Annotated in this window: 62 protein-coding genes (1 of these 62 only partly in view); 39 read left to right on the top strand and 23 right to left on the bottom strand. The window is 69.2% G+C overall.

The window, feature by feature from the left end:
• Positions 1–858: an SAM-dependent methyltransferase gene (locus tag BLQ75_RS15345; protein WP_092602875.1), complete on the top strand. Its 858-nt coding sequence runs from the start codon at positions 1–3 to the stop codon at positions 856–858.
• A 236-nt stretch (positions 859–1,094) separates the two neighbouring features.
• Here the strand turns inward: BLQ75_RS15345 and BLQ75_RS15340 are convergent, their stop codons facing one another.
• Positions 1,095–1,592 (bottom strand): GNAT family N-acetyltransferase, encoded by a 498-nt coding sequence (locus BLQ75_RS15340; protein WP_244515588.1) that lies wholly within the window; start codon positions 1,590–1,592, stop codon positions 1,095–1,097.
• Between the two features lie 161 nt (positions 1,593–1,753).
• On the opposite strand from BLQ75_RS15340, the gene pyrE reads away from it, so the two are divergent.
• The 3 genes from pyrE (at position 1,754) to BLQ75_RS15325 (ending at position 4,347) form a co-directional block, all read left to right on the top strand.
• Positions 1,754–2,332: an orotate phosphoribosyltransferase gene (pyrE, locus tag BLQ75_RS15335; protein WP_092602873.1), complete on the top strand. Its 579-nt coding sequence runs from the start codon at positions 1,754–1,756 to the stop codon at positions 2,330–2,332.
• A gap of 130 nt (positions 2,333–2,462) precedes the next feature.
• Positions 2,463–3,191 carry a TrmH family RNA methyltransferase gene (locus BLQ75_RS15330; RefSeq protein WP_092602871.1) on the top strand — a complete coding sequence of 243 codons (729 nt, stop codon included), beginning with the start codon at positions 2,463–2,465 and terminating at the stop codon, positions 3,189–3,191.
• Positions 3,192–3,384: 193 nt separating this feature from the next.
• On the top strand, positions 3,385–4,347 hold the full coding sequence (locus BLQ75_RS15325) for a DUF368 domain-containing protein (protein ID WP_244515585.1): 963 nt from the start codon (positions 3,385–3,387) through the stop codon (positions 4,345–4,347).
• A gap of 47 nt (positions 4,348–4,394) precedes the next feature.
• On the opposite strand, the gene BLQ75_RS15320 is transcribed toward BLQ75_RS15325, so the two are convergent.
• From BLQ75_RS15320 to BLQ75_RS15310, 3 genes are all read right to left on the bottom strand, one after another.
• On the bottom strand, positions 4,395–4,622 hold the full coding sequence (locus tag BLQ75_RS15320; protein ID WP_092602869.1) for a hypothetical protein: 228 nt from the start codon (positions 4,620–4,622) through the stop codon (positions 4,395–4,397).
• Between the two features lie 44 nt (positions 4,623–4,666).
• Complete coding sequence (gene nagA, locus BLQ75_RS15315; protein ID WP_092602867.1) at positions 4,667–5,842, bottom strand: N-acetylglucosamine-6-phosphate deacetylase; 1,176 nt, start codon at positions 5,840–5,842, stop codon at positions 4,667–4,669.
• A gap of 281 nt (positions 5,843–6,123) precedes the next feature.
• A complete protein-coding gene (locus BLQ75_RS15310) occupies positions 6,124–6,708 on the bottom strand; it encodes a SigE family RNA polymerase sigma factor (protein ID WP_092602866.1) in 585 nt (194 codons plus the stop codon).
• Positions 6,709–6,805: 97 nt separating this feature from the next.
• Between BLQ75_RS15310 and BLQ75_RS15305 the strand changes: the two genes are divergently transcribed.
• The 4 genes from BLQ75_RS15305 (at position 6,806) to BLQ75_RS15290 (ending at position 10,374) form a co-directional block, all read left to right on the top strand.
• Positions 6,806–7,087 carry a YciI family protein gene (locus tag BLQ75_RS15305; protein WP_092602864.1) on the top strand — a complete coding sequence of 94 codons (282 nt, stop codon included), beginning with the start codon at positions 6,806–6,808 and terminating at the stop codon, positions 7,085–7,087.
• An 890-nt stretch (positions 7,088–7,977) separates the two neighbouring features.
• Entirely contained in the window at positions 7,978–8,205 is a 228-nt protein-coding gene (locus BLQ75_RS23545; protein ID WP_170837512.1) for a hypothetical protein, read from the top strand.
• A 377-nt stretch (positions 8,206–8,582) separates the two neighbouring features.
• Positions 8,583–8,996: a DUF3151 domain-containing protein gene (locus tag BLQ75_RS15295; RefSeq protein ID WP_092602936.1), complete on the top strand. Its 414-nt coding sequence runs from the start codon at positions 8,583–8,585 to the stop codon at positions 8,994–8,996.
• Positions 8,997–9,246: 250 nt separating this feature from the next.
• Positions 9,247–10,374 (top strand): FUSC family protein, encoded by a 1,128-nt coding sequence (locus BLQ75_RS15290; protein ID WP_092602860.1) that lies wholly within the window; start codon positions 9,247–9,249, stop codon positions 10,372–10,374.
• 42 nt (positions 10,375–10,416) lie between these two features.
• Here the strand turns inward: BLQ75_RS15290 and BLQ75_RS15285 are convergent, their stop codons facing one another.
• Positions 10,417–11,073: an HNH endonuclease family protein gene (locus BLQ75_RS15285; RefSeq protein WP_092602858.1), complete on the bottom strand. Its 657-nt coding sequence runs from the start codon at positions 11,071–11,073 to the stop codon at positions 10,417–10,419.
• A 142-nt stretch (positions 11,074–11,215) separates the two neighbouring features.
• Positions 11,216–11,920, bottom strand: coding sequence for a hypothetical protein (locus BLQ75_RS15280; RefSeq protein ID WP_170837511.1), 705 nt, complete (start codon positions 11,918–11,920; stop codon positions 11,216–11,218).
• Positions 11,921–12,065: 145 nt separating this feature from the next.
• On the opposite strand from BLQ75_RS15280, the gene BLQ75_RS15275 reads away from it, so the two are divergent.
• Entirely contained in the window at positions 12,066–13,352 is a 1,287-nt protein-coding gene (locus tag BLQ75_RS15275) for an adenylosuccinate synthase (RefSeq protein WP_092602856.1), read from the top strand.
• A 430-nt stretch (positions 13,353–13,782) separates the two neighbouring features.
• Here the strand turns inward: BLQ75_RS15275 and BLQ75_RS15270 are convergent, their stop codons facing one another.
• A complete protein-coding gene (locus BLQ75_RS15270) occupies positions 13,783–14,922 on the bottom strand; it encodes a glycerophosphodiester phosphodiesterase (RefSeq protein WP_092602854.1) in 1,140 nt (379 codons plus the stop codon).
• Positions 14,923–15,199: 277 nt separating this feature from the next.
• On the opposite strand from BLQ75_RS15270, the gene purD reads away from it, so the two are divergent.
• A complete protein-coding gene (gene purD / locus BLQ75_RS15265) occupies positions 15,200–16,483 on the top strand; it encodes a phosphoribosylamine--glycine ligase (RefSeq protein ID WP_092602932.1) in 1,284 nt (427 codons plus the stop codon).
• 151 nt (positions 16,484–16,634) lie between these two features.
• Positions 16,635–17,039, top strand: coding sequence for a hypothetical protein (locus tag BLQ75_RS24215; protein WP_244515581.1), 405 nt, complete (start codon positions 16,635–16,637; stop codon positions 17,037–17,039).
• A gap of 65 nt (positions 17,040–17,104) precedes the next feature.
• On the opposite strand, the gene BLQ75_RS23915 is transcribed toward BLQ75_RS24215, so the two are convergent.
• From BLQ75_RS23915 to BLQ75_RS15250, 3 genes are read right to left on the bottom strand one after another with little or no spacing between them, the layout of a single operon-like run.
• Entirely contained in the window at positions 17,105–17,449 is a 345-nt protein-coding gene (locus BLQ75_RS23915; protein WP_280137849.1) for an HAD-IA family hydrolase, read from the bottom strand.
• Positions 17,450–17,473: 24 nt separating this feature from the next.
• Positions 17,474–17,749: an HAD family hydrolase gene (locus BLQ75_RS23910; RefSeq protein WP_211481389.1), complete on the bottom strand. Its 276-nt coding sequence runs from the start codon at positions 17,747–17,749 to the stop codon at positions 17,474–17,476.
• A 22-nt stretch (positions 17,750–17,771) separates the two neighbouring features.
• Complete coding sequence (locus BLQ75_RS15250) at positions 17,772–18,809, bottom strand: threonine aldolase family protein (protein ID WP_092602852.1); 1,038 nt, start codon at positions 18,807–18,809, stop codon at positions 17,772–17,774.
• 150 nt (positions 18,810–18,959) lie between these two features.
• Between BLQ75_RS15250 and BLQ75_RS15245 the strand changes: the two genes are divergently transcribed.
• From BLQ75_RS15245 to purB, 6 genes are all read left to right on the top strand, one after another.
• On the top strand, positions 18,960–19,478 hold the full coding sequence (locus BLQ75_RS15245) for a SigE family RNA polymerase sigma factor (protein ID WP_092602850.1): 519 nt from the start codon (positions 18,960–18,962) through the stop codon (positions 19,476–19,478).
• Between the two features lie 13 nt (positions 19,479–19,491).
• Positions 19,492–20,172 (top strand): hypothetical protein, encoded by a 681-nt coding sequence (locus tag BLQ75_RS15240; RefSeq protein WP_092602848.1) that lies wholly within the window; start codon positions 19,492–19,494, stop codon positions 20,170–20,172.
• A gap of 197 nt (positions 20,173–20,369) precedes the next feature.
• Positions 20,370–20,693, top strand: coding sequence for a DMT family transporter (locus BLQ75_RS15235; protein WP_092602928.1), 324 nt, complete (start codon positions 20,370–20,372; stop codon positions 20,691–20,693).
• A gap of 134 nt (positions 20,694–20,827) precedes the next feature.
• Positions 20,828–21,412 carry a TetR/AcrR family transcriptional regulator gene (locus tag BLQ75_RS15230; RefSeq protein WP_092602926.1) on the top strand — a complete coding sequence of 195 codons (585 nt, stop codon included), beginning with the start codon at positions 20,828–20,830 and terminating at the stop codon, positions 21,410–21,412.
• 73 nt (positions 21,413–21,485) lie between these two features.
• Positions 21,486–21,716 (top strand): hypothetical protein, encoded by a 231-nt coding sequence (locus BLQ75_RS15225; RefSeq protein ID WP_092602846.1) that lies wholly within the window; start codon positions 21,486–21,488, stop codon positions 21,714–21,716.
• Positions 21,717–21,888: 172 nt separating this feature from the next.
• A complete protein-coding gene (gene purB, locus BLQ75_RS15220; RefSeq protein WP_092602844.1) occupies positions 21,889–23,322 on the top strand; it encodes an adenylosuccinate lyase in 1,434 nt (477 codons plus the stop codon).
• Between the two features lie 73 nt (positions 23,323–23,395).
• Here purB and BLQ75_RS15215 read toward each other — a convergent pair whose 3' ends face one another.
• On the bottom strand, positions 23,396–24,061 hold the full coding sequence (locus BLQ75_RS15215) for a TenA family protein (protein ID WP_211481388.1): 666 nt from the start codon (positions 24,059–24,061) through the stop codon (positions 23,396–23,398).
• A gap of 143 nt (positions 24,062–24,204) precedes the next feature.
• Here BLQ75_RS15215 and BLQ75_RS15210 point away from each other — a divergent pair, with 143 nt between their 5' ends.
• Positions 24,205–25,089 carry a phosphoribosylaminoimidazolesuccinocarboxamide synthase gene (locus BLQ75_RS15210; RefSeq protein WP_092602842.1) on the top strand — a complete coding sequence of 295 codons (885 nt, stop codon included), beginning with the start codon at positions 24,205–24,207 and terminating at the stop codon, positions 25,087–25,089.
• A 523-nt stretch (positions 25,090–25,612) separates the two neighbouring features.
• Complete coding sequence (locus tag BLQ75_RS15205) at positions 25,613–26,353, top strand: polysaccharide deacetylase family protein (protein ID WP_170837510.1); 741 nt, start codon at positions 25,613–25,615, stop codon at positions 26,351–26,353.
• A 162-nt stretch (positions 26,354–26,515) separates the two neighbouring features.
• Here BLQ75_RS15205 and BLQ75_RS15200 read toward each other — a convergent pair whose 3' ends face one another.
• Together BLQ75_RS15200 and BLQ75_RS15195 are read right to left on the bottom strand one after the other, a co-directional pair.
• Positions 26,516–27,151 (bottom strand): MBL fold metallo-hydrolase, encoded by a 636-nt coding sequence (locus BLQ75_RS15200; protein WP_092602838.1) that lies wholly within the window; start codon positions 27,149–27,151, stop codon positions 26,516–26,518.
• Between the two features lie 66 nt (positions 27,152–27,217).
• Positions 27,218–27,892, bottom strand: a complete 675-nt coding sequence (locus BLQ75_RS15195) for a TetR/AcrR family transcriptional regulator (RefSeq protein ID WP_092602836.1) — start codon at positions 27,890–27,892, stop codon at positions 27,218–27,220.
• A 95-nt stretch (positions 27,893–27,987) separates the two neighbouring features.
• On the opposite strand from BLQ75_RS15195, the gene BLQ75_RS15190 reads away from it, so the two are divergent.
• From BLQ75_RS15190 to BLQ75_RS15175, 4 genes are all read left to right on the top strand, one after another.
• Entirely contained in the window at positions 27,988–28,581 is a 594-nt protein-coding gene (locus tag BLQ75_RS15190; protein ID WP_092602922.1) for an SCP2 sterol-binding domain-containing protein, read from the top strand.
• Positions 28,582–28,729: 148 nt separating this feature from the next.
• Entirely contained in the window at positions 28,730–29,938 is a 1,209-nt protein-coding gene (locus BLQ75_RS15185; protein WP_043569834.1) for an acyl-CoA dehydrogenase family protein, read from the top strand.
• A gap of 594 nt (positions 29,939–30,532) precedes the next feature.
• Positions 30,533–31,051 (top strand): hypothetical protein, encoded by a 519-nt coding sequence (locus tag BLQ75_RS23540; RefSeq protein WP_170837489.1) that lies wholly within the window; start codon positions 30,533–30,535, stop codon positions 31,049–31,051.
• 144 nt (positions 31,052–31,195) lie between these two features.
• Positions 31,196–31,657 (top strand): pyridoxamine 5'-phosphate oxidase family protein, encoded by a 462-nt coding sequence (locus tag BLQ75_RS15175; RefSeq protein ID WP_092602834.1) that lies wholly within the window; start codon positions 31,196–31,198, stop codon positions 31,655–31,657.
• A gap of 169 nt (positions 31,658–31,826) precedes the next feature.
• On the opposite strand, the gene BLQ75_RS15170 is transcribed toward BLQ75_RS15175, so the two are convergent.
• Genes BLQ75_RS15170 through pdhA form a run of 3 tightly spaced genes read right to left on the bottom strand, consistent with a single transcriptional unit; the run spans position 31,827 to position 35,615 of the window.
• Entirely contained in the window at positions 31,827–33,329 is a 1,503-nt protein-coding gene (locus BLQ75_RS15170) for a dihydrolipoamide acetyltransferase family protein (RefSeq protein WP_092602832.1), read from the bottom strand.
• A 10-nt stretch (positions 33,330–33,339) separates the two neighbouring features.
• Complete coding sequence (locus tag BLQ75_RS15165; RefSeq protein ID WP_092602830.1) at positions 33,340–34,359, bottom strand: alpha-ketoacid dehydrogenase subunit beta; 1,020 nt, start codon at positions 34,357–34,359, stop codon at positions 33,340–33,342.
• Complete coding sequence (gene pdhA / locus BLQ75_RS15160; protein WP_425286459.1) at positions 34,359–35,615, bottom strand: pyruvate dehydrogenase (acetyl-transferring) E1 component subunit alpha; 1,257 nt, start codon at positions 35,613–35,615, stop codon at positions 34,359–34,361. The genes BLQ75_RS15165 and pdhA overlap by 1 nt, the downstream gene beginning before the upstream one ends.
• Positions 35,616–36,160: 545 nt before the next feature.
• Between pdhA and BLQ75_RS15155 the strand changes: the two genes are divergently transcribed.
• The 7 genes from BLQ75_RS15155 (at position 36,161) to BLQ75_RS15125 (ending at position 42,316) form a co-directional block, all read left to right on the top strand.
• A complete protein-coding gene (locus tag BLQ75_RS15155; protein WP_170837508.1) occupies positions 36,161–36,856 on the top strand; it encodes a GOLPH3/VPS74 family protein in 696 nt (231 codons plus the stop codon).
• 66 nt (positions 36,857–36,922) lie between these two features.
• Positions 36,923–37,234 carry a hypothetical protein gene (locus BLQ75_RS23535; protein WP_170837507.1) on the top strand — a complete coding sequence of 104 codons (312 nt, stop codon included), beginning with the start codon at positions 36,923–36,925 and terminating at the stop codon, positions 37,232–37,234.
• A 15-nt stretch (positions 37,235–37,249) separates the two neighbouring features.
• Positions 37,250–37,939, top strand: coding sequence for a GOLPH3/VPS74 family protein (locus tag BLQ75_RS15145; protein ID WP_244515578.1), 690 nt, complete (start codon positions 37,250–37,252; stop codon positions 37,937–37,939).
• Positions 37,940–38,011: 72 nt separating this feature from the next.
• On the top strand, positions 38,012–39,436 hold the full coding sequence (locus tag BLQ75_RS15140; protein ID WP_092602820.1) for a M20/M25/M40 family metallo-hydrolase: 1,425 nt from the start codon (positions 38,012–38,014) through the stop codon (positions 39,434–39,436).
• A gap of 345 nt (positions 39,437–39,781) precedes the next feature.
• The gene (locus BLQ75_RS15135) at positions 39,782–40,588 is read left to right on the top strand and encodes a transporter substrate-binding domain-containing protein (RefSeq protein WP_092602818.1); all 807 of its coding nucleotides are present in this window, start codon (positions 39,782–39,784) and stop codon (positions 40,586–40,588) included.
• 147 nt (positions 40,589–40,735) lie between these two features.
• Positions 40,736–41,521: an amino acid ABC transporter permease gene (locus tag BLQ75_RS15130; protein ID WP_092602816.1), complete on the top strand. Its 786-nt coding sequence runs from the start codon at positions 40,736–40,738 to the stop codon at positions 41,519–41,521.
• A gap of 21 nt (positions 41,522–41,542) precedes the next feature.
• Positions 41,543–42,316 carry an amino acid ABC transporter ATP-binding protein gene (locus BLQ75_RS15125; RefSeq protein ID WP_092602814.1) on the top strand — a complete coding sequence of 258 codons (774 nt, stop codon included), beginning with the start codon at positions 41,543–41,545 and terminating at the stop codon, positions 42,314–42,316.
• Positions 42,317–42,426: 110 nt separating this feature from the next.
• On the opposite strand, the gene BLQ75_RS15120 is transcribed toward BLQ75_RS15125, so the two are convergent.
• The 3 genes from BLQ75_RS15120 to BLQ75_RS15110 all read right to left on the bottom strand — a co-directional run bounded on the left by BLQ75_RS15120 (position 42,427) and on the right by BLQ75_RS15110 (position 46,057).
• Positions 42,427–42,705, bottom strand: coding sequence for a hypothetical protein (locus tag BLQ75_RS15120; RefSeq protein ID WP_092602812.1), 279 nt, complete (start codon positions 42,703–42,705; stop codon positions 42,427–42,429).
• Positions 42,706–43,094: 389 nt separating this feature from the next.
• A complete protein-coding gene (locus BLQ75_RS15115; protein WP_092602810.1) occupies positions 43,095–44,924 on the bottom strand; it encodes a phosphoenolpyruvate carboxykinase (GTP) in 1,830 nt (609 codons plus the stop codon).
• 437 nt (positions 44,925–45,361) lie between these two features.
• The gene (locus BLQ75_RS15110) at positions 45,362–46,057 is read right to left on the bottom strand and encodes a DUF6802 family protein (RefSeq protein WP_092602808.1); all 696 of its coding nucleotides are present in this window, start codon (positions 46,055–46,057) and stop codon (positions 45,362–45,364) included.
• A gap of 233 nt (positions 46,058–46,290) precedes the next feature.
• Here BLQ75_RS15110 and BLQ75_RS15105 point away from each other — a divergent pair, with 233 nt between their 5' ends.
• A complete protein-coding gene (locus BLQ75_RS15105; RefSeq protein ID WP_092602806.1) occupies positions 46,291–47,322 on the top strand; it encodes a siderophore-interacting protein in 1,032 nt (343 codons plus the stop codon).
• Between the two features lie 492 nt (positions 47,323–47,814).
• Here BLQ75_RS15105 and BLQ75_RS15100 read toward each other — a convergent pair whose 3' ends face one another.
• Together BLQ75_RS15100 and BLQ75_RS23905 are read right to left on the bottom strand one after the other, a co-directional pair.
• Positions 47,815–48,114, bottom strand: coding sequence for a hypothetical protein (locus tag BLQ75_RS15100; RefSeq protein ID WP_211481387.1), 300 nt, complete (start codon positions 48,112–48,114; stop codon positions 47,815–47,817).
• Positions 48,115–48,120: 6 nt separating this feature from the next.
• Positions 48,121–48,405 (bottom strand): AbrB/MazE/SpoVT family DNA-binding domain-containing protein, encoded by a 285-nt coding sequence (locus tag BLQ75_RS23905; protein WP_092602802.1) that lies wholly within the window; start codon positions 48,403–48,405, stop codon positions 48,121–48,123.
• 709 nt (positions 48,406–49,114) lie between these two features.
• Here BLQ75_RS23905 and BLQ75_RS15090 point away from each other — a divergent pair.
• Both BLQ75_RS15090 and BLQ75_RS15085 read left to right on the top strand, forming a co-directional pair.
• Positions 49,115–49,447: a hypothetical protein gene (locus tag BLQ75_RS15090; protein WP_092602800.1), complete on the top strand. Its 333-nt coding sequence runs from the start codon at positions 49,115–49,117 to the stop codon at positions 49,445–49,447.
• A gap of 4 nt (positions 49,448–49,451) precedes the next feature.
• Positions 49,452–50,066: a DUF3558 domain-containing protein gene (locus BLQ75_RS15085; RefSeq protein WP_170837506.1), complete on the top strand. Its 615-nt coding sequence runs from the start codon at positions 49,452–49,454 to the stop codon at positions 50,064–50,066.
• Positions 50,067–50,347: 281 nt separating this feature from the next.
• Here BLQ75_RS15085 and BLQ75_RS15080 read toward each other — a convergent pair whose 3' ends face one another.
• Positions 50,348–50,536, bottom strand: coding sequence for a DUF397 domain-containing protein (locus tag BLQ75_RS15080; protein WP_043569864.1), 189 nt, complete (start codon positions 50,534–50,536; stop codon positions 50,348–50,350).
• Entirely contained in the window at positions 50,533–51,387 is an 855-nt protein-coding gene (locus tag BLQ75_RS15075) for a helix-turn-helix domain-containing protein (RefSeq protein ID WP_092602796.1), read from the bottom strand. The genes BLQ75_RS15080 and BLQ75_RS15075 overlap by 4 nt, the downstream gene beginning before the upstream one ends.
• A 335-nt stretch (positions 51,388–51,722) precedes the next feature.
• On the opposite strand from BLQ75_RS15075, the gene BLQ75_RS15065 reads away from it, so the two are divergent.
• From BLQ75_RS15065 to BLQ75_RS15040, 6 genes are all read left to right on the top strand, one after another.
• Positions 51,723–51,971 carry a hypothetical protein gene (locus BLQ75_RS15065; RefSeq protein ID WP_092602792.1) on the top strand — a complete coding sequence of 83 codons (249 nt, stop codon included), beginning with the start codon at positions 51,723–51,725 and terminating at the stop codon, positions 51,969–51,971.
• Positions 51,968–52,420, top strand: a complete 453-nt coding sequence (locus BLQ75_RS15060; protein WP_092602790.1) for a hypothetical protein — start codon at positions 51,968–51,970, stop codon at positions 52,418–52,420. The genes BLQ75_RS15065 and BLQ75_RS15060 overlap by 4 nt, the downstream gene beginning before the upstream one ends.
• Positions 52,421–52,835: 415 nt before the next feature.
• Positions 52,836–53,273 carry a VanZ family protein gene (locus BLQ75_RS23530; RefSeq protein ID WP_170837505.1) on the top strand — a complete coding sequence of 146 codons (438 nt, stop codon included), beginning with the start codon at positions 52,836–52,838 and terminating at the stop codon, positions 53,271–53,273.
• Positions 53,274–53,446: 173 nt separating this feature from the next.
• The gene (locus BLQ75_RS15050; RefSeq protein WP_092602786.1) at positions 53,447–53,827 is read left to right on the top strand and encodes a hypothetical protein; all 381 of its coding nucleotides are present in this window, start codon (positions 53,447–53,449) and stop codon (positions 53,825–53,827) included.
• Between the two features lie 96 nt (positions 53,828–53,923).
• A complete protein-coding gene (locus tag BLQ75_RS15045; protein ID WP_092602784.1) occupies positions 53,924–55,234 on the top strand; it encodes a WXG100 family type VII secretion target in 1,311 nt (436 codons plus the stop codon).
• On the top strand, positions 55,231–55,287 hold the 5' portion of the coding sequence (locus BLQ75_RS15040) for a hypothetical protein (protein WP_139182993.1). Its footprint extends 582 nt past the window's final position; the window shows 57 of its 639 coding nt (coding positions 1–57); it begins with the start codon at positions 55,231–55,233; the stop codon falls past the right edge of the window. Before BLQ75_RS15045 ends, BLQ75_RS15040 begins: the two co-directional genes overlap by 4 nt.

Genomic DNA, 55,287 nt, shown 5'->3' with positions numbered 1-55,287 from the left:
ATGTCAAACCGAACCGGATTGGGATCGGCGCTTCCAGCGACCGGTATCGAGGAAGCCTACGAACGGTTCGCACCGTTGGCCGAAAAGTACTGTGGTCCCGATCTGCACAACGGGTACTGGTACGACAGCGAGGATGACAGTTCTCTGGAGAACGCCTCCCGTCGGCTGACGGAATTCGTGACCGACAAGCTCGGCGTGGGCCCGGGCGACCGGGTGCTGGACCTGGGCTGCGGCAACGGCCGTCCGGCCGTCTCGGCCGGTATCCGCACCGGAGCCGACGTCACCGGCATCGACGTCAACCGCCGTGCGCTGCGGGAAGCTGCCACCCACGCCAGCGCGAGCGGGGTCTCGCACTACGTCTCCTTCGAGTACGCGGACGCGCTCAACCCGCCGTTCCGCCCGGGGACCTTCGACGCGGCGATGTCGCTGGAGTCTTCCCAGTACTTCGAACTGGCGGAACTGCTGCCCAGCATGGCCCGCCTGCTGCGCCCCGGCGGACGTCTCGTGTTGGAGGCCCCCTTCACGCGAGTCCCGGCCAGCGAACGGCTGCGCCACCGAACCGCCGAGTACTACGAGCTGATCCAGGCCGTCTCGCTCGACACGCTCCAACGGCACGTCGAGCTGGCCAACGCCGCAGGGCTGTCACCGGTGGAGTTCGTCGACATCACCGAGAACACGATGCCCACCTGGCCGAGGGTGCTGCGCCGGTTGCGCGACGGCTGGGACGAGATCGAACGCGTGCTGGGAGCCGAACTGGCCGAGCGCGCGATCGCCACCTTCAGCGCCTGGCACGAGCTTCCCGAGGTCGGGATCATGATCCTCACGCTGCGCCGGGACGAGGTGCTGTTCCCGAACTGAACGTCCCGTCCCGCCCCGCCGACCGGTTCGTCGCCGATCTCCCCGGAGGTGGGTGCCGGTGCGGCCGCTGCCGCCGAGCGAACCGGCCCGGCCGTAGATCCACCACCGACCGGTACCGGTCCGCCTCGTCCGCCGCGCGGGTTCCGGGGCGGGGAGGTGCGCCCGCCCTCCGGCCCGTGGGCGCCGCGCGGGGGCGGGGACCACGAACCGCGGCCTCCGAGGGCTGGTGCCGCCGGTCAGGCCTCGCCGCTGAGGACCTTCTCGCCCTGTTCGGGAGACTTGACCCAGTCCAGGCTCGGCCCGGCGAACAAGGTCACCGTGGTCAGCTCGGTGAAGCCCATCGAGCGCGCCAGCAGCTTGGACACCCGGTTGGAGGAGTCGATGTCGGCCACCACCCGGGTCGCTCCCGCGCGGTACAGCGCACGGAGGCTGGCGTCGCCCAGTTCGGTCGCCAGCGCCCTTCCTCGGAAATCGGGGCGCAGCGCGATCCATTCGACGTAACCCCAGTCCTTCCTGTCGAAAAACGGCATCGATGCCAGTACGAATCCGACCTTGAGCGTTCCCGCCTCGGCCACGTGGCAGGCCTCCGGTTGTTGATCAAGGTGTTTGGCGATGGCGCTGAGCGACCACATGCTGTACGGAAAGACGGAGGTGTCGAAAAGCTCCTCGCCCAGTTCCAGTATTTCCGGGACGTCGCTGTTCTTGATGGGGCGGACTTCGGCGATTGATGTCATGGCGGGAATATTAACCCTTGGTTCTTTTTTCGGAACGCACCCCTATTTGTGCACACGATTGGGTGAGATTATTGGTTCGCTTCGATAATCGGCCGCAGTATGGGGTAATTTTATGAAAAGCTGTGGCGGCAGCGGCCCAAAAGGTCGCCCGTCGGCGCGGTATGCTGCCCGCCGTGGAGGAACGACCCGCGCACACTACGGTTGACCAGCAACGTCGCGACCGGCTCGCCCGCCTGGTCCGGGATCTCACGGTGGTCCACGAGCCAGTCACGCTGTCCTCGGGGCGCCAGGCCGACTACTACGTGGACCTGCGCAGAGCGACACTGCACCACGAGGCAGCCCCGCTGATCGGAGCGCTGCTCCGGCAGCTGACCGCCGATTGGGACTACGCGGCGGTGGGCGGCCTCACCCTCGGCGCCGACCCGGTGGCCACCGCCGTGCTGCACGCATCCGGAGATCCCGTGGACGCGTTCGTGGTGCGCAAGAACACCAAGCGGCACGGCATGCAGCGCCGTATCGAGGGTCCCGACGTCTCCGGCCGCCGCGTACTGGCCGTGGAGGACACCTCGACCACCGGTGAGAGCGTGCTCACCGCCGTCGAGGCCCTCCGGGAGGAAGACGCCGAGATCGTCGGGGTCGCCACGGTGGTGGACCGGGACACCGGAGCCCGCGAGGCCATCGAAGCCGCGGGGCTGCCGTACCGCACGTTGCTCGGGCTGGCCGACCTGGGGCTGGAATGAGGCACGGGTCCCGCCCACCGCTCCCGCCGAACACCCGGCGCGGTCCCACCTTTCCGGGGGTGGACCGCGCGGGCGGCGGGAGCGGAGCCCGAAACGGTCCCGGCACCCCCGAGGAGAACGAGGAGTCCCGGTGAGTTCCGAAAACACCGCCCGACAGCACCGGGCCGTCCCGGAGGACGAGCACCGAGCGACCGCCGCCGGGGAGCCCGACCGGCAGGCGGCCGAACCGGGGCCGACCGAGTGGGGAGCCCAGGTCGGTGTCGGCCCCTGGGAGGGGGAGTGGCCCACCGACGAGCGCTACGACCCCGAGCTGCTGGAGCACGGCGACAGCCGCAACGTGGTGGATCACTACCGCTACTGGCGGCGTCCGGCCATCGTGGCCGACCTGGACCGGCGGCGGCACGGTTTCCACGTCGCGATCGAGAACTTCCAGCACGACCACAACATCGGAACGGTCGTGCGCACCGCCAACGCCTTCGCCGCGCGGGAGGTGCACATCGTAGGTCGCAGGCGCTGGAACCGGCGCGGAGCGATGGTCACCGACCGCTACCAGCACGTGCGCCACCACCCGGACCTCGACGAGCTGCGTTCCTACGCCGACGAGCACTCGCTGCGCGTGGTCGCGGTGGACAACACCCCCGGCGCCACCCCGATCGAACGAGTCGCCCTGCCCGCCGACTGCGTGCTGCTGTTCGGGCAGGAGGGCCCAGGGCTCGGTGAGGACTCCCGCCGGATAGCCGACCTGGTGGTCTCCATAGCCCAGTTCGGCTCCACTCGGTCGATCAACGCCGGAGTGGCCTCCGGGATCGTCATGCACACCTGGATCCGGCAGCACGCCCGGCTGGAGAACGCGTGGTGAACTCCGGCGCCCCGCCCGCACCGGCCACGGACGGCCGCCAGCGGTGGGATCCACCTGGAGAGCTCTCGATCACGCACGGGTGGCATCATGAGGCCGGTCGGTAGGGTCGTGCTCACGCGAACCGGGCGAACCTCTCCCGTCGGACCTCTCCGGCGCGAACTCGCCCCCGGCTGCGCCGCCGTTGGTTCTCTCAGTGTCCGACAATGAAAAGCAGGTCATGGTCAACTCGTTGCGCGCGTATCTAGCGAACCTGGTCCGTGGTGCGCTCATCGGCACCGCCGAGATCGTCCCCGGGGTCAGCGGTGGGACGATCGCCCTGGTCACCGGGATCTACGAAGCACTGATCGGATCCGCCGGGCACCTGCTCAGCGCGCTGCGCCTGGCCGTGGCCGACGTGCCGCGCGGCGCGGGGTTCTCTCGGGCGTCCGCCGAGTTCCGACGCGTGCGCTGGGACGTGGTGCTGCCCGCCCTGATCGGGCTGGTGTGCGCCGCGTTGATCGCCGCGAAGCTGCTGGAGCCGGTGCTGCACGACCACCCGGTCTCCTCGCGCGCGGTGTTCTTCGGCCTGGTGCTCGCCTCGCTGTGGGTGCCCATCTCCATGATCGGCGGACGCTGGCGCGCCTCCGAGATCGTCACCGCCGTCCTGGTCGCCGCGCTGGCCTTCGGGCTCACGAGCCTGCCGCCGACCTCTGTCTCGCCCAACCCGCTGCTCGTCGCGCTGGCGGCAGCCGTGGCGGTCTGCGCCCTGGTGCTGCCCGGAGTCTCCGGCTCCTTCTTCCTGCTCTCGTTCGGCCTCTACGAGACGACGATCTCGGCTCTCAACGACAGGGACCTCGGCTACATCGCGACCTTCGCGCTGGGCGCGGTCATCGGCCTGTCGCTGTTCGTCAAGCTGCTGCAGTGGCTGCTGGAACACCGCAGGCGGATCACCCTGGTCGTGATGACCGGCATCATGGCCGGTTGCCTGCGCGCGCTGTGGCCGTGGCAGAGCGAGCAGCGCGAGCTGCTGGCCCCCTCGGACGGTGTCGGCGTGACGGTGCTGTTCTTCCTGCTGGGAGTGGCGCTGGTGACGGCGGTGCTGGTGATCGAGCACCTGGCGTTGCGCAACCGGCCGACCGATGACGAACCCACCGAACGGATCTCCCGGGTGGGGTGAACCGGGGACGGACGTCCCCGGCGACCACGGAGCGTCGGTGGGCGGGCTCAGAGCAGCGAGACCGCGCCCGCGACCCCGCCGACCACGATTCCCAGCAGCAGGGCGTAGAGCAGCAGGCCGAACACCGGCAGCCGTCGCGGTTCCGACCGCCGCGGCGGCTCCGACTCGGGTGCTTCGTGGGTCTCCGGGGTGGCGTTGCCCGTCGCCTGGGCGCGCAGCGCCGCGGAGAGCATCCGCTCCGGGTCCGGTTCACCGCCGGTCGAGGACGTACTCATGACCTCAGCGTAGGCACCCGAGTGCCTTCCCGGGGAGGCGGTCCTCACCTCACCGCCGAGTCGCTGCCTGCGAGGCTCCCGGACACCACCGAGCCACCCTTGAGCACGTGCCGGGGCCGCAGTCCCTCGTCGAGCACCACGAGGTCGGCCTCCAGGCCGGGGCGGATCGAGCCGATCCGGTGGGACAGCCCCAGCAGCTCGGCGGGTTTCGTGGCGCAGGCCGCCACCGCCTCCGGCAGGCTCAGGCCGCAGCGTTCCACCAGATTGCGCAGTGCCGTATCCATGGTCAGCGTGCTGCCCGCCAGTGACCCGTCCGCCAGCCTCGGCTCGCCGTTGGTCACGGTCAGCGGCAGGCTGCCCAGCTCGTAGTGGCCGTCGCCCGCCTCCGTGGCGCTGATCGCGTCGGTGACGGCGACCGTGCGGGAGGGACCGGCGTGGCGGGCGACCAGGCGCGCCACCGTCGGGTGCAGGTGCACCATGTCGCAGATCAGCTCGACGGTGATCCGCTCGTCGTCCAGCAGGGTGCCCACCGGCCCGGGCTCGCGGTGGTGCAGCGGTCGCATCCCGTTGAACAGGTGGGTGGCCACGGTGGCCCCGGCCTCGACCGCCGGGCGCACCTGTTCGGCCACCGCGTCGGTGTGCCCCACGGCGGCGATCACCCCGGCCTCGGAGAGCTGCTTCACGGCCTCGACGGCGCCGTCGAGCTCCGGCGCCAGCGTGACCATCCGGACGGCTCCCCGGCCCGCCTCCAGCAGTTCGGTCACGGTTTCCGGGTCGGGCGGGCGGAGCATGTCGGTGTCGTGGGCGCCGCAGCGGACGGCGGACAGGAACGGCCCCTCCAGGTGGATCCCGGCGAGCTGGCCCGCCGCCACCGGTTCGAGCAGGGACTCGATCTGCTCCCGCAGCCGCGGGGTTGAGGCCGTGACCAGGCTGGCCAGCATGGTCGTGGTGCCGTGGGCTCGGTGCGCGGCCACCGCCCTGCTGATCTGGTACTGATCGCGGCTGGTCAGCGAGCCGCCCCCACCTCCGTGGCAGTGGATGTCCACGAATCCCGGCACGATCCAGCTGCCGTCGAGGTCCGGCGCTCCACCGGGAGCGGGGCCCTCGCCGATCTCGGCGATCCGTCCCCGCTCGATGCGGATCCAGCCGTCTCGGGGCGCCCCCTCGTCGGTGACGATCCTGCCGCCGATCAGTGACGGTGCGGTTGCTTCGTTGCTCAAGGTGTCGGCGTTCCTTCCAGGAGCGGCTGCGGTCGGTGCCGTGGGAGGCGCCCCGTGTTGCCGGGCGAACGTTTCCGGTTTCGGGTCCGATCCTGCGACATCGACCCCATTTTGGTCTACACCACCTGTGCGAGACGTGGTGTGTGCCGCTCTTTCGGGGGAACTGAAGGCGTGAATCGATTCAGTTGGTGTACGAAACACCACGAAACGTGTCGGGCATCACGTGAGGGGACACCAGCGGCGGGGAGCGGGTGCGAGACCCCGTCCCCGCCACCGAGCGATCAGGCGTTGCCGAGCTGCTTCTGCAACGCCTCCAACGCACGACTGGCCGTCGACTTCACCGTCCCCTTGGAGACACCGGTGGCCTCGGCGATCTCACTCTCCGACATGTTGCCGTAGTAGCGCAGCACCAGCACCTCACGCTGCCTGCGCGGCAGATGCCCCAACGCGGCCACGATCGCCTGGTGCTCGCTGGACAGCATCGCCAGCGACTCGGCGGAGCGCGCGTCGGGCTGGTGCGGCGGCTGGTACTCCCGCGCGGTCTTGCGTCTGCGCAGCACCGAACGACTGCCGTTGACCACGGCCGTGCGCAGGTACCCCACAGCGGCCTTGGAGTCCCGCAACTGGGACCAGTTGCGGTACAGGCCCGTGAAGGCCTCCTGCACCACGTCCTCGGCGGTGGCCGGGTCGTCGACCAGCAGGATGGCCAACCGCACCATCCGCATCTGCTGCTTGCGGTAGAGGTCCTCCAGTGTCAGCGGTGCCTGGGTCTGCTCTTCCTGTTCGTCCGATCCGTCCAGAACACGCAGGTGGCCGAGCGTGCGCTCGACCGAGCGTTCCACTCCGCTGGTTCCGTCCCCGATCACGACTCCGCAAGTTACCGGCTCGGCCCCCCGCTCGTCTGCGTAATGGGTAATGTCCGCAAGAAACTTGTGACCAACACACCGTCCGAAAGGTCCTTCGATGCCCACTTTCGTCGTAAACATCCGGTACAGCGACGACCGGGAACTGCTCGAACGGGTCCGTTCCGCGCACCGCGACTACTCCAAGGACCTCGCCGACCGCGGCGTGCTGCTGTCGGGGGGTCCCTTCGCCGACGGTGACGGCGGGATGCTGGTCTACGAGACCACCGACCGCGCCGAACTCGACCGCATCCTGGCCGAGGACCCCTACGCCAAGGAGGGCGTGCTGGCCGAGACCACCGTCCGGGAGTGGAAGCCCCTCACCGGCAGCTGGCTCGGCTGAGACCGACGGGAGATCGGTAGGCCGGTCGTCCCCGGAGCCCGTCTCGAATGGGGCCGCCGGGACGACCGGTTCGAGCGCGAGCCCGTTCCTTCCGCCATGTTCGGGATACCCGGGCGCGGAATCACGCTGACCTCCTGTGGGAACTGTCGTGACATCGTGCCCGGTCCCCACACGGTCGGTGCCGGTGAGCTCGTCGTAACCGACGTGATCCAGTACTCGATGGTGCCTTCCAGCGGTTCGTGAGCACGTGGCTGGGGTGAGGGCGGTGCCGTGCCGACCCGGTCGAAGCTCAATCAGCCGACTTCGGAGCCGGCGATGGGACACGCCCCGGAAGTCGGGAAATCGGGCCGTCGCCGCACCGGGCCGCCACGGCACCGGAGACCGAATCCGGGGAAGTCGGAACGGCTTTACCGACTCGACCGATCGGCCGGATGCGTCACGGAGAACGATTCTCCCCGAATTGACGCCTCGAACCTCACCATAGGGGCGATTCGTGTGGGATTCCTTCTGCTCCGTCCGTTTTACGCCGCTGTGAGCATGACGGTCGGGTGTGTCGCGAAGACACGAATCGTCTTGAGCGGTCGAAACGTCGTCCGACTCGTCGGGCCGCCCGTGGGCGGTCTCGGTGCCTTTCGCCGCTGGTGTGCCGGTTGATCCGTCACCTTCGTTTCCCGGGTGCGGAACGAGACGGCGGGGTCGGAGCCCTGGTCGGGGCGATCGCACCGGGCCCGTGGGCTGTCGTTGTCGAGGCCGCTTCCGGCGTCATCGTCGCCGAGGCCGACGCGTGCGCGCACGAGGACGGCTACACGTACATGTACCTTGTCGGAGTGATCGCTCCTGTCACGGACGGAATTCCCACCCCTGTTCGCGATTCGTTCGGATGAGTGAGTGTGCCATTGAAGACGGATGGACTCGAAGAATCTTCGACCTTTCGCTGGACCGGTTTCGTGGTTTCGCTGGTGCTGGCATCGGCAGCGGCGATCGCCGGGTTGGTCGCCCTTTTCACGGGAGTGGGCAGCACACCTGTGGTAGTGCTGTTGTTCTGCTATCTGGCGTGCAAGCTGGTGCTCTACGTCTCGGGCTGGCGGACACCGTTGTACGACAACGCGTCCCGGTAGGGATTGTGCGGAAGGTGTCGAGGTCACGCCTCTCGTGATGGGAGAAGACCTCGGTATCGTTGCTGGTTGTGAGGTGTTTCGGGGGCGGATGGTCGAGTCGTCGAAGACGAGCTCGCCACTTCGCTCGGGCGGACGACCTCTCCGGGAGATGGACTCGATCCGGTCGCGCCCGCCCCGGGAAGTGCACGGGAAGATCGGCTGGTGGGCGGATGATACGCGGCGTGTCGTGGTCGGCACCGAACACCACCGGCGCCAGTGGTTCACCGGAGTCGGACTCCCGCAACCGCCGGCCCGGTGTGGTTCCCCCGAACGTGCCGAGTTCGGTGTGGCGCGCTCACGCCGCGAACGCGCGGACGCGTGACTGGCAGGATGAGACCATGACGACGCGAGGAAACCTCCTGGAACCCCCGGAGACGCTGTTGCCGGAGAACCCCGAAGCACAGGCGGAGCTGGACCGGGGCGACGACCCCTCCGACGTGGCCGCGCGCCACCCCACCCACAGCGAGGCCTGGTCCCGGCTCGCCGAACGCGCGTTGGAGTCCGAACAGCCGGTGGCCGCCTACGCCTACGCGCGTACCGGATACCACCGGGGACTGGACGCGCTGCGCAAGGCTGGCTGGAAGGGATTCGGCCCGGTGCCGTGGCAGCACCGCCCCAACCAGGGCGTGCTGCGTTCCGTGGCGATGCTGGCCAAGGCGGCCAAGGCCATCGGCGAGGACGAGGAGTACGACCGCTGTGCCCAGCTGCTGGCCGACAGCGACCCGGCCTCCCTGGAGGCCAACGGGATATGAGCGGGAGATGAGCCCGTATCGGCGGACCGGGTGGTGACCCGGTCCGCTCCCGGACGGGCATCCCCGACGTGCTCCGCCGGGGCGGAACTCTCCCGCGAACCACCCCGTGACCTTCCCCAGGACCGCCCCCGCGCGGGAGAACTCGAACAGCGCCCCGAGCCGTTCCCGGTGGCCCTACCCGGCCCCTGACTCCGCGCCGAGAGGGACGGGCTGTCCGGATCACGCGCCGTGGCTGCCGGACAATGACGGCGTGCAGCGATTGCGTCAGGAACTGGCCCGACGAGCGCAGCGCCTGCTGCGGAGCGGCATCCCCATCGTGCAGTGCGCGATCTCCGCCGGAATCGCCTGGCTGCTCGCCCGGCACGTGGTGGGTCACCCCGAACCCTTCTTCGCGCCGATAGCCGGGGTGATCGCCCTCGGCGTCTCGCTGGGGCAGCGGTTGCGCCGCGCGGCCGAGCTGGTCGTGGGGGTCAGCGTCGGCGTCGGGGTCGGCGACGTGCTGATCTCGGTCATCGGCACCGGGGCGTGGCAGATCGCGCTGGTCGTCGCGCTCGCCATGAGCACCGCCGTGCTGCTGGACGCGGGCGGTGTGATCGTCATGCAGGCCGCCTCCTCCTCCGTGCTGGTCGCCACCCTGCTCCCACCGGCCACGGCCGGTGGGCTGAACCGCATGGTGGACGCGGCCATCGGCGGCGTGGTCGGTCTGCTCGTGGCCGCGCTGCTGCCCCAGAACCCCCTCGCCGTGGCCCACCGCTACGGCAGGGTGGTGCTCGGTTCGCTGGCCGAGGCGCTGCGCGGGATCTCCGCCGCGATGGCGGGTGAGGACAGCTCGGCCGCCTCCGACGTGCTCGCCGCCGCTCGCAAGAGCCACCGCTCGGTGGAGGAGCTGCGCTCCGCGCTGGCCACGGGGGACGAGATAGCCAGGTTCGCGCCGATCCGCTGGCGCAACCGTGCCGACCTGGAGCACTACAAGGTGGCGGCCACCCCGATCGACCGGGCGCTGCGCAACACGCGTGTGCTCGCCCGGCGTGCGCTGGCCGCGCTGCGCGACGAGGAGCCGGTCCCCGACGCGGTACCCGGCATGCTGGAGGAGCTGGCCGGGGTGGTGGTGCTGCTGCGCGACGAGCTCGCGGACGGTTCGGAGCCGCTGCGCACCAGGGAGGCGGTTCGGGCGGTGGCGCGGCGCACCACGGTGCGCCTGGTCTCCGAGACGGACTTCTCCATGCAGGTGGTGGTGCTGCAGATCCGGTCCATCACGGTGGACCTGTTGCAGGCCACCGGGTTGAGCCGCTCCGAGGCGCTCGACACCCTCCCCTCCCTCCACCCGGAGTCCGATGGCGACTCACCGGGTCCACCCAACGAGCGGCCCCCGGAGTGAGGCCGGTGGGACGGGGGCACCGACAACGCGCGGGGTTCCCGGTCAGCAGCCGTCGAGCACGTCCCGCAGCGCCGACCGCTCGGCCCGGGTGACGCTCAGGTCCCAGTTGTGCTTGGTGCCCACCCAGAACCTCGCGTAGTCGCAGTGGGCGCCCTCGTCCGGCGGCAGCCACTCGTCCGGTGTCTCGTCACCCTTGGACTGGTTGACGTTGTCGGTGACCGCCAGTAGCTGTGGCCCGTCGAGGTCGTTGGCGAACCGCTCGCGCTTCTCCCGCGTCCAGTCGGATGCGCCGGAACGCCACGCCGCCGCCAGCGGCACCACGTGGTCTATGTCCAGGTCGGAAGGGTCGGTCCACGTGCCGTCGTCGTAGGGACTGTGCCAGGTCCCGGAGGTGGGGTAGCAGTCCGAGCCGGTGCGCACGTCCTCCCCGTCCCGGATGAGCACCCGTTCCCGGACGTTGCAGTTCTCGCCCTCGGCCTCGCCCCAGTGCGGGAACTCGTCCCGGTCGTAACCGTCCATCGAGCCCTCCGGGGCGGTCCGCAGCCCGGCGAGCATCTCCTCGGCCCGCGCGACGTCGGGCGTCCCCGGCGGGTTCCCGGCCGAGTCCGTGTCCTCACCGGGAGGGAGGGTCGCGCAACTGAGCACCGCGAGCAGGGGAAGCACGGCCGTCGCCGCCCGCGACGCCTTCCCGACCGGCATGATGCCTCCACGTGTAGCCGGGTCCGCACCTGGAAGGGGAACCCGCTCGGGGACGGTTCGCGGTGATCAGTTTCCCGGCCGTGTTCCGGCGAGCACAATCCCACGGCGGGTGATCCTCCTCCCGTCACCCGGCGGGCGGAACTCAGGGACGTGCCAGCAGCAGGTCCCTGGTGTGCCGGTACCAGGCGCAGCGGTGCAGCGGTCGCGGGTGCGCCACACCGTCCCGCAGGACAGCGGTCTCCTCGAAACTGGCCTGCATCGCGCGCCCGCGCGCCGACTCGCGCCGCCGTCGCGGCCACCTCCGGGTGGTCACCACGGTCACCACCCCGGTCGTGACCGGCGCGGGCTGCGTGGTCAACGGGTCGTCGGTGGGCTCGGGCAGCGCGGGGGCGTCGGCGTCCGGGAAGACCTCCACGGCACGCGCGGAGCCGTGCAGCACGCGCTGGTCGTCGCAGTACACCTGGCCGGTGATCGGCGCGATCGCGCCGCGCCCCAGCAACACCCCACCGGAGTCGTCCCTGATCAGCGGGGCCGGTTTCGCCGGGCGGTCCAGCGCCGTCCCGAAGTCCCCCGGTGGGATGCCCCACACCGAGCTCGCGGGAGAGCGCGTGACCGGGACGTAGCCCACGGACAGCTCCGCTAGTAGATTCTTACGCAGCAGCCGCAGCACCACGGCGGCCAGGTCCGCGTCCGTGCCGTGCACAACCACACGGCCCTCGGACTCGCGCAGTATCGGGTCCAAGTCGGTGCGTGACGGTTGGGACGGCAGGTCGAACCACCGCACGTCGGAACGGGCCGGGCGTGCTTCGCGTTCGATGTTTCCGCAGGATAGTGCGGTGGTAGTCACGTTGAGCTCCTGGTTTACCCTGATCGACCGGCATTAGCAGGTGCCGGGCCTTCCTCGGTGTGGCGACGCACCCGTGGCCACCGACAGCGATGACCCGCCGTTACCAGTTGCACAGACCGCCTCCAGTGACAGGTTGGAGTTTCACATGCCGGCAATCGTGTTGATCGGCGCCCAGTGGGGTGACGAGGGAAAGGGTAAGGCGACCGACCTGCTCGGCGAGCAGGCGCAGTGGGTTGTCCGCTATCAGGGCGGCAACAACGCGGGTCACACGGTGGTGTTGCCGGACGGCCAGGACTTCGCGCTGAAGCTGATCCCCTCGGGGATCCTCAGCCCCGAGGTGCACAACGTGATCGGCAACGGTGTGGTGGTCAGCCCGGAGGCCCTGCTGGAGGAGCTGGACGGCCTGGAGTCGCGCGGGGTGGACACCTCCAAGCTCTCGCTGTCGGCCGACGCGCACCTGGTGATGCCCTACCACGTGGCCATGGACCGCGTCACCGAGCGCTACCTCGGCAAGAAGCGCATCGGCACCACCGGCCGGGGAATCGGCCCCTGCTACCAGGACAAGGTCGCCCGGGTCGGTGTGCGGGCGCAGGACGTGCTGGACGAGAAGATCCTGCGGCAGAAGGTCGAGGCCGCCCTGGAGTACAAGAACCAGGTGCTGGTCAAGGTCTACAACCGGCGCGCGATGGACCCGGAGGAGGTCGTCGACACGGTGCTGGCGCAGGCCGAGCGGTTCGCGGGCCGGGTGGCCGAGACCAAGCTCATGCTGGACCAGGCGTTGAGCAGGAACGAGACGGTGCTGCTCGAAGGCTCGCAGGGCACGCTGCTCGACGTCGACCACGGCACCTACCCGTTCGTGACCTCCTCCAACCCCACGGCGGGCGGCGCCTGCGCCGGAGCGGGGATCGGGCCGAGCCGCATCGACTCGGTGATCGGCATCCTCAAGGCCTACACCACGCGGGTCGGGTCGGGGCCGTTCCCCACCGAGCTCACCGACGAGGCGGGCGAGAACCTGCGCAAGGTCGGCGGTGAGGTCGGTGTGAACACCGGCAGGGACCGGCGGACCGGCTGGTTCGACGCCGTGATCGCGCGCTACGCGACCAGGGTCAACGGCATCACCGACTACTTCCTGACCAAACTGGACGTGCTGTCCGGGCTTGAGACGGTGCCGATCTGCGTGGCCTACGACGTCGACGGGATGCGCACCTCCGAGATGCCGATGACCCAGACCGGCGTGCACCACGCCGTGCCGGTCTACGAGGAGATGCCCGGCTGGCGCGAGGACATCAGCGGGGCGCGCACCTTCGAGGACCTGCCCGCCAACGCCCGCGCCTACATCGAGCGGCTGGAGGAGCTGGCGCAGGCGCGGATCTCGGCGATCGGGGTCGGCCCGGGACGGGATCAGACCATCGTGCGCCACCGGATGGCGTAGGTGCTTCCCGGCTACCGTTTGCGGAGCGGTGCGGGTGGCGGAACCTCTCGCACGGCTCCCGCCGCGGCCAGGCCCGACATCGAGTAGGTACTACGCCACGTCGGGCCTTCCTCGCGGGAGCCGCACGGGAGACTCCGCGGCGGTGCGAACCGCGTGAGCGGGCGCAAGCGGTCGGCGCCGCTTGGCGTAGCTGGCTTGTCGTACCTGCCGGGGGCGTCGGTCGCGGAACCCCGCGTGTCGCGGCGCGCGGGACTCCGGCGTGTGAGGCGGATGCTACCGCGAGGCAGGGCCGCCTCGCCGCGTGGGTCACTACTCACCAGCGGCCCAACGCGGCGAGGCGCCGCCTCACGTGCCGGCTACGCGACCACCGCGCCGGAGCGATCGGCCCGACAACGCGGCGAGGCGCCCGGAGGTTCCGCCGAGCGACCGACTACGCCGAGTGAGACTCCCACTCCTGCCGCGCGTGGTGGGCGATGTCGGGCTGGTCGGCGAACACCGCGTCCACCCCGGTGCCGAACAGCGCGCGGAGGAAGCCGAACACGTCGCCGTAGGCGCTGTCGTCGGCCGAGGTGCGGAAGTCGGCGGGCAGGAAGGCGTTCTCGGCCCGCACCGTGTAGGTGACCACCCGCAGTCCCGCCTCGTGGGCGTCGGAGACCAGGCTGGTGGGCTCGGTGAGGTAGCCCTCCTCGTCCCTGGGCAGGATCATGGTGGAGACCGGGGCCACCCAGTCGGCGTACTCGGACATCTCGCGCAGCCCCGAGGGGGTGACCATGTCGGCGTAGTCGCGCGGATCACCGCTCTCGACGAAGTCGTACGGCGCGCCGCTGCTCCACACCAGCTGCACCAGATCGACGCGCAGCCACCGGTCCAGCCACCGCAGGTTGCCCACCTCGAAGGACTGCACCGCCACCTCGGCGTGCGGGTGGTTCAGCCCGTTGCGGTTGAGCGCGTGCACCACGCGGGGCTCGATGGCGAGCCCGACGGACCGGAAGTAGCTCGGGTGCTTGATCTCCGGTGCGATACCGATCCGCCTGCCGAGCTCGTGGGACAGCTCCCGCTTGAGCTCGATGATCTCCTGGAAGGTCGGGATCTCGAAACGTCCGTCGTAGACGGTGTTGCGCTGCCTGAGCTCGGGCAGCCGTTCGGTCGCCCGCAGTGTCTTGAGCTCGGCCAGGGTGAAGTCCTCGGTGAACCAGCCGGTGACCTCCTTACCGTCGATGACCTTGGTGGTCCTGCGGTCGGCGAACTCCGGGTGCTCGGCCACGTCGGTGGTGCCGCTGATCTCGTTCTCGTGCCTGGCGACGAGCACCCCGTCCTTGGTCGAGACCAGGTCGGGCTCGATGTAGTCGGCGCCCGTCCGCGCCGCCAGTTCGTAGGAGGCCAGGGTGTGCTCCGGTCGGTAGCCCGATGCGCCGCGGTGGCCGAAGACCTGGATCGTCTCGTCCCCTTTCGGGTGATGTAGTTCGGCGTTCGGACGTTTCGCCGCGTTGTCCGGCTGGGCGGTGGAGGACACGGCGAGCGCGGGCAGCGCCACGACGGTCGCCGTGCAGAGCAGCGCGATACCGCGCATCCGTCTCAACGGCACGAATAACCTCCTCGGTAGTGGTTCTCCCCCCGGGCCGGTTCGGATGGGTGGCCGCGTCCGCGCCGGGAAGGCGGGCTGCATCACCCGCACACCCGAGCGCGGCGGACACCCGGTGAAGCGGGCCGGGAAATCGATCCGCACCATCCTCGACCACGTCGGCGAAACCCGCGACGACATCGTGATGAACAACCGAGATCGTCTGGGTCACCGCTCGGTGGGGGGTGAGGACTCGTCCGTCCGGCGAAGCTTTACGCTGCGGGGCGTGCGCATCCTCGTGATTGGTGCAGGCGGCAGGGAACACGCGATCCTGCGGGCGCTCTCCCGCGACCCGGAGGTGACCGCCCTGGCGTGTGCTCCCGGAAACGCGGGCACCGCGATGATCGCCGAGTCGTACTCGGTGGACGTGGCCGCCCCCGATGAGATGGCCGAACTCGCCCTGAAGTGGCGGGCGGACCTGGTGGTCTTCGGGCCGGAGACCCCCCTGGTGGCCGGCGCCGCCGACGCGGTGCGGGCGGCCGGTGTGCCCTGCTTCGGCCCATCCAAGGCGGCGGCACGCATCGAGGGCTCGAAGGCCTTCGCCAAGGACGTCATGCTCTCGGCCGGGGTGCCGACGGCGCACAGCGAGACCGTGGACAACCCGGCGAAACTGGACGCCGCGCTGGTCAACTTCGGCCCCACCTGGGTGGTCAAGGACGACGGGCTCGCCGGGGGCAAGGGGGTGCTGGTCACCAGCGACTTCGACGCCGCCCGTGCCCACGCCCTGAAGCTGCTGGAGGACGGCCACCCGGTGCTGCTGGAGTCGTTCCTCGACGGCCCCGAGGCCTCACTGCTGTGCCTGGTCGACGGCACCACGGTGCGTCCGCTGCTGCCCGCGCAGGACTTCAAACGCGTCGGTGACGGCGACGCGGGCCCCAACACCGGCGGTATGGGGGCCTACGCCCCGCTGCCCTGGGCGCCGGAGGGAATGGTCGACGAGGTCGTCGAGACCGTCGTGCGCCCCACCGTCGAGGAGCTCGCGCGGCGCGGCACGCCCTACTCCGGGCTGCTCTACGCCGGGCTGGCGCTGACCTCGGACGGGCCGCAGGTCATCGAGTTCAACTGCCGCTTCGGCGACCCCGAGACGCAGGCGGTGCTGGCCATGCTCCGCACTCCGCTGGCGAGTCTGCTCACGGCGGTCGCCAACGGGGAGCTGGCCGAGGCGCCCGAGCCCGAGTGGGAGCCCGGCGCCGCCGTGACCGTGATCCTGGCCGCCGAGGGGTACCCGGGCAGGCCGCGCACCGACGACGTCATCGGCGGCAGCGACGGGCCCGGCGTGCTGCACTCCGGCACCCGCAGGCGCGAAACCGACGGGGCGGTGCTCTCGGCGGGAGGTCGCGTGCTGTCCGTGGTCGCCACCGGGCATGACCTGGAGTCGGCGCGGCAGGAGGTCTACCGGCGCGTGGACGGGGTGCACCTGCCCGGAGCGCACTACCGCACCGACATCGCGGCGCGTGCCGCGCGTGGCGAGGTCGCCCTCCCCGGCGACGGTGACTTCGCCCGGAGTTAGGCCCCGTCCTTCGGTGCGCTGTGCCCGGAACCGGCTGTGCTCGGAATTGGCGGGAGCTCGTCGGCGCGGGCGGCGTGGCGGTGCGGGTGGTGTGAGTGGCGGTTCGACGCTCGCGCGCCGGGGAACACCGGTCGCGCCTTGTTAGCCGAGCGTGCCGAGAGCCGACAAGCGCTCCGGGCCTTCCAGCGCCGCGGCCACCCCTGAGATTTTCCCCGAGTTCCTCTCCGAGGAGTGGGGCGCGACCACCGAACTGTGGGAACCTGGAGGAGGTGGCTTCCGGACCGGCGGCGGCCGGTCGGCGGCTGGTTCCCGCGCGCACGCGGAGCCGTGCACTCGTGGTGAGGTGAGCAGCATGTGGTGGAAGGTCGTTCTCGGGTTGCTGGCCCTGTGGCTGGTGCTCTCGGTGGCCGGCGCCGTGATCGGTTTCGTGGTCAAGGGCCTGTTCTGGCTCGCGGTGGTCGGTGGTGCGCTGTTCCTGATCACCGCGGCCGTGGGATGGGCCAAGCGTGACAACCGCCAGGTGGGTGGTGGGAGCCGGAGCAGCCAGCTCCGCTGAGACCGCCGCTCGCCCGGAGCGGCGAGCGCTCCGCTGAGCCCGCCGAGCCGCTCGTTCGGCTGGGCTCAGTCACCGCTCGGGGCCGGGAGAACTCCGTACGAGCGCAGCACCTCCCGAGCCCACTCGGCGCCCTGCCAGCGCAGGGCGTGCAGCCCGGCCGCGCGGGCCGCAGTCACGTTGGGCTCGCGGTCGTCGAAGAACAGGCATCGCCCGGGGGCGGCGCCGAGCCGGTCGAGCAGCACCCGCCAGATCTCCCCGTCCGGCTTGGCCGTTCCGACATCGGCGGAGAAGACCACGTGGTGGAAGTGCTCCACCCAGGGGCTGCGCTCCGCCTGCCGCGCGAACGACCCCGGCGCGTTGGACAGCAGTGCCAGCGGGGTTCCGGACGCGCTCAGCTCCGCCAGCAACAGCAGCGTGTCCGGGTCGGTCTCCGATCAGCCCGCCACGTCGAGGCGGGTCAGCTCCCGCGCCAGCGCCGCGTCCACGTCCGCGCCCAGCCGCTTGCCCACCGCGCTCCAGTACTCGTGGTCGCCGAGGCCCCGGTCGTAGGCGTCGCGTTCGGCGAAGTAAGCCGTGCTGACGCGGTCCAGCGCCGCCCCGTCGACGCCCAGCGCGGTGGTGATGCGCGGCAGCGCCCGGGTGGGTCGGCTGATGACCTCGCCGTAGTCGAAAACGACCCGGCGCGGTTGTTCGCTCGCCGTGTCGCCCATTCCCGTTCTCCCTCCGGTTCGGTCAGCTCGCGTTCCCCACCCGGCGCAGCACCTCGTCGATGTCGGCCGTCCCGACGTCGCGGTGGGTCACGAAGCGCACCCGGCCCGCCATCGGAACCGCGAGCACGCCGAGCCCGCTCAGCCATTCCAGACTGTGCCCGACGTCGGGCACGGCGGCCAGCACGATGTTCGTCCGCGGCGGGGTGACGCTCCAGCCCAGCTCGGTCAGGCCGGTCGCCAGCCGTGCCGCGTTGTCGTGGTCGGTGCGCAGCCTGTCGGTGTCCTCCAGGGCCACCAGCCCGGCCGCCGCGAGCACGCCGCCCTGCCGCACTCCACCGCCGAGCATCTTGCGCATCCGCCGCGCCTCCTCGACGAACTCGCCGCTGCCTGCCACGGCGGAGCCGACCGGAGCGCCGAGTCCCTTGCTCAGGCAGGTCTGCACCGTGTCCGCGCCGACCGTCAGCGTGGCGGGCTGCACGCCCAGTGCGACCGCCGCGTTGAAGATGCGTGCTCCGTCCACGTGGACGCGCAGGCCGTTGTCGCGGGCCGCCGCCACCAGTTGCGCGTGCTCGTCGGGCGGGATCACCGCACCGCCCGCCTCGTTGTGGGTGTTCTCCAGGCACAGCAGGCTGCTGCGCAGCGAGTCGTATCCGCCGCCGTCGGTGGACTCGGAACGCACCAGCCGGGCGCTGGGCCTGCCCGGGCCCGCGTCCCAGTTCAGAGGTTCGGGCATCCCGCCCGCCAGCCACGCCGCCGAGCCCAGCTCGTGGGTCAGCACGTGCGCACCGCGCGGTGCCAGGAACCGGTCTCCGCGCCGCAGGTGCAGCGAGAGCGCGATCAGGTTCCCCATGGTGCCGCTGGGAACCCACAGTGCGTCCTCGGTGCCCAGCAGTTCCGCGACCCTGAGCTCCAGCTCGCGCATGGTCGGGTCGCGGTCGAGCACGTCGTCGCCGACCTCGGCGTCGGCCATCGCCGCGCTCATCCGCTCGTCGGGTCGGGTGACGGTGTCGGAACGTAGATCGATCGGGGCTGTTTTGGTCACGAAAGGATCACACCACATGTGGCCGGTCGTGCGGCACCGGGTGTGCGGACCTGCGGGGATTCGGATTTCCGCCGGGGGTGTGGTGACCGCTCGTTACCGGCGTGCAACCTTGAACGGTGGACGTTCCGTCCTGGCACGTGTCGGCACGCAACGAGCGGAGGCTTCCGCGTGGAACAACGCGAGGAGCAGGAGTTCGCGGAGTATTTCGCGGCTCGGCGAGAGGCGGTGCGTCGGATGGCGTACATGATGTGCGGGGACTGGCACCGAGCGGACGACCTGACGCAGAACGCGTTCATAGCGGTGCACCGCAGGTGGCGCAAGATCCGCGACAAGGAGGCGCTGGACGCCTACGTCCGTCGCACCCTCACCCGCGCGGTGATCGACGACTCGCGCAGGCCCTGGCGGCGGGAGCGGGCGGTGGATGAGCTGCCCGAGCGCTCCGCCGACAGCGTCGACATGGACGACTCCGTCGTCACCCGACGCACGTTGCTCGCCGGGCTGCGGAGGGTGCCGCCGAAGCAGCGGGCCGTGCTGGTGCTGCGTTATCTGGAGGGGCTCGACGTGGCCGGTGTCGCCGAGGTCATGAAGTGCAGCGAGGGCAACGTGAAGAGCCAGACGGCCCGGGGGCTGGAGGCGCTGCGCGCCGCTCTCGGGGATTCGCTCGGTGACCTGCGGTCGATGTCGTGAGGAGGTGTAGGAAATGCGAGAGCAGGAGCTCGCGGACCTGTTTCGCGACGCGGCCGGTCCCGCCCCCGAAGCGACATTCGACGCCGAGGACGTCGCCAGGGCGTCGCGGCGGGTGACGGCCCGCCGTCGGGTCGGTGCGGCGGGCGGCTCCCTGGTGGCGCTGGCCGTGCTGGTCGGCGGGGTCGGCTTCGGAACGGGTTGGCTGGCCCCGGAGTCGGCCAACCGGGCCGAGCACACCGCTCCGGGGATCTCGGGGCGAGCGGGCGAACCCGATCCCCGGGTGGGCAGCCAGCAGCCCGCGCCCACCGCGCTCTCCGTGCCGGGGGACCGTTCATCCGGTTGCGGACCGCCCGACCCGGAGCTGGCGACCGCGTTGTCCGAGCAGCTGCCCGAGGTCGGCGAGGCCAGCGTGCCCGTGGCGGCCGAGCAGTGCCCCGAGGGGACGCGCACCGCCTCGTTCCAGCTACGCGCCGGTGGGGCCAACGGCAACGTGACCGCGATCCTGGGGTCGGCTTCCGCGGTTCCCACCGACGGGGAGGCGAGGTTGCAGCGCCGGGATGACGGGGTGCAGGTGGTCGTGCGTACCGGCAGCGGGCGCGGACTGATCCTGCGCAGCAGTTCCGACTCCGGAGGGGCGCCGCCCCACGAGACCGGGCTGCCCCGGATAGCGGAGCGGTTGGCGGGCGAACTCTGAACCGGTGTCTGAGCCGGTGAGTAAGGCGCTCCGGTGCCTCTCGTGCTGCCGGTCATGTCTGGTCGTGGTGTCGTTCGGTGACGATGTCGTGCTGTGGTGGCTTCGCCCACCAAAGTGGTACGGGCGTGCCACTTTGCGGGTAGTCTTCGCACCCGAAGCGTCGTTCGTGCCGCCGATCGTGGAAGGACGTGCTCACCATGGCTTGGTTGGTGCTGTTGTTCTCCGGAGTGCTCGAAGCGGGCTGGGCGATCTCGCTCAAGCTCTCGGAGGGGTTCAGCAGGCTCGTGCCCAGCCTGGCCTTCCTGGTGCTGGCCACGGGCAGCTTCGTGGGGCTGGCGTGGTCGATGCGTCTGCTGCCGGTGGGGCCGGCCTACGCGGTGTGGACGGGAGTCGGCGCGGCGCTCACCGCCCTCATCGGCATGGTCTGGCTCGGTGACGCCGTCTCGGTGCTCAAGATCCTGTCGATCGTGCTGATCATCGCCGGAGTGCTCGGCCTCAACCTGGCCGGGGTCGGGCACTGATCCGGAGCCCGTGCGTCCGTCGAACTCCCGCGGCTCCCCGCCGGGACACCGGATGATCCTCGGCGGGCGGGAAGCCGCGAGATCGTCGCCTCACATCCCCCAGCCGGGCGGCCGGGATGGCTAGGATCGACGCGATGACGGCGGCGAGTACCCCGAAAGGTGAACGGCGGCGGCACCTGCTCGTGGTCGCGGCGGCCGAACTGCTCTCCGAGGGCGGCTTCGCGGCGATCCGGCACCGCGCGGTGGCCGAACGCGCCCAACTGCCGCTGGCCGCCACCACCTACTACTTCGACTCGCTGGAGGAACTGATCACCGCGGCGGTCCGCCACGAGGCGGAGGAGGAACTCGCCGAGGGCAGGCGCAGACTGGAGGAGCTGTCCGAGCGGCCGCCGGGCGGCGACGAGGTGGTCGAGCTGGTGCTGGACATGCTGCTGGGCACCGACTCCCGCGACGGCGGCACCGAGTCCGTGCTGCTGCGGTACGAACGTCTGGTGGGATCGCCCAGACGCCCCTACCTCGCCGAGTCCATGCGCGATCTGCACGCGCGGCTGCACGAGCTGCTGGCCGAGATCTTCCGGCGCTCGGGGATGGACATCGGTCGCGAGCGGATGCTCGAACTGATCGCGCTGGTGGACGGTGCCGTGGTCAACGCCCTCATCGAGAGTGACCCAGACCCCAGGGGAGCCGCGCGCCGGATGCTGCGCGCCCAGCTGCTCTGATCCCCCCCCCCCGAGCGGTGCCCCGCGAGAGATCCGCGTCCACCCCGCCCGGCCCCGGAAAGATCCGACTCGCGTGCGACGGGCACCGGAGAGCGCCCCGGACATTCCGACGACCTGGGAGTCCTCCCGGGGCGCGGCGGTGAGACAGCCTGCCCGCGAGCGCGCGGACGGCTCGCTGATCCACGTCGCGGCGGGGGTCCCCGAGATCGCCTCGCGGGAGGATCGGCCGTGCGAGGAGCCGGTGATGCCCCGGTGGAAACCGGCACGGTTCGCCACTGACCCGAAGTTCCGGCTCGACGGCTGAACGCGGTGCGCTCCGGACGGCCTCCCGGCTCCGGGACGCCCGGTCACCCGGCGCGGCGATTTCCCGCACGGATGGGTAACGGCTGGGTAGCTGAACGGCTCGGGACTCGCGGCCCGGCCGCACCGGGGCCGCCCGGCGCGTTCATCCGTTGGTGGAAGTATCCTCACCACTCGTGACGGACAAGCCCAGCATTCCCGACCCCCTCGCCTCCCGCTACGCTTCGCCCGAGCTGGTCAGGCTCTGGTCACCGGAGCACAAGATCGTGCTGGAGCGCAGGTTGTGGCTGGCGGTGCTGCGGGCGCAGTCCGAGCTCGGCGTCGAGGTGCCCGACGGCGTGATCGAGGACTACGAGCGGGTGCTGGAACGGGTCGACCTCGACTCCATCGCGGAGCGGGAGCGCGTCACCCGACACGACGTCAAGGCCCGCATCGAGGAGTTCAACGCGCTCGCCGGGCACGAGCAGATCCACAAGGGCATGACCTCGCGCGATCTGACCGAGAACGTCGAGCAGCTCCAGATCCGTCGCAGCCTGGAGCACGTGCGCGACCGCACCGTGGCCGTGCTCGCCCGCCTGGGGCAGCTCGCCACCGAGAACGGCGAGCTGGTCATGGCGGGACGCTCGCACAACGTCGCCGCCCAGGCCACCACCCTGGGCAAGCGGTTCGCCACGGCGGCCGACGAGATGATCGTCGCTTTCCGGCGGCTGGAGGATCTGCTGGCGCGCTATCCGCTGCGCGGCATCAAGGGACCCGTGGGGACCTCGCAGGACGCGCTGGACCTCCTCGACGGTGACCGGGACAAGCTCGCCCAGCTGGAACGCAGGGTCGCCGGGCACCTCGGTTTCGGCAAGGTGCTGGGCAGCGTCGGACAGGTCTACCCGCGCTCGCTGGATTTCGACGTGCTGACCACGCTGTCCCAGCTGGCGGCCGCGCCCTCCAGCCTGGCCAAGACGATCCGGCTGATGGCCGGTCAGGAGCTGGTCACCGAGGGCTTCAAGCCCGGTCAGGTCGGCTCCAGCGCGATGCCGCACAAGATGAACACCCGCTCCTGCGAGCGGATCAACGGCCTCGCGGTGGTGCTGCGGGGCTACGTCTCGATGTCGGGCGAGCTGGCCGGGGACCAGTGGAACGAGGGGGACGTCTCCTGCTCGGTGGTGCGGCGCGTGGCGCTGCCCGACGCGTTCTTCGCGTTCGACGGACTGCTGGAGACGCTGCTGACCGTGCTCGACGAGTTCGGAGCCTTCCCTGCCGTGATCTCCCGTGAGCTCGACCGCTACCTGCCGTTCCTGGCCACCACCAAGGTGCTCATGGCCGCCGTGCGGGAGGGTGTCGGCAGGGAGACCGCCCACGAGGCCATCAAGGAGAACGCGGTCGCGGTCGCGCTGGACATGCGCGAGCGCGGGCTGGAGCGCAACGACCTGCTCGACAGGTTGGCCAACGACGAGCGGCTGCCGCTGGACCGGGAGCGGCTGGGTCAGCTGCTGTCCGACCCGCTGGAGTTCACCGGCGCCGCCGCGGCGCAGGTGCGCGAGGTCACCGAGGAGATCGGCGACATCACCGACCGCCACCCGGAGGCGGCGGGCTACACGCCCTCGCCGATCCTCTGAGGCCCCTCCGCCGGGGACGCCGACGATCTCGCGTGAACTCGCCGCGCACCACCGCTGAGGACAGCGCGGCGGCCTAACCCCAGTGCGCGTCGAAGAAGTCCCGCTCGTACCGGGTGGCGAGCTGGAACAGCCGCAGGCACCTCGCCCGCTCGCGCTCGTCCAGCTCCCCGGCCACCCGGTCCAGCTCGCCGCGCAGCCAGCGCACCCAGTCGGCGAAGTCGGGGCCGTTGTGCAGCGTGATCCACTCCGCCTGCACGAAGTCCTGCGGCAACCGCTCCGGGGCGCGGCCGGCCCACTCCAGGTAGGACCACTCGGCCACGGTCAGCACGGTCAGGACGTCGGCGTAACCGCCCCGTTCGGCCGTGTCGGCCAGCAGTTCGCGGAACGCCACCGTGGCCTCGTCCCGCTCCGGCGCGTTCCGCTCCCGTTCCGGAACCTCCAGCGCGTCGAAGGCGCGGCGGAAGTAGTCGTCCTCGACACCGGTGAGCACCGCGACGCCACCCGCGATGCGCAGTCGCGAGGCGTGCCGGTCGGCCCTGGCCATCCCGGCCCCCAGCAGGGCGAGGAAGAGATCCACGAACTGGTAGTCCTGCACCAGGTAGCCGCGCATCCGCTCGTGGGGAACCGCCCCCTCGAACAGGGCTTCGGTGAACGGGTGGGCGACCACGGCCCCGAAGTCCGGTTCGCTGCGCCGCCGCATCCACTCGGTGAACTCCCCGTCGTGTTCGGTCGACTCCAACCCCGACCTCCTGCTCGTCAGGTACCCGGCCCGCCCCGCCAGGAGTGCTCGGCGGGAGCGCGTTGGTTCGCTCCCCCACGTACTCTGCCGCAACGGCGGCCCGTTGGCCCGTCGGCCGTTCGGGTGAGGCAGAATTCCGAACCGTGGTCGCGCTTTCCGAATACCGTCCGGTGGCAGCGGGCAAGGTCCGCGAGCTCTACGAGGTGGACGACGAGCACCTGTTGATGGTCGCCTCCGACCGGGTCTCCGCCTACGATCACGTACTGGAGACGCCGATCCCGGACAAGGGCCGGGTGCTGACCGCCATGAGCGTGTTCTGGTTCGAACTGCTCGGCGATCTGGTCGACTCCCACTTCGTGGCCGCCGAGGACCCGCGCATCCCGGACGAGGTGCGCGGCAGGGCGCTGCTGGTGCGCAAGCTGGAGATGCTGCCCGTCGAGTGCGTCGCGCGCGGTTACCTCAGCGGCTCCGGGCTGGCCGAGTACCGCGAGACCGGCGAGGTCTGCGGCGTGCCGCTGCCAGACGGCCTCACCGAGGCCTCACGGCTGCCGGAGCCGATCTTCACCCCCGCCACCAAGGCGGAGCTGGGCGAGCACGACGAGAACGTGAGCCTGGCGGCGGTGGCCGCCACCGTCGGCCGGGAGCGCGCCGAGCGGCTGCGGGACACCACGCTGCGGATCTACGAGCGGGCCGCCGAGCACGCCCGCACGCGCGGGGTGATCCTGGCCGACACCAAGTTCGAGTTCGGCCTCGCCGCCGACGGCGCGCTGGTGCTCGCCGACGAGGTGCTGACCCCGGACTCCTCGCGGTACTGGCCCGCCGACGAGTACGCGCCCGGCAGGTCGCAGCCCTCCTTCGACAAGCAGTACGTGCGCGACTGGCTGACCTCGCCGGAGTCCGGGTGGGACCGCGCCTCCGACGCCGCGCCGCCTCCGTTGCCCGAGGAGGTCGTGGCGGCCACCCGGGCGCGTTACGTGGAGGCGTACGAGCGGATAACCGGACGTGATCTCACCGACTGGCCTGGTTGAGAATAATCCTTCCTCGGTTTGCCTCGCGGTGCGGTTGGCGGAACCTCACGAGCCGTCTCGCTGCGGGGGCCTCGACATCGAGTAGGTACTACGCCACGTCGAGGCCGTCCTCGCGAGACGACCCGTGAGAACCCGCGGCGGTGCCAGGTGGGGGTGTGGTAGGAGTTCGGCCTGCGAGGATGGTGAGAGTTCGACGCCGCGCGCGGAGGAGAGCCGCACGGGAGAATCCGCGGCGGTGCCGATTGCGAGGGTGGTCGGGGGTCGTCCTGTGGGGGCGAGCTGCGGGAACGGCAGGGGCTTCGGCCGTAAGCGGTGCTCCGGCGGCTCCGATGCCGAGGCCCGGCGATTTCGCGAGAAATCGACGCCGCGCCGGTGGGGTCGAGTCGCCCCGAACGGCAGCGCCGGACACCCGTCCGGGGCGTGTTGGCCCGACGAGTCCCGGTGGGCGGGTTTTCCCGGGAGGTCATGTCGGTTTCATCCGCCGGTCACCGGCACGACAGGGCGGTCTGGCGCCATGAGCACCGTGAGTACACGGCTCGTGGTCTCGTTGTACGACATCGGCGGTGAGGACCTCGCCCGCTGCGCCCGCTTCGCCGCGCGGCTGGACCGGTCGCGGGTGCCGCTGTCGCTGTTCGTTCCCGCCCCACTGCTGAGCGGCTCCGCCGTGACCGACTGGTTGCGCGAGCGCGTCACCTCGGGCGACGCCCTGGTGCTGCACGGTCTCGAACCACCCCGTCCGGCTCGCACCCGCGGGTTCCACGACGACCGGCGTCGTCCCCGCCACGAGGCCGGGCTGCGGTTGACCGCCGCGAACGCGGTCCTCGACGCGGCCGGTCTCGGTTCCGAGGCGTTCGCGCCGCTGGGCGGCCGGACCTCGGCGGGAACGCTGGCGGCCCTGCGCGCGGCCGGATTCGGTGCCTGCGTCGAGCCGGAGCTGCTGCGGGACCTGCGCACCGGTCGGGTGCTGCGCACGCGGGTGAGAACCCTCTCCGGAGGTCGGGGTGGGTCCGCTCGCTGCCGGGAGGTGCGCTCGGCGGCGGAGCGGGAGGTCCGAGGTGGTCCGGGGCTGATCAGGCTCGCCGTCTCGGCCGGGGACCTGGACCGTCCGGCCCGCCGCGCGGCGGTCCACGACGCGATCGACCTGGCGCTCTCGCACGGTGCCCTGCCCGCGACCTACCCGGAACTGGTCGCGCCTCCGCCTGGACCGCCGCATCCGGCCCTGGCGGTGCGCGGTGTTCCGAATCCGGACCCGCTGACCAGCTGACCGGCTGCGGCGACGCTCGCCGCGAGGCCGCTCCCGGACGGGCGCCGCGTGCCCGGTGCTCGGGTGTCAGGCGTTCGCGGGCCGGGCGTTCGCGGGCGTGCGGAGCGGTCCAGCCGCTCCGCCGCACCCGTGAGGCGCCGAACGCCGGGCCGGAAGTGCCCGTCACACCCCGGTCGGTTCGCCCCGGTTGAGCACGGTGACGGTGGTTCCCTCCGGGCCGAGCCGTTCGAACAGCCCGTAGTGCATCCGCGGCATGGACAGCACGGCCTCGTGGATCGGCACCGCCACGCGCGGCCGCATCGCTCGCAGGAAGTCCACCGCCTCGGAGGCCTTCAGCCAGGGAGCGCCGGTGGGCAGCCCGAGCACGTCCACCCGCTGCGCGGGAACGTGGAAGGAGTCGCCGGGGTGGTAGAAGGCGCCGTGCTCGACCAGGTAGCCGATGTTGGCGATGCGCGGGATGTCCGGGTGGATCACGGCGTGCTGACCGCCGACGACGTTGATCGCCACTCCGGCGAGCTCGAAGGCGTCGCCGGGCCGGGCGGTCTCGGCCTCGATCCCTTTCTCGGACAGGACGGCGGCGGACTCGGTGTCGGCGACCAGCCGCGCGTTCGGGTTGTTGCGCAGCACGTCCGGTAGCCGTTCCAGGTCCAGGTGGTCGTGGTGCTGGTGGGTGAGCAGCACCGCGTCCAGGTCACGCAGCGCCTCGAAGTCGTGGGAGAACGCGCCCGGGTCGATCAGCAGCCGCGCCGCCGAGGTCTCGACGAGCACGCAGGCGTGCCCGTAGTGGGTCAGACGCAAGATTTCCTCCGTTCGTTCGTTTCGTTGTCGATCCCGCGCGAATCGAGCCGCCGTCCGGCGGGCCGGTCACGAGGGCTTCCAGCGGCGCCCCTGCACCATGTCGCCGAACCCCATCCAGACCAGGTTCATCAGGCGCATCGACAGCGCGTCGGCTGTGTACTCCGGATGGTCTATCCACCAGTCCAGCATGGACTCGCCCGCCCCCACGAGGGCGGCCGCGAACGGTTGCATCTGCTCCAGCTGCACCGGCTGCTCGCTGCTGCCCCCGGCGCGTGCCAGCAGTCCGGCGACCAGGTTGAGCGCGCGCTCGCGCCACTCGGAGAGCTCGGCGGTGAAGGGCTGTCCCTGCACGCTCGCCTGGCGGTGCAGGACGGTCCAGCTGGCTCGGTTGTCGTTGACGTACTCGAAGAAGGCGTGCAAGCCGCGCCAGAGCTGTTCGTCCGGGTTCAGGTCCGCGTCGACCGCCTGGGTGATCGAGTCGATCAGCCGGTTCGCCTCCCGTCGGATGCAGGCCACGAAGAGCTCGTCCTTGGCACCGAGGTAGGCGTAGATCATGGGTTTGGAGATCCCCGCGACTTCGGAGATCTCGTCCATCGCCGCCTCGTGATAGCCGTACTTGGCGAACACGGTCACGGCGGCGTCGAGGATCTGGCGCTCGCGTACCTGGCGGGGCAGACGTCTGGACCGTGGTTTTGCGGGGTTTCCGGACGGGTCGGTCCGGTCGTGTCTCGCGTCCTGCACTCTTGGCACGGTAGAACAGTATCGATCAGGGGGTTGTATTGCCGGTCTATCTACTCGGGAGTAGTCTTACTCGCGAGTAGGTAATGGAGGGCAACATGTCGGATTCCGACCCCATCGCCGCGTTGGCGACCACCGATCCGAAACAGGTCAGCAGGGAGGAGTTCGTCGGGCTGCTGGAAGCGGCCTCCGAACTGGCCGCCGCTGACACCGATGTCGATCTCAGCTCGCTGGAACCGCAGCAGTTCGCCAGGCTCATCTCCCGAGCCTCGGACGAGCAGCTGCGCGACGTCATGGCCCGGCCAGAACTGGCCGAGCGGATCCTCGACGAGCTGTTCCGCCGTATGGGCGAGCACTACCGCTCGGACAAGGCCAAGAGCACCGAGGCCGTGGTGCGCTGGCGCATCGACCTCGACGGCACCGCCTCCGAAAGCTCGTCCGGAGGGGACGAGGCCGACGAGTCCGGGGTGCTGCGCTACGAGTGCGTGCTCTCCGGCGGCACCTGCACGGTGAGCAAGACGCCGGAGCGTGAACCCAGGGCCACCGTCATGCTCGGCCCGGTGGACCTGCTCAAGCTCGCTTCGAGCAACGCCTCGGCCCCCATGCTGTTCATGAAGGGCAGGCTCAAGGTGGCCGGTGACGTGGGCTTCGCGGCCGGGCTGACCAAGCTCTTCCAGATCCCCAAGGGCTGACCGCCCGCGACGCGGTCCCACGGCGAATCCGGGGCACCCGAGTACGGCGCGCCAACCGCCTCCCACCGGCGGGGTTCGCCGCACATCCCGGGCCGACAGTGGCCCGTTCCGCACGACGACCGTCATCACCGAACCCCCGAGGACACCAATGAGCTTCTCGCTGGAACTCACCGAAGAACACCAGGAACTGCGCGACTGGTTACACGGCTTCGCCGAGAAGGAGATTCGCCCCGCCGCGGCGGAGTGGGACGAGCGGGAGGAGACTCCCTGGCCGATCATCTCCGAGGCGGCCAAGGTCGGCCTCTACAGCTTCGAGACGCTGGCGACGTTCTGGGCCGACGAGACCGGTCTCTCGCTGCCCATCGCCAACGAGGAGTTGTTCTGGGGCGACGGCGGCATCGGCATGGCGATCTTCGGCACCACCCTCGCGGTGGCAGGTATCTTCTCCTCCGGCACCCCGGACCAGCTCGCCGAGTGGGTTCCGCAGTGCTACGGCGATGTCGACGAGCCCCAGGTGGCCGCGTTCTGCTCCTCCGAGCCCGAGGCGGGGTCGGACGTGGCCGCGATGCGCACCCGCGCGGTCTACGACGAGGCCACCGACGAGTGGGTGCTCAACGGGCACAAGGCCTGGGCGACCAACGGCGGCATCGCCAACGTGCACGTGGTGCAGGCCGTGGTCGACCCCGAGCTCGGCCCGCGTGGCCAGGCCGCCTTCGTGGTCCCGCCGGGTACTCCGGGCCTGTCCGCGCCCAGCAAGATCCGAAAGCACGGGCTGCGGGCCTCGCACACCGCCGACGTCTTCCTGGACGACGTGCGGGTGCCGGGCAGGTGCCTGCTCGGGGGCAAGGAGAAGCTGGACGAACGGCTCGCGCGCGCCAGGGAGGGCGGCAAGTCCAGTTCGCAGGCGATGCGCACCTTCGAGCTCTCGCGCCCCACCGTCGGTTCGCAGGCGATCGGGATCGCCCGCGCGGCCTACGAGCACGCGTTGGAGTACGCGCGGCAGCGGGAGACCTTCGGCCGCCCCATCATCGACAACCAGGGGATCGCCTTCACGCTGGCCGACATGCGCACCGAGATCGACGCGGCCAGGATGCTGGTCTGGCGGGCCGCCTGGATGGGCCGCAACGAGATACCGTTCACCTCGGGCGAGGGGTCGATGTCCAAGCTCAAGGCGGGCCGAGTGGCGACCTGGGCCACCGAGCGGGCCATCCAGATCCTGGGCGGCAGCGGCTACACCCGGGAGTACCCGGTGGAGCGGATGCACCGGGACGCCAAGATCTACGACATCTTCGAGGGCACCGAGCAGATCCAGCAGTTGGTGGTGGCCAGGGCGGTCTCGGGGCGGCACATTCCCTGAGCGGTCTCTCGGGCTCCGTTGGTGGAGGTTCTCCCGCGCGTGGTCGCGCGCCGGTCTCCGGTGTGTGGTGCGGCCGGGTCGTTCGCGTCTCGGAGGCAGCGGGAGGGTCGAACCGCTCGACCGGTCGGACGGGTGCGTCCGAACGGGGACGCGCCCGTCCGTGCGGCGTGCTCCGCTCCCGGATACTGGACGGTTTCTCGTTACGTATGCTGCGTCACTCCCATGCCGGGCGGAGTGTGACTTGGGGTGGGGAAGCAACGCTGTGAGCAAGCTCGCAAGCTCCGAGTGGCCTTTGCCACGGTTCGGAATTGTCGCCTGTTTCCGCTTTGTTTCTCTGGAATGCTGGTGGGTTGCGGTTGGGTGAAGCCGGTACACACCTCACCTGAACAGGTGAGATTGATCGGTTTCTCCCACGGCGATCGTGTACCTCCGGGTTGTGTTGACGCGGGCGGTCATCGAGCCGTTCGCGGACCGCGAGTCACCGCCGGGGACTCGCGGTACCCACGCTCGGGTACACCAGGCCGGGATCTCCGTCAGACGTGAGGCACCGGCAGTATCCCGGCTCGCTTCGAGAGTGATTGGGAGGGCGAAGCGGTGAGCAAGGCGACATCCGACCCCGGAACGCCGATCTTCGGCGAGCTCAACAGCGAGCTCGAACTACCGGAGATCGAGGTGCACGACTTCGAGTCGCACGAGTTCGACTTTCCGGAGGGCCCATCGGCCACCCAGCCACCGGAAGCCGAGCCGGCCACCGAGCAGGCGAAGGCCGCGGCGGCGGGCGGAGAACAGGGTTCCGAGCAGCGGCGCGCGACCGGGCAGTCCGAGCAGCCCGAGAGCGGCTCCGGCGGTTCCCGCCGGGCGGATGCGCAGCGGGCCGCCCAGCAGAGCTCCGGCTCGGCCGCGGCGAACGGGGCATCGAAGACCTCCGAGCAGCAGTCCGAAGGGGCTTCCGGCCAGCCGGCCAGGACCGCCGAGACCACCGACGACGCCGACTCGGGGGCGCGCGGTTCCGGCCAGCACACCTCCTCCGAGGGGCAGAACGCCAACCCCGCCGCACAGGCCGTGGCCGGTGCGGCCGCGCAGCGCGGGGGGCGCAGGCGCAAGGAGGAGTGAGCCAACAGGGGCGGAATCCGTCGGCGTGCTTCCCGCTGACGGGCTCCCGGCCGGTTCGCTCGCGGTGGTGGTACCGAGTGGGCGCCCGCAGTGACCGCTCCCTGACGGGGCCGTCTTGTCGGGGGTCCGTGCGATGTTGGCCCCGTGACCGATTGGCGACAGTTCGAAACCGAAGCTCCCGAGCTCGCGGCGGCCGTGAGGCGGTGCTTCGAGGCATATCAACACCACGTCCTGGCGACGCTGCGCGGGGACGGATCACCCCGGGTCAGCGGCACCGAGGTGCAGTTCCGCGACGGTGACCTCGTCATGGGCTCGATGCCACGCGCGCTGAAGGCACTCGACCTGCGGCGTGATCCGCGTGCCGCGCTGCATGCTCACCCCGGCGAGATGACCGAGGGGGACGTGAAGGTCTCCGGACGTGCCGTGGAGGTCCTCGACGACGAGGAGCTGCGTGCCTACGGCGTCGAGATCCAGCACGAGCCCGGCACCTTCCACATGTTCCGGTGGGAGCCGCACGAGGTCACCCGCACCAGCGTGGTCGAGGATCGGCTGCTGATCCGCACCTGGCGGCCCGGAGCAGGGATCACCGACTTCTACCGCAGCTGACAGGAAGGTCCTCGACTCGCTTTTCGTGGCGGTGCGGGTTCTCGCGTGCGGCTCTCGCGAGGAAGGCCCGACGTTGTGTAGTCGCTACCCGATGTCGGGCCTCCCACAGCGAGAGCCGTGCGAGAGGTTCCGCCACGGAGCCGGTTACGTAAACCGAGCTGCCCGAGTTCTACCCAAACGTCAGGGCCATCCCCGGATCGGAGAGCATCGACCCGACGTCGGCGAGGAACCGCGAGCCCTGCTGGCCGTCCACCACGCGGTGGTCGAAGCTCAGCGCCAGCTGGCAGACCTGGCGCGGCACCACCTGGCCGTCGACCACCCAGGGCATCTCGCGGATCGCGCCGAAGGCCAGGATCGCCGACTCGCCCGGGTTGAGGATCGGCGTCCCGGTGTCCACCCCGAACACACCCACGTTCGTGATCGTGATCGTGCCGTTGGTCATCGCCTCCGGCGGGGTCCTGCCCTCGCGCGCGGTGCTGGTCAGCTCCTCCAGCGCCACGGCCAGCTCCCGCAGCGACATCGCGTCCGCGTCGCGCACCTTGGGCACGACCAGCCCGCGTTCGGTGGCCGCCGCCACACCCAGGTGCACGTAGTCCTTGTAGACGATCTCGCCCGCCTCGCCGTCCCAGGAGGCGTTGACGTCCGGTGTCCGCTTCGCGGCCAGGCACATCGCCTTGGACGCGATCGCCAGCGGCGTGACCTTGACGTCCCGGAACTCGGGGTGCTTCTTGAGCCGCTCGCGGAACTCCATCATCGGGGTGACGTCGATCGTCAGGAACTCGGTGACGTGCGGCGCGGTGAACGCGCTGTCCACCATGGCCTGCGCCGTCGCCTTCCGGACCCCCTTGATCGGGACCCGCTGCTCCCGTTCGGAGCGGTCCCGGGGAGCAGTCGTCGCCGTTCCGGTCGCCCCGGCCGGCGTCGGCGCCGCCGCGGTTCCGCCGCCGGAGGCCGCGCGTTCCACGTCCTCCCGGGTGATCACGCCGCCGCTTCCGGAGCCCGACAGCGAACGCAGGTCCACGCCGAGGTCCTTCGCCAGCTTGCGCACCGGCGGCTTCGCCAGCGGTACCCGGTCACCGGGAACCCGATCCGCTCCGGCAGCGGGAACGGGGCGTGCCTGTTCCGCCGCCCGCGGGGCCGAGCCGTTGACCGCCGTGCCGTTGGTGCTCGCCGGAGCCGTGACCGGGGTGCCGTTGGTGGCCGGTCGACGCCCACCCGAGTCGGTCGCTCCGCCGCCGGATCCGCTCGCGGCGCCGCTCTTGCGGGGGCGGCGTTTCGCGCTGGTCGAACGCGGGCCGTATCCCACCAGCGTGGCGATGCGGCCGTCCGCGCTCTCCTCGCCGATCTTGCCGCCCTGCTCGGCGGAGTCCGGGTCCGTGCCCGTCTCGGCGCCGTCCCGCTCGGTGCTTTCCGTGTCGTCGGAGGCCCCGGCGGGCTCGATGGTCAGGATCGGGGTGCCGACCTCCACGGTCTGCCCCGGCTCGGCCAGCAGTTCGTTGATGGTCCCCGCGTAGGGACAGGGCAGTTCCACCGACGCCTTGGCGGTCTCGATCTCCACGATGATCTGGTTGAGCTCGACCGCGTCACCGGGCTGGATCCGCCAGTTCAGGATCTCCGCCTCCGTGAGGCCCTCACCCACGTCCGGAAGCGGGAAGTTCTTGAGTTGTGCCATGCCAGCTCCCTCAGTAAGCCAGTGAACGGTCGACCGCGTCGAGCACCCGATCGAGGTCGGGCAGGTAGCCCTCCTCGAGCTTGCTCGGCGGGTACGGCGTGTCGAATCCGTTCACCCGCAGCACGGGGGCCTCCAGCGAGTAGAAGCACTCCTGCTGCACTCGGGTCGCCACCTCCGAGGTGACCGAGGACTCCGAGGGGGACTCGCTGACCACGACCAGCCTTCCGGTGCGCCGCACCGACTCGGCGACCGGTCCCAGGTCCAGCGGGGACAGCGACCGCAGGTCGATCACCTCGATGTCGTTGCCGTCCTCCTCGGCCGCCGTCGCGGCGTCCATGCAGGTCTTGACCATCGGACCGTAGGTGGCGACCGTGACATCGGTTCCGGTGCGCAGCACGGCCGAGCTGACCATCGGTAGGTGTTCGGCCTCCGGGTCGAGCCGGCCCTTCTCCCAGTACCGGCGCTTCGGCTCGAAGAACAGCACCGGGTCGTCGCAGTCGATGGCCTGCTGCAGCATCCAGTAGGCGTCCACCGGGTTGGAGCAGGAGACCACCTTCAGCCCGGCCACGTGGGCGAACAGCGACTCCGGGGACTCGGAGTGGTGCTCCACCGCCCCGATGCCGCCGCCGAAGGGGACCCGGATGACCACGGGAACCTTCACCTTGCCCTGGCTGCGGTAGTGCATCTTGGACAGCTGGGAGACGATCTGGTCGAAACCGGGGAAGATGAACCCGTCGAACTGGATCTCGCAGACCGGGCGGAACCCGCGCATCGCCAGTCCGATGGCGGTGCCGATGATTCCCGACTCGGCCAGCGGGGTGTCGAGCACCCGGTGCTCACCGAAGTCCTTCTGCAGCCCGTCGGTGATGCGGAAGACACCGCCGAGCTTGCCCACGTCCTCGCCCATGACGAGGACTTTCGGGTCCCGCTCCATGGCGTTGCGCAGGGCCATGTTCAGGCCCTTGGCGATCGTGACCGTCTGGGTCGATGTGGTGCTCGAACCGGTCGATTCCATCGTGGGCGCGGCCATCAGCGAACACTCCCCTCGGTGTCGTGGCCGGAGTCGGCGAAGCCGGAAAGGTAGTCCAGGTAGTCCTCCCGCTGGGCCGCCACCACGGGGCTCTCCTCCGCGTAGGCGGCCGAGAAGATCCGTTCCGGCGGGGGGTCCGGCATGTCCACGCAGAACTGGCGGAACCTGGCGGCCAGCTCGTCGGCCTCGGTCTCCACGCCGTCCAGGAAATCCTGGTCGGCGATCCCCTCCCGGAGCAGATGCACCCGCAGGCGCTCGATCGGGTCCTTGAGCTTCCACGCCTCCAGCTCATCACCCATGCGGTAGCGCGTGGCGTCGTCCGAGGTCGTGTGCGCGTCCATGCGGTAGGTGAACGCCTCGATGAGCAGCGGCCCGTTGCCCTGCCTGGCCTCGTTCATGGCCCAGCGGGAGACGGCGAGGCTGGCCAGCACGTCGTTGCCGTCCACTCTGATGCCCGGGAAGCCGTAGCCCTTGGCGCGCTCGTAGAGCGGCACCCGACTCTGCCGTTCGGTCGGTTCGGAGATGGCCCACTGGTTGTTCTGGCAGAAGAAGACCACCGGTGCGTCGTAGACCGACGCCCAGACCATGCCCTCGTGCACGTCGCCCTGGCTGGTGGCGCCGTCGCCGAAGAAGACCATGGTGGCCTCGTTGGCGGCCGCGTCGTCCCCGGAGTTGCCGACCTTGCCCTCGAACTTCTGCCCCATTGCGTAGCCGGTGGCGTTCACGCACTGGTTGCCGATGACGATGGTGTACAGGCCCATGCCGGTCTCGTTCGGGTCCCAGCTGCCGTGGTCCGTGCCGCGGAAGATGCCCAGCAGTTCGGTGGGGTCGATACCCCGGCACCAGGCGACGCCGTGTTCGCGGTAGCTGGGGAAGGCCATGTCCTGCGGCCGCAGCGCGCGTCCGGCGCCGATCTGCGCGGCCTCCTGGCCCAGCAGCGGGACCCAGATGCCGAGTTGGCCCTGGCGCTGCAGCGCGTTGCCCTCGCGGTCGGCTCGCCGCACCAGCACCATGTCGCGGTACATGCCGCGTAGCTGTTCGTCGGTGATGTCGATGTCGAAGTCCGGGTGCGATACCCGCTGACCCTCAGGCGTCAGGAGCTGAACCAGATCGGCTCCGCCTTCGCTGGTCGCACGCAAACCGGCGATCACCTGCTCCCTCGTTGGTGTTGCTGAGGTTGCGGCAGGCACCGCCGTGTCCGCGATTCGATCGCGTTCGTCGGGTCGGCTCGGTCGCGTCCAGTGTTCGGGGGACATGTGGATCTCCTCGTCTCACCCAGGCCCGACCGCTTGTGACGGTTGGGACCGGTTACCCCGGGCGGAGCCGTCGACCGGTTGGGTCTCGGGTCATCCGATCGGGGTCGTTGGATCGCTCCTCGCCATCCTGGCATGACAACGGCCACTTCCGTGAGCCCCGCCACAGAGATCGATGCCGCCTGCAAACCTTGTCCGGTGCACCGTAGTCCCGAGCGGTGGAAGGAGAATTCGCAGGTCATCAAAGGAGTGGAACTCCAACGGACGGCTTTGTGACAGTTGTATAACCGATCTTTTCTCCGCTGCTCCCTGTACTGGTCAGCGCCGAGGTGGATCGGTTCGGGTCAGCGATGGTCACTTTTTGTGTTGGAATAATTACTCTTAGTGTTCGAATTGTTTCGTGGGAGCTGTCGCCCGAAGGGGTGGGTGGTGGTTCCCCGGCGACGGGGTGGGTGATTCGGCCACGGTCCTGGGTCGGTGCCGGAGGTGGAGCCCGGATTCGTACGAAACGGTCCTCGGGGAGCCCCGTGTGATCTAACATCGCCGTCGTGGAAGCACACCTGTCGTTGTCGTTGCCCGACCAGATCGTGCTGTTGCTGCACGATCCGTACGGCAGGCGATCCCACGGGGGCAATCACGACGCCATCATTTCGGCGGCCGAGGTCGCCGAGCTCATGATGCACGGCCGCGCGGTGCTGACCCGCTCCGCTCTCGGGAGGGTCAAGATCGGCCTGCTCGATCGGACTCCGATCGGGGTGGAGGCGCTGGACCGGCCGCTGTCGATGCTGGCGGGCCGGGTCGCCAGGAAGGGCGGACCGATCCCCTTCCACGTCTGGCTGGCCGAACGTCGCGGTGCGTTCCGGGAACAGCGCTGGTCACTGTGGCGGCAGGGGTACCTGGAATACATCCCCCAGAAGTTGCTCGGTTTCATTCCGCGCGACCTCTACCGGCCGCACGGCCCCCTGCTGCACGAGCTGATCGGCGAGCTGGGACAGCTCGCTCGCGGCGGGCGGCCACTGGACGACCGGCTGGCGCTGCTGGTGGCGATCGTCTATTCCAGTAGGTTGCATCGCCGACTCCTCAGGCTCGACCGGTGGCAGTCGCGCAGGCTCAAGCACATCGCCAAGGGGCATCTTCTCGAAGGGGCGGTTTCGGCCGCCGTGGCCGCCACCGGGGTCGCTGTCGCCAGCACGGTCGGTGGCGTGGTCGGTGCCGGAGGTGAGGGTGACGGTGGTGGTGAGTGAGCCGAACGGGGAGGATTTCGGTGAACCGGTCTCGCGTCTCTCCTCCCGCCGCTACGATCGCGCGACGTGAGCTCGTCCCCGCGATACGGTGCGGAAACTCCGCTGCCCGGTGTGATCACCCCGCTGTTGCACCGTAGCCGGAGTGGGCCCGTCCAACGGCTCGATCGCGACCTGGTGGTGGCCACCGCCGAGCTGGCCGAACTCGTGCTGCGCGGCCACGCCCGGCTGCGGGGCTGCTCGGGCGGGAGCGAGAACGTGGGAACCGGCCCGCCGGCGCGGGACCCGGCGGCGGGGTGGGTGATTCGGCCACGGTCCTGGGCCGGTGCCGGAGGTGGAGTCCGGATTCGTGCGAAACGGTCCTCGGGGAGCCCCGTGTGATCTAGCATCGCCGTCGTGGAAGCACACCTGTCGTTGTCGTTGCCCGACCAGATCGTGCTGTTGCTGCACGGCCCGACCGGCAGGCCGTTCGTCGGCGTCAATCGCAACGTGGTGACACCGGCCGCCGAGGCGGCCGAACTCGTGATGCACGGGCGTGCCCAGCTGAGCCGCACCGCCTTCGGAACCGTCAAGATCGGCCTGCTCGATCGGACTCCGATCGGGGTGGAGGCGCTGGACCGGCCGCTGTCGACGCTGGTGGGGCGTACCGGGCACACCCCCAAGCCGATCTCGCTGTACAGCTGGATGACGCAGCGCCGCACGGCGTTCGAGGAGCACCGGTGGTCCCTCAACGGTCGCGGGTACCTGCAGTACCGGCCCGACAAGATGCTCGGTTTCATCCCCTACGACCGCTACTTGCCCCACAACGCGGCGCGGCAGACGCTCATCGGTGAGTTCACCCAGCTCGCACGAGGGGAACGGGAGCTGAACGACCGGTTGGCCCTGCTCGTGGCCATCGCCTACCCCAGCGGGCTGTACCGGCAGTTCGTGTCCGACCGGGGGCAGTCGCGCAGGCTCAAGCACATCGCCAAGGGGCACCTTCTCGAAGGGGCGGTTTCGGCCGCCGTGGCCGCCACCGGGGCCGCTATCGCTGGTGCTGTCGGCGGAGGTGGAGGCGACGGCGGAGGCGACGGTGGTGGCGGTTGAATTTCCCCACCCCGGGTTTCCCAGGGCGGACTTCATCAGGCCGGGTGAGATTTCCCGAGGACTGGGAATACGATCGCGGGTGTGGACCGCACAGCAGTGAACGATTTCGTACGCCAGCAATGGGACTCCTCGGTGCTTCCCAGCCTCTCCGGGCTGGTCGCCATACCGGCGGTTTCGCCCACCTTCGACGCGGAGTGGGAGGCCAACGGGCACCTGGACGCGGTGATCGAGCACGTGCGCGGCTGGATCGCCGCCCGCGAGATCGCCGGTGCCGAGATCGAGGTGGTCCGGTTGCCGGGGCGGAGCCCGCTGCTGCTGGTCGACGTGCCCGCGACCGAGGGCGCCTGCTCCGAGACCGCGCTGCTCTACGGACACCTGGACAAGCAGCCCCCGGTCGGCGGCTGGTCCGAGGGACTGGGGCCGTGGACACCGGTGGTTCGTGACGGCAGGCTGTACGGGCGCGGTGCCGTGGACGACGGTTACTCGGGGTACGCGGCCGTCACCGCGATCGAGGCGCTGCGCGCGCACGGTGGTGAGCACCCGCGCTGCGTGCTGTTGCTGGAGACCGGCGAGGAGTCCGGGAGCCCGGACCTGCCCGCCTACCTGGAGCATCTCGGTGAGCGGCTCGGCCGCATCGGGCTGGTGGTGTGCCTGGACGCCGGTGGCGGGGACTACGACCGGCTCTGGCTGACCACCTCGCTGCGGGGGCTGGTGCAGCTCAACGTCACGGTGCGGGTGCTGGAGGCGGGCCAGCACTCCGGGGCGGCCAGTGGGCTGGTGCCCGATTCGTTCCGGATCGCCCGGCGGCTGCTGGACCGGCTGGAGGACTCCGCGACCGGCGAGGTCCTGATCCCCGAGCTGAACGTGCGCATCCCCGAGAACCGGGTGGCCGAGGCCCGTTCGTGCGTGGCGGCAGCGCCCGGTCTGGTGCGCGACTCGATCGAGTTGCCCGAGGGGATGCGCACGATTGTCGACGACGAGGCCGAGCTGGCGCTGAACAACTGGTGGCGCCCCACCCTGTCGGTGATCGGGGCCGAGGGCCTGCCGCACCCCTCGGACGCGGGCAACGTGCTGCGTCCCTACACCACGCTGGACCTCAGCTTCCGGATACCGCCCACCGCCGATCCCGACGAGGCGCTGCGCGCGGTGCGGGCCGCGCTGGAGGCCGATGTTCCCTACGGCGCGAGCGTGGAGTTCGGGCACTCCGAGGCCGGGCAGGGCTTCAACGCGCCCGACACCGCCGAGTGGCTGAACGACGCGCTGGACGCGGTCAGCACCGAGGTGTTCGGCAACGGCTGGCGCACCATGGGGGTCGGCGGTTCGATCCCGTTCATGGGGCTGCTGCACGACAACTACCCCGACGCGCAGTTCGTGGTTACCGGTGCTCTCGGTCCGGGCAGCAACGCGCACGTGCCGGACGAGTCCCTGGACCTCGACTACGCCGCCAGGGTCACCACCGCAGTCGCCTACGTGCTGGACGCGCACGCTCGGCGGTGACCGCCCGGAGCCAGTGGCAGGCGGTCGGCTCCACTCGGTGGGGCGGGGCCGATCCGCCGCGAGCTCGTTCTGATCACGCTTGGTGACAGCCGCTTACCCGCGATGCTTCACGCGGAAGGAGTAGCGGTATCGTATGGTTCGCTGTTACGGCCGCTGACCTCGATCCCGTCTGGGCATCCGGATCAATTGGGGCCGCGGTTATGTGCGTCGCGTGTTCGATCGCTGTGTAGTTGTCCCACTTCCGAGTGAGGTTTGACGTGATCGAAACACGCGAAGCTGTTTGTAACGGTCCCGGAGGATGGCAGGATTCCGGCATCCGGATTCCCGTCGAGGAGGAGTGACACTGTGGCGCGTCGGACAACGTTGCGGGCCGCGACCCTGTTACCCGCGCTCGCGCTGGTCGTGGCGGCAGCGGGCTGCGGCAGCGGTGGTGGCGGTGAGGCCAAGGGTGTCCCGCTGGTCAACGAGGGCCGGCTGACCACCTGCACCAACGTCCCCTACGAGCCGTTCGAGTCGCGCGAGGACGGCGAGGTCGTCGGCTTCGACATCGACCTGATCGACCTGGTCGCCGAGGACCTCGGTGTCGAGCAGCGGGTCACCAACGCCCCGTTCACCACCCTCCAGTCGGGTCAGGCCCTCAACGTGGGCAACTGCGACGTGGCCGCCGCCGCGATCACGATCAACGACGTCCGCGAGAAGAACTTCGACTTCTCCGACCCGTACTTCAACGCCACCCAGGCGCTGCTCGCCCCCGAGGGCTCCGGCCTCGACAGCTTCGCCGCGCTCGAGGGCAAGGCGCTGGGCTACCAGAAGGGCACCACCGGCGCCGAGTACGCCAAGGAACGCGCCGAGCGGCACGACGTCACGCTCAAGCAGTTCGCCGACCTCGGGCTGCTGCTGCAGAACATGCGGACCGGCAAGATCGACGCCGTGATCAACGACGACTTCGCGCTGGTCGAGTTCGCGGACGAGAACCCGAAGTTCGAGGTCACCAAGAAGCTGCGGACCGACGAGAACTACGGCTTCGGCGTCAAGACCGGCAACGACAAGCTGAGGACCAAGATCAACGAGGTGCTGGCCGAGGCCAAGGAGGACGGCACCTACGACCGGCTGTACGAGAAGTGGTTCGGCACGGCACCGGCCGACGACTGATCCGGGTGAGCGACCCGGCCCCGCGCCGGGCACACCGGTCCACACCGAAGGTCTCGCACGCCTCGGCGGGGGCGCCGACCGCGCTCCCGCCGTTCCGACTGCCCTGGAGCCTCGATGGCAGTGCAATCCCGACCCGCCACCGGCGGGATGAGTAAGCGCCAGCGCGCCAGGATCGGGCGCGGCGTGCAGTACGCGGTACTGCTCGCGGTCGTGCTCGTGGCCGCCCTGCTGGCCGACTGGGGACGTATCCAGGACACGTTCCTCAACCTCGAGGTCGCCCTGTCGATGTTCCCCACCGTGCTGAGCACCGCGCTGCTGAACACGGTCGTCTACACCGCGCTGGGCTTCGCGTTCGGCCTCGGCCTGGCCCTGGTGCTGGCGCTGATGCGGCTGTCCTCGGTGGCCCCCTACCGTTGGATCTCCGGCGCCTACATCGAGTTCTTCCGCGGCCTGCCCGCCCTGCTGGTGTTCCTCGCGGTCGGGATCGGCATTCCCACCGCCTTCAACAACGTCAGCTTCGACCGCAACGTCACGATCATGCTCGCGCTGGGCATCGTCGGTTCGGCCTACATGGCCGAGACCATCCGTGCGGGCATCAAGGCGGTGCCCAACGGCCAGCTCGAGGCGGCCCGATCGCTGGGGATGTCGCACGGCAGGGCGACGATCACCGTCGTCATCCCGCAGGCGTTCCGCATCATCCTGCCGCCGCTGGCCAACGAGCTGATCCTGCTGACCAAGGACTCCTCGCTGGCGTTCGTGCTTCCTACCACGCTGGCCCAGCAGGAGCTCACCCAGTTCGGCCGGGCCGCGATGATCAGATACCCGGGTATGACCTCGATCCTGGTCGTCGGGCTGTGCTACCTGGTGATCACCATTCCGCTGTCGGTGCTGCAGCAGCGGTTGGAACGCAGGTTCGGACCCGACGGTCGGTAACGGCAGCCGAGGGAGCTTCACATGAGCGACGCGAAAATCGAGATCTCGGGGCTGCGCAAGTCCTTCGGTGAGCTGGAGGTCCTCAGCGGGGTGGACCAGCGCGTCGAGGCGGGCGAGGTCGTCTGCGTGATCGGGCCCTCCGGCTCCGGCAAGTCCACCTTCCTGCGCTGCGTGAACCTGCTCGAACAACCCACCTCGGGCAGGATCGTGGTCGACGGGGTCGAGCTCACCGACCCGGACGCCGACATCGACGCGGCGCGCACCCGCATCGGAATGGTGTTCCAGCAGTTCAACCTGTTCTCGCACCTGTCGGTGCTGCGCAACCTCACCGTCGCGCAGCGCAAGGTGCTCGGGCGGGACAAGCGCAGGGCGGAGGAGACCGCCCGCGAGAACCTGCGCAGGGTCGGATTGGCCGACAAGGAGAACGCCACGCCCGCGCAGCTGTCCGGTGGGCAGCAGCAGCGCGTGGGCATCGCGAGGTCGCTGTCGATGGACCCCGACGTGATGCTGTTCGACGAGCCGACCTCCGCGCTGGACCCGGAGCTGGTCGGCGACGTGTTGGACGTGATGCGGGGACTGGCAGACGAGGGCATGACCATGCTGGTGGTCACCCACGAGATGCAGTTCGCGCGGGAGGTGGCCGACCGGGTGCTGTTCATGGACGGCGGGGACATCGTCGAGCAGGGCAGCCCCGCCGAGGTGATCGGCGATCCGCAGCGGGAGCGCACCCGCAACTTCCTGGCGCGGGTGCTCAACCCCACCCACGCGGCCTCCGAGGTCGAGCGGCCAGGTTAGCCGCTCACCCCTTCGGAACCGAGCGGCGACCGCTGGGGCGGCCCTCGGTTCCGGGCCAGCCATCGCCGGGTGGGTCGTCCATCCGGGCCGGAGCGGCGCTGCTCCGCCGGTCACGGCGGTGGTTGGTCGCCCTCGCCGGTCTCGGACTGCTTTCTGCGCAGCGACAACATGGAGCGGTAGGCGCCCGGGCCGTGTGAGGCACCGGAGGTGTCCGGGGGCTCGGTGTCGGTGGTGGTTCGTCGTTCGTCGGGTGAGGGGTTGCCGAGGTGGTTGCGGTAGCGCGCGAATCCGGCGGCCCGGCGTTGTCCCGCCCGGTCGGCTCCCCGCAGGAACAGCCAGACGGCCAACAGCGCGACCAGGACCAGTGCGACCATCGCCAGATCGACCATGACACACCTCCCGGGGTGTGCAGGCTTTCCGGTTTTCTCGAACGAGTCCGAGTGTGCACCGTTTTGTCCGGTTCCGGCCAATCAATTCCTACTCGGGTGACCCTGAGTGTTACTACGCAGTGCGAACGAACCGGAAAACGGGATGGAGGCATTCGCCCCGCTCACGGCTCATTTAGGGTCGATCGGTAACCGGGATCGCGCGAAAATATCCGTAATCGCACACGATCGGACGGTTCCGCTGGATATTCCGGGAAGTCTTGAATCACGCTTTCGGGTGGTCGGGTCGAGCGAATTCGTTCCGAACGACACGTACCGTGACCCGAGGGGTGTCGACATTCCGGAAGTCGGAATCTCGACACCCCTCGGACACGTGGCACGATAGCCGGGCCTCACTCACCGATGCGCTGCTTGAGGGCCTCCAGTTCGTCGCGCATCGAGGTGGGCAGATCCTCGCCGATCTTGTCGAACCATTCCTCGATCAGCGGCAGCTCCTCGCGCCACTCCGGCAGGCTCACCTCGAGGGACTGCTCGATCTCCTCGCGCGTGGCGTCGAGCCCGCTGAGGTCGAGCTGGTCCGCCGTGGGCACCCGGCCGATCGCGGTCTCCTCGGCGGCGGCGTTGCCCTCCAGCCGATCCACGATCCACTTCAGCACCCGGCAGTTCTCCCCGAAACCGGGCCAGACGATCTTCTCGCCCGAGGGGTCCCTGCGGAACCAGTTGACGTAGTAGATGCTGGGCATCTTGGAGGCGTCGGCCTCCTTGCCCATGTTCACCCAGTGCTGGAAGTAGTCGCCGACGTTGTAGCCGATGAACGGCAGCATCGCCATCGGGTCGCGGCGCACCTCGCCGACCTTGCCCGCCGCGGCGGCCGTCTTCTCCGAGGACAGCGTGGCCCCCATGAAGACGCCGTGCTGCCAGTCGAAAGCCTCGTTGACCAGCGGAATCGTGGTCTTGCGCCTGCCGCCGAACAGGATCGCCGAGATCGGGACGCCCTGCGGGTCGTCCCACTCGGGCGCCAGGATCGGGCACTGCGACATCGGCGTGCAGTACCGGGAGTTCGGGTGGGCGGCCTTCTCGTCCGAGTCGGGCGTCCAGTCCTGCCGCTTCCAGTCGGTCAGGTGCCGCGGCTGACCCTCCATCTCTTCCCACCACACGTCGTCGTCATCGGTCAGCGCGACGTTGGTGAAGATGGAGTTGCCCCGCTCGATGGTGCGCATCGCGTTCGGGTTGGTCTTCCAGTTGGTGCCCGGCGCGACGCCGAAGAAGCCGGCCTCCGGGTTGACCGCGTAGAGCCTGCCGTCCTCGCCGAAGCGCATCCAGGCGATGTCGTCCCCCAACGTCTCCACACGCCAGCCCGGGATGGTCGGCTCCAGCATCGCGAGGTTGGTCTTGCCGCACGCCGACGGGAAGGCGGCGGCCACGTAGTAGACCTTGTCCTCGGGCGAGATCAGCTTCAGGATCAGCATGTGCTCGGCGAGCCAGCCCTCGTCCCGGGCCATCGCCGAGGCGATACGCAGCGAGTAGCACTTCTTGCCCAGCAGCGCGTTGCCCCCGTAGCCGGAGCCGAAGCTCCAGATCAGCCGCTCCTCGGGGAAGTGCGTGATGTACTTGATCTCGTTGCACGGCCAGGCGGAGTCCTGCTGGCCCGGTTCGAGCGGTGCGCCGACCGAGTGCAGGGCCGGCACGAACTCGACGTCCTCGCCCTCGGCGAACCGCTCCAGCACCCGGTCGCCCATCCGCGTCATGATGTGCATCGAGACCACGACGTACTCGGAGTCGGTGATCTCCACGCCGAGCCTCGGCGGCTCGGCCTCCACCGGACCCATGCAGAAGGGCACGACGTACATCGTGCGGCCCCGCATGCAGCCCCGGTAGAGCTCGGTCATGGTGGCCTTCATCTGGTCGGGGTCCATCCAGTTGTTCGTGACCCCGGCGTCCTTCTTGTCGCGGGAGCAGATGAAGGTGCGCTCCTCGACCCGGGCGACGTCGGTGGGGTCGGAGGCCGTCCAGAACGACTCGGGCTTCTTCGAGTCGTCCAGGCGTTTGAAGGTGCCCGCCTCGACCAGTCGGTTGGTCAGCCGTTCCCACTCCTGCTGCGATCCGTCGCACCACACGACTTGCTCGGGCGTGGTCAGTTCCGCGACCTCACGTACCCATGACAGCAGGCGTTCGTGATTCACGGGGGCCTGGTCGAGACCGGGGATGGTCAAAGCGGTCATCGCGTCGTGTCTCCTGACTGGGCGCCACAGCCCGGATTCTCTCCGTACCGCCGACGCGTGGTCGGCGGAGCTTTCAAAAAATGCTTCGCTCCGCCCGGAAATCCGGACGGAGCTGCATTTGGGGATGCACCGAGGCTAACCGGATGCGCGGGGGTTGGCGGAGATCAGCCCTGTCACTTCCCTCACAGGAACGATAAGGGAATCGATTCAGATGACAGGGTGACACGGAAATTCGACAGCCGCTCCGGGGGTTGGATCGACGTTTTCCGGCTCCGGGACTCGCGGGGTCGCTCGTTCGGAGGATTATTCACGAGCGAACCCGCGAAAATCGGATGTGTTCCGGAACACATTCTGATCCGATTCTGTGGTCGGACGTGTTATTGGCGGGACGCGGGCGCGGAATCACCCGGAGGCATTTCACGTCGTGTCGGGCGGCGTCACACCCAGTACGAGTCGTCGGCAGGATCAGGGGCGGACGGGCCGCTGCCGGTGCCCTCGCGCTCCTCGCCGTTCCAGAGCCAGTCCTCGGTACCGCTGATCCGCGAGGTGGGCTCCTCCGGGGCGTACTGCCCCCGCCCGTCCACCCGGCCCTGCTCGACCACGGTCCATTCGCCGTCGCCGGTGTGCTCGGCGACGGTCACCTCCCCGGAATCGCTGATCTCGACCATCTGGTCCGCCGACCCGTCGCCGTCGGCGTCGGTGACCATCATCTGGCCGTGCTCGGTGTCGACGATCGCGGTGTCGGCCCTGCCGTCGTTGTTGGTGTCCTCGGTCGGCGGCCCGACCTCGCGGTCGCCCTGCGGGGTGTCCACCACCATGGAACGGCCGTCGGACTCCTCGCCCGGTTCGCCGATCGTCGAACCGTCCGGCCGTTCCCGGATCCATTCGCCGCTGGACTCGTCCAGCCGCGCCTGTTCGACGACCTCTCCCTCCTCGTCGATGGCGCGCATGACGTCGGCCGCGCCGTCGTCGTCCGAGTCGGTGTAGGCGAGGAAGCCCCCGTCGGCCATCACCGCGACGGTTTCGTCCACCCCGTCGCCGTCCAGGTCGTAGTTGGCCTCGGCGGTGTACTCGGAGTCGGCGATGTCGATGCGGATGTCGCCGTCCCCGGAACCGGTGTCCTCCACGTACATCAGGGCGCTCCCCGTGCTGTCGTTCTGGTCGGTGGGTCGGTGGCTGGGACGCGGTCCGCACCGCTCCGGTTCCGGGTGGAGCGGAACCGGTCGCCGCCGCGCGGTGGTCCCGGCTCCGTCGTGGCGGCGTCGCCGGAATGTGGCATGGGACACCCTTGATCGCCTGTCGCCAGTTGGGCTGAGTGTAGGCTAACCTTACTGGCGAACAGCGTCTCGTGATTGGGAGGACCGGCATGGCTCCTGCTGCCCGGACGGTGCGCACGGCGCCCTCCAGCACACGATCCCAGGCGACCGGCAGGCCCGAGTACCGGGTGTACACCGTCGAGGTGGCGGGCAGACGACAGCTGAGCCCCAACTTCGTGCGACTGACCTTCTCCGGTGAGGCGCTGCGCTCCTTCGGGGCGGGTGGCGTCGACCAGCGCGTCAAGCTGCTGCTGCCCCGGCCGGGGCGGACCGTGGCCGACGTGCCGGAGGGGCGGGACTGGTACACCGCCTGGCAGGCCATGCCGGAGGAGATTCGCCCCACCATGCGGACCTACACCGTGCGGGCGTTCCGGCCCGAGCGGGCGGAGATGGACATCGACTTCGTGCTGCACGGCTCCGGCGAGGAGGCCAGCGGACCGGCTTCGGCCTGGGCGGGCGCCGCCGACGTCGGTGACGAGGTGGCCATCCTCGGGCCCGACCGCCCCGGTTCCGGCAGGATGTGGGGCTGCGAGTGGTGCCCGCCCGCCACGGCGCGGCGGCTGCTGCTGGCGGGGGACGAGACCGCGATCCCGGCGGTGGCGGCCATCCTCGAATCGCTGCCCGCCGACTCGCGGGGCATAGCCTGCCTGGAGGTGCCGAGCGGGGAGGACGTCCAGGTCTGGGACCACGTTCCCGAGGGCATCGACGTCCGGTGGCTGCCGCGCGACGTCGCGGGCGCCGAGCACGGCGAGCTGCTGGAACGGGGGCTCGAAACCGCGTTGGGGGAGCTGTGCTCCCGCTCCGGCGGCGACGGGGCCGGTGGTTGCCCGGCGGCGAGCGAGGCCGTCGCCGCGCTGGAGGACGTGGACGTGGACAACTACCTGCTCTGGGAGATCCCCGAGAGCGAGGCGCCGGAGTCGAGCGCCGGTGCGAAGCTCGACATCGCGGGTGGGGAGCTCTACGGCTGGCTCGCCGGGGAGGCCGGTGTCATCAAGCGGCTGCGCCGGATGACCGTGCAGGGCTACGGGGTGCCGCGCGGCTCGGTGGCCTTCATGGGCTACTGGCGTCGGGGCCGCTGCTGACCCGTCGTTCTGCCCGCGGTTTTCCGGTGTTGCCTCACCGCTGTCCCGTTCGTCCCGTCGAATGAGCCGGGGGCTGCCGGCGAACCGGGGCTTCGTCGGCGAGCCGAGGGCCGGTCGAGGCTCAGCCGAGCGCCGAGGGGCAGTCGAGAGCCGAGGTCCTCGAAGTTCCTGCGAGGGCCGGCCCGCCGTGTCGTGATCTCGCGAGAGAACCACGCCCTGCCCAGAGTGCCCCGGCACCGCGAAGCGCTCCGCAGCCCGGTTGCCGACCCGGCGTCGCTCGACCTCTCTGTCGTGTCGCGGCGACCGGGTCACCACCGCCCGGCCGGTGTCCCTTCCCGCCTCATCCCGGCCGGGCGGTTCTTTGCTGAACAGGGCATGGCCACAGTGGTGATCTCGAAAAGTGAGCTCAGCGGCGCGATCCTTTGACGTGTCGAGGTGGCGTCATCGTTGATGAACGGGAGTCGCCAGGCGTTCAACTGGCTCACCTGGGGTTTACGGGTCACCGAAAATGCCGTGGGTGCCGACTCGACGCGGAATCACCGTGGTGACGCCGGGTGCCTCTTCGAGCTCGTACTGCCAGGTCATTCGTCCGTCTCCGTCCCAAGGCATCTCGAACACGCCGTTGGTGCCATGGACACGCTTCACTCGTAACGACGGCGGGAAGCTCGGTGGCGACTGATCAAGCGAGGGGAGGAACTTCGTGTCGAGCACATGTTGAAAGGTGCGGCGCTGTTCACGAGTGAGTTTCTTAAAATCCTTCTCGAATCGAGGCGTCCGCTTGACTACGGCCAAGGGGGTTCACTCATCCTCATCGTCGATGTCAGCGAGCATCTCGGCAGCGCTGGTGAACCCCTTCGAGGCCTCACCGTTGGCTATCTGTTGATCCGCTTCGGCTTCTCCGGCCTGCCATTCCGGAGTCCAGAACCACCGTTGATCCGTAGGAATACTGGTCCAGCCGCGCACTGTGACCGTGCCGCCTTCGTCGACCGTAAATTCGAGATCATCTCCCTCGGTCACTCCCAGAACCTTGGCTACGCTTTCCGGCAACGTCACCTGGCGGCGTCCTCGTACCGAGGTGCGCACACGTTCGACAGGCTCCGCATGATCGGCGTTCGACGACTCCGCGCCCGACGCGACTGAACTCCGTTCGGCAGTCGAGCTCGTATCCCCCGGTGGTGAAGTAGCCGATCCTCCGAGCGGAATCCGGTACGATCGGCCTGCCGACTCGGACTCGGACTTTCCACGTCCTGTTGGTTTCTTACCGCTCATCAACACCTCCTCTCCTCCGAGTGCGGACTATCCCACTGTCAGTAGCTTCACGAACGGATTGAGTTGTTCTGAGAAGTCGACGGCGCGCTGGGCAGTCCACGATCGATCGATCGTGCGAGTACCGCCGCACCCCGGTTGCCGACCCGGCGTCGCTCGCCCCCTCTGTCGTGTCGTGGTGACCGGGTCGCCGCCGTCCGGCCGGGGGCCCTTCCCGCCTCATCCCCGGCCGGGCGGTTCCGTCCGGTGGTTCGGCTCGGAAGGCGTGTTCGTTGGGTGTGCCCGTCGGTTGTGCGGTGCCTCGTTGGTGGTCGTTGGGGCCAGTGGTGTATCCGGCTCCTGGTCGTTCGGTATTCGCGCGTCGCGGGCTCGCTGTGGTTCGTGTGTGCGTGGCGTGATTGTCGGAACACGGTGGAGTGTCCGACGTCATCGTGACGATGCGGTGGTTGCGCTGACTCGCAGTAGGTGGATCCGGCAGGATGTGGACCGGTGTCGGACCCGTGAGTCGGGAGTGGGGAGACGCGGTATGAGTCAGGACGGTTTCGGTGTCGATTACGACAAACTGCGCGAAGCCATCAAGGAACTCATCACTGCCAGGGATGAGGCCCTTGATCTAGAGCAACAGACCCAGAACATCAGTCCGGGCGAGCTCACCGCGATGGACGGTACTACCGAGCGGGCTCGCGAGGCGTTCCAGCAGCGCATAACCGGAGATGAGGGATCACTGCACAGCGCCGCCAGAGACATCCGGGAAAAGTTGGAAGAGAAGATCGAGGCGTACAACGCGGTGTTGAGGGAGTACGGGGTGGCCGAGGAGAACGCCTCGGTGGCGCAGCGGGATGCCGAGAGGCGGAGTTGAGATCGTGGGGAGTGTGAGGTTCGGGATGCGTCGCGGTGCTGTTGCTGCCGGTGGCGTGTTGTTGAGCGTGGTGCTGGTCGGGTGTTCGTCCGGTTCGGCGGAGCAGAACGAGGACTCGGCGGACACGACCACGGGCGGGAGCACGTCCTCGGCGTCGTCCGGTTCGGCGATCCCGAACCCCAAGGACGCCACTGCGGTGGACGTGTGCGAGCTGCTGCCCGAGGACGCCGCGGCACAACTCGGGATATACCCCGACGGCAGAAAATCGGAAAACGATGTTTCCGCTCCGGGAACATACCGCTGTACCTGGGAAAACGAAGACTTCGTGTCGGTTTCGTTGTCTCCCGTGCAGGGGCGTTCGCTGGATACCTACTACGAGCACGAGTCGGATTACGTCGACTTCGAGCGGATAACGGTGCACGGGTATCCCGGGGTGCGGTCCAACAAGATCAAGCCGATGGAGGCCGGTTCGTGCGGGATGCACGTGGCCGTGCAGGAGGACCAGCTCGTGCAGTCGTTCGCGACTGTGTCACATGATGAGATCGGCAGTGCTGACCCGTGTGCGTTGGCGAAGAAGGCGCTGCGGCTGTCGTTGCCCTCGTGGCCGGCTGCCGAGTGAGTCGTTGTTTCCGGCGTGTTGGGAGTGTTCGGCTTCGTTCTAGAGCGTTGTCAGAAGAGGTGTGACGTAGTGGCGTTCACAACGTCTTCGCCGCGCGCGGGGATGGACCTGATGCGCGCTCTCGTTCCACGCGATGTCGTAGGTAGGCCCCGCACGCGCGGGGATGGACCTACCACGGCCCACCCGGCGGTGGGTTCGACTGTTTAGACCCCGCATGTGCGGGGAGACATACAAAAAGCGTCCCCGGATCGCTCCGGGGACGCCGTTCTGCTCGCTGGAGTTCAGTCGAACCGGTTGCTCTTCACCGCGTCGATGAACGTTGCCCACTGGGTGCCGGTGGTGGTGAAGTACCCGGCCGAGCGGTCCTTGGTGTCGCGCACCGCCGCGCCATCTGCCACACGGCCGACTTCGACGCAGGAGTCGTTGGGGTTGGAACGGCTGGATTTCCGCCAGTTCGTCGGTGTCGTCATGCTGGGGTGTTTCCTTCCATCTGTTCCGCGATCGTGGCCATGAGCTGGAGTGACTCATTGGGGCTCATGGCGGCGTCCGTGAGGTTATCCAGCGCTTCGCGGTATGCCTCAACGTCTTTCTGGTCATAGATGAAGGCGGGACCACGGTAGTGTTCCAAGTGGATGATCGGTGATGCCTTCGAGAACTCGAACAGCACGAACGAACCGTTGTGGGCGAGTGTCCAGCGTTGTAGTCGTTCGGGAAGTATTCGGATGGTGGCGTTCGAGTTCGATGCCGTGGTGGCCAGATGGCGTAGTTGTTCGGCGAGCACTCCCCGTCCGCCGATGTCATCGCGCAGCACGCGTTCGCAGATGATCGCGTCGAGTTTGCCGGTGCTGAGTACCTCGCTGCTGCGTGCCATGCGGAGTTCGACTCGGAGGTGACGTTCTTCGCCGGACAAGCTCGCCATGATCTCTTCGGCGTAGGAGCGTGTCTGCAACGGCCCGGGAATCACCAGGGGCGCGACGTGCACGATTCGAGTGGCTGTGCGTTCGAACTCCGCCAGGTTCAGCAGGTGCTTGTGCAGGCCCGAACGACTGTCGCCGATCAGGTTCGGTTCTGAAGCACGACGCTGTAGCTCCATGAGTTCGTCGTAGCGCTCGCCGGAAGCACCGAGCTCCATCAGTAGTCGTGCCAGGAGATCGCGGGACGGCGAACGAACTCCTGTCTCATAGCGGGAGACAGCGGCATGTCCCAGTTGGACGCGCTTCGCCAGTTCTCGAACGGGGATACCGGCTTCTTTGCGCAGTTCACGAAGTTCAGCGCCGAGCAATCGAGTCTGCGGTGAGTGATGCTCCACGTCTCCGGGCATGCACCAAGCCTAGCTGCCGCAACATCTCGTTCATTGCCACCTGATCGAGGGATTGCAGTGTATGTCTCCGGAGACAGATTATGTCTCCGGAATCAATAGAAAGGTGGTTGTGCTGTGTCGGAGAGCTATGACGTGTCGTATCCGGGTGTGCGGGTGTGGTGTCGGGATGAGTCGGGGTCGTCGTCGCTGGTGGTGTGGCGGTCGCAGTGGACTCCGGAAGTGATTCGGATCGAGACGCCCACGATCTACAACCGGACGGTGTGGACGGTGGGGCAGGCTCGTGTGTTGCGGGATGTGTTGGATGCGGCGGTGCGGTGTGCTGGGGGTGGGTCGTGGTGACCAGTTATGCGGGCAGGTTGGGGATGTGGTTGGCCCATGAGCAGTGGAAGCTGGAGCAGGCCTCCTACGACATCCCGGCGCGGCGGGCCAGCCCGAGGCAGTGCGCGGAACTCGCCGGGGTGTTGCAACGACTCTCCGATGAGCTGCGCGACTACGCGGCCGGGCTCGCCTTCAGCGGCGGGCGGCCGCCGGGGGCGGGTTCGATCGATCCCGACGAGCTGGGTGGGCGGGGTGAGGCGGAATGAGTGCGCCGCCGGTGCTGCTGGCCACGGCCGTGGTGCTGGCCACGGCCGTGGTGCTGGTCGGGGCCGTGATCGTGCTGGGTGGTTGGGGCTATCGGGCCGGCTACCGGCCGCGTCACGCGGGGGGTAGTGGCCCGGCCGCGCGCCGGTTGGCCGCGCTCAGGTTGGAGCACTATGCCCGGGGCGAGTGCCCGACCGTCGAGTTGATCGGCTGGCCGTTGTGTGATCCGGACGAGCAGCCGCACCTGTTCGGGCCGGCCCCACCCGCCCCGGTGGCGCCCTCACTGGTATCGAGACCGGAGTCGCCACCGGCCGTGCCGACTCCCACCAGTCCAAGCACTGGTGAAACTGTCCCCGCCGTTCCGGCTGTCTCAAGCGGGTCCGCGTCGGTGGCAGAGCATCCCGAGCTGGCACTCATGCGCCGCGTCCTCGACGGACTGCACCGGCTCTAGAAACCACCCCGCACCAGATCCGTCGGCCACGTCCCAACTCACCACTCACCTGTGAAGACCGGCCCGGACCTGTGGTCTCGGCCAGCCCCCGACACTTGTCGAGACAGCACCCCGGGCCACGCCTGGTGGTGGGGCGCCGATTTCTCGAGAGATCACCGAAACGGTGCCCAGCAGCACTGTTCGATTTCTCGCGAAATGTACGCACCACCGCCGGGAAAACCCCCGCCCGGCCGGGCCTCCCTCCCCGCTCCCACCCGGCCGGGCGGGACCCCACGAGATCATGAAACTTGTGACACAGCTGTTTCGTTCCTTCGGTGATCTTTTCGTGCCGGCACTGATCGGGATGCCAGTAGCTGTGTTGCTCTGGTGGGGGTGGGCGAAACTTCGGGGTGATCGGTGGCAAGCAGCCGGTGACGTGGCCGTTGTCCTGTTTTGCTTACCAGTGGCGTATCTGGTTCTCAGTCCGACCTACGGGGCACCGAGTCAGGTGAGCTTGCATCCCGGAGCGGAACTGGTGTCCGTTCTCGACGGTGTGCGGCGAGGCGATACCGCAGCGGTGGTGCAGCTGGCGGCGAACACGGTGCTAATGCTGCCGCTCGGCGTGCTCCTGCCGCTGCGATTCCGGTGGGCACGCTCGGTCGCACGGATCGCCTCGATGGCTGTTACAGCGTCGCTCGTCGTCGAGTTCGCCCAGTACTTCCTGGCTGTGGGGAGAGTGACCAGCACCGATGATGTCATCCTCAATACGCTCGGAGCAGTGCTCGGGGCGTGGGCCGCGCGGGTTTGGTGGAAGCGGAGGCTCATATCGAAGTATTCGGGGACCCCTCATTCCGGCGAACACGGTCCCACGTGATTCGTCGGACGAGATGTCCGTACCGATGCGATCTTGCTGCGGCCGAGTCATACCGGGCAGTGGTGATGAGGTGCTGGGTTCCCTCCCGGATACGGATCTGTCGTTTCCGCCCCCACTCGCTCCTCGCGATTGCTACGTTGCCGACGAGGTGAAAGCTATTCGGGGAGGCTTTCGTGGGTGACGGTTATCGCGTCGACATCGAGAAGCTGACGCGGCTGATCAGTGATCTGGACAACGCGGCCGACGACATCACCGCCGCGAACAGGGCACTCGGTGATGCCAGAGGGCGCGACCTGGGAACTTCCGGTATCGACGACGCCAGCGACGGGTTCCGGGAGCGCTGGTCGCACGGCATCGAGAAGATCGCCGAAGGCGCCAAGGCCACCAGCGAGGCGTTGGGCTCGGCACGCGAGACCTACGCCAAGCTCGAACAGGAGGTCGTCTCGCTGGTGACCTCAGCGGTCACCCGGCAGCAGTCCTCGTCCGGCGGATCCGGCGGCCAGGACTCGCAGGGCGAGATGTCCGCCATCGAGCAACGCATGGCGGGGCAGTGACGTGTGGCGTCGCAGCGACCTTCGGAAACCACAGTGGACAGAACATGTCGTTCGACCGGTGAGTGACCACCCGGTCGAGAACTGACGAGGACGAGGATGAGCGGAAACTCCGAGTACCCGGCACTGGGTTTCGATCCGGCCCCCGGAGCCGTCGCCACTGTCGAGTCGGTGGCCACCGATCTCGGCAACGTGGCCACCAGGATGGGAAGCGCCCACGAGGCGCTGTCGAAGATCAGCGATCAGGAAGGGATGTGGCAGGGCAAGGCCGCCGAGGCCTTCCAGGACACCGTGGGTGAGCTGCCCAAGTACCTGCAACAAGCACACCGCTCGCTCGGCGACGCCTCCCGCACGCTCACGCGGTGGTCGCACGACCTGAGCTCGTTGCAGCAGCGAGCCCGCGACTACGAGGCCCAGGCGGCCGAGGCGCGCAAACGCCTCCGCGAGGCGGAGGCGAACCCGGACCTGGACCTGGCCAACCAGCACTTCCCCGACCAGGAGTCGCTGCAGCGGGCACAGCGCAGACTGGACGCTGCCCAGGGGGCGCTGCGTGAGGCCGACAACGACCTCAGGGCGATCCTGGACCAGGCCAAGCGGCTGCTCGCCCAGCACGACGAGCTGGCCAAGCAGGTGGAGAACGCCCTGCGCCGTGCCACCGAGGAAGCGCCGGAGAAACCCGGTCTGCTGGAACGCCTCGGCGAGGCGCTCGAAGAGCTCGGCGAGAACATCAGCGAGCTGGCGGACCAGGCGTGGCAGTGGGTCGAGGACCACGCCGAACTGCTCAAACAGATCGGCGACGTGCTCAGCACCGTGAGCACGGTGCTCGGCGTCGTCGCGATCGCGACCTCCTGGATTCCAGGGGTCAACGCGGTCACCTCGGCCGCCGCCATAACCGTCAGCGCCGCGGCGCTTGGAACCAACGCGCTGGCCAAGGCCGGTGGCGCCGACGTCTCCTGGGGAAAGATCGGTATGGACGCCATCGGAGTCATTCCCGGCGGCCGTGTCGTCGCCGGTGCCAAGAACGCGGCGTCACAGGCTGCCAGGTTTGCCTCGGCCTCCAGCCTGCCTGGTAAAGCCGGTAATGCGGCCAAGTTCTTGAGTGGGACGAGTGGCCTGAAAAAACAGTCGGATGTGCTGAAGCAGATGACTGGTCGAACAGAGATAACCCCCATAACCAGGGCTGAATTGAAGGCCAACCCCAAGGAAGCGATCGAGGACGCGGCGATGTTCACTCACGCGAAATCGGCTCAGTTGTTCAGCACTGTCACCAGGATAGATGTTGACCCGTTCTCCAAGGCAGGTGTGGCAGCCGGTGCTTTTGTTGGTTCGGTCAAAGGTGTCGCTGTCAACGAAGGAATGAGCTATGCATCCGGTAAGGCTGAATCCTACATACAAAGCAAGTTGGAGTGAAATTAGTCGTGTCGAACACTGAGGAGGATGATGCTGCTTTGGGTGATAAAGAA

Source organism: Actinopolyspora xinjiangensis (assembly GCF_900104475.1).
Classification (GTDB): Bacteria; Actinomycetota; Actinomycetes; order Mycobacteriales; family Pseudonocardiaceae; genus Actinopolyspora; species Actinopolyspora xinjiangensis.
Note: the sequence above shows the minus strand (reverse complement) of the source record. Positions and strands in the feature narration are given on the sequence as shown.

Excerpts from the sequence above, each read along its gene's own strand:
- BLQ75_RS15120 (WP_092602812.1), bottom strand. The coding sequence starts at position 42,705 with ATGGTCGATCTGGCGATGGTCGCACTGGTCCTGGTCGCGCTGTTGGCC.
- BLQ75_RS15235 (WP_092602928.1), top strand. The coding sequence starts at position 20,370 with ATGGCTTGGTTGGTGCTGTTGTTCTCCGGAGTGCTCGAAGCGGGCTGG.
- BLQ75_RS15105 (WP_092602806.1), top strand. The coding sequence starts at position 46,291 with ATGGCTCCTGCTGCCCGGACGGTGCGCACGGCGCCCTCCAGCACACGA.
- BLQ75_RS15190 (WP_092602922.1), top strand. The coding sequence starts at position 27,988 with ATGTCGGATTCCGACCCCATCGCCGCGTTGGCGACCACCGATCCGAAA.
- BLQ75_RS15345 (WP_092602875.1), top strand. The coding sequence starts at position 1 with ATGTCAAACCGAACCGGATTGGGATCGGCGCTTCCAGCGACCGGTATC.
- BLQ75_RS15270 (WP_092602854.1), bottom strand. The coding sequence starts at position 14,922 with ATGCGCGGTATCGCGCTGCTCTGCACGGCGACCGTCGTGGCGCTGCCC.
- BLQ75_RS15125 (WP_092602814.1), top strand. The coding sequence starts at position 41,543 with ATGAGCGACGCGAAAATCGAGATCTCGGGGCTGCGCAAGTCCTTCGGT.
- pdhA (WP_425286459.1), bottom strand. The coding sequence starts at position 35,615 with ATGTCCCCCGAACACTGGACGCGACCGAGCCGACCCGACGAACGCGAT.
- BLQ75_RS15275 (WP_092602856.1), top strand. The coding sequence starts at position 12,066 with ATGCCGGCAATCGTGTTGATCGGCGCCCAGTGGGGTGACGAGGGAAAG.
- BLQ75_RS15130 (WP_092602816.1), top strand. The coding sequence starts at position 40,736 with ATGAGTAAGCGCCAGCGCGCCAGGATCGGGCGCGGCGTGCAGTACGCG.
- BLQ75_RS23910 (WP_211481389.1), bottom strand. The coding sequence starts at position 17,749 with ATGGGCGACACGGCGAGCGAACAACCGCGCCGGGTCGTTTTCGACTAC.
- BLQ75_RS15320 (WP_092602869.1), bottom strand. The coding sequence starts at position 4,622 with ATGAGTACGTCCTCGACCGGCGGTGAACCGGACCCGGAGCGGATGCTC.
- BLQ75_RS15090 (WP_092602800.1), top strand. The coding sequence starts at position 49,115 with ATGAGTCAGGACGGTTTCGGTGTCGATTACGACAAACTGCGCGAAGCC.
- BLQ75_RS15250 (WP_092602852.1), bottom strand. The coding sequence starts at position 18,809 with ATGTGGTGTGATCCTTTCGTGACCAAAACAGCCCCGATCGATCTACGT.
- BLQ75_RS15285 (WP_092602858.1), bottom strand. The coding sequence starts at position 11,073 with ATGCCGGTCGGGAAGGCGTCGCGGGCGGCGACGGCCGTGCTTCCCCTG.
- BLQ75_RS15170 (WP_092602832.1), bottom strand. The coding sequence starts at position 33,329 with ATGGCACAACTCAAGAACTTCCCGCTTCCGGACGTGGGTGAGGGCCTC.
- BLQ75_RS15165 (WP_092602830.1), bottom strand. The coding sequence starts at position 34,359 with ATGGCCGCGCCCACGATGGAATCGACCGGTTCGAGCACCACATCGACC.
- BLQ75_RS15045 (WP_092602784.1), top strand. The coding sequence starts at position 53,924 with ATGAGCGGAAACTCCGAGTACCCGGCACTGGGTTTCGATCCGGCCCCC.
- BLQ75_RS15080 (WP_043569864.1), bottom strand. The coding sequence starts at position 50,536 with ATGACGACACCGACGAACTGGCGGAAATCCAGCCGTTCCAACCCCAAC.
- BLQ75_RS15075 (WP_092602796.1), bottom strand. The coding sequence starts at position 51,387 with ATGCCCGGAGACGTGGAGCATCACTCACCGCAGACTCGATTGCTCGGC.
- BLQ75_RS15060 (WP_092602790.1), top strand. The coding sequence starts at position 51,968 with ATGAGTGCGCCGCCGGTGCTGCTGGCCACGGCCGTGGTGCTGGCCACG.
- BLQ75_RS15305 (WP_092602864.1), top strand. The coding sequence starts at position 6,806 with ATGCCCACTTTCGTCGTAAACATCCGGTACAGCGACGACCGGGAACTG.
- BLQ75_RS15240 (WP_092602848.1), top strand. The coding sequence starts at position 19,492 with ATGCGAGAGCAGGAGCTCGCGGACCTGTTTCGCGACGCGGCCGGTCCC.
- BLQ75_RS15295 (WP_092602936.1), top strand. The coding sequence starts at position 8,583 with ATGACGACGCGAGGAAACCTCCTGGAACCCCCGGAGACGCTGTTGCCG.
- BLQ75_RS15115 (WP_092602810.1), bottom strand. The coding sequence starts at position 44,924 with ATGACCGCTTTGACCATCCCCGGTCTCGACCAGGCCCCCGTGAATCAC.
- BLQ75_RS15185 (WP_043569834.1), top strand. The coding sequence starts at position 28,730 with ATGAGCTTCTCGCTGGAACTCACCGAAGAACACCAGGAACTGCGCGAC.
- pyrE (WP_092602873.1), top strand. The coding sequence starts at position 1,754 with ATGCTGCCCGCCGTGGAGGAACGACCCGCGCACACTACGGTTGACCAG.
- BLQ75_RS15340 (WP_244515588.1), bottom strand. The coding sequence starts at position 1,592 with ATGACATCAATCGCCGAAGTCCGCCCCATCAAGAACAGCGACGTCCCG.
- BLQ75_RS15230 (WP_092602926.1), top strand. The coding sequence starts at position 20,828 with ATGACGGCGGCGAGTACCCCGAAAGGTGAACGGCGGCGGCACCTGCTC.
- BLQ75_RS15110 (WP_092602808.1), bottom strand. The coding sequence starts at position 46,057 with ATGTACGTGGAGGACACCGGTTCCGGGGACGGCGACATCCGCATCGAC.